Genomic DNA, 54588 nt, shown 5'->3' on the forward strand with positions numbered 1-54588 from the left:
ATCCACCACCATCCGGACCGCTCGCTCGCGAACCTCGGGTGAGAACTTGTTCGTCGTCTTGCTTGTCATGGCCTCTTCCTCTCAGGAGTTAAGGCCTCCGGCAAACCCGGGGCGGTTCAATGGTGCCGCTCGCTCGGATCGAACACGCGACCCCCGCGGTACGAATGAGCACTAAGCCTGGAACCACTCCAGCTTGGGAATGGGGATAGACTGGGATTTGCGCGCTTTCGCCCGCTTACGCCATCCGATCCTGCTGAGAGAAGTGGTGCCGCTTAGGTGACTCGAACACCTGACCCCCGCATTACGAATGCGTGGGACCGGTTGTTGTAGCCGTACCTGAATCACCCCGTCTGGAATCGGAACCATCCCAGTCCTTGGTCACCAAGCTGCCAGGTTCGGCCGGTACTCGCCCGCCAGGGCGTTGAGTGCGTCGGCGAACGCATCGACCTGATCGTCGTGTGCCCCTGAGGGGAACACGGCAAGTTCGTCGAGGAAGGCAGTGTTCCAAGAACCAGAGACCAGCTTTACATTGCCCGCCTGCGCCTGGACGGCTGCGGGTTCTGCGCGGGTGGTCTTGGAGCCGGTGACTGGCGTGGCTCGGACGCTGTAACCGGCCAATGCCCGGATCAGGGCACCGGCCTGGGCCTTGCCGGCCTGTCCGGGGTCCTGGGGCAGTTCGATGCGCGTCGGTCTTCCGTCCCCTGCGGCCATGTCCAGGATCAGACGCTGCACCTCCATGGGAGTGCCGCGTATGCGAGCGGCGTGCTGGATGTAGAATATCCCCTGGCGGCACTTCGCCATCTTGAGACCGACCGTCCAGTCCGGGTTGCGGCCGGCGGTCGCCACGCTTGCGGCCAAGTCCCAGGCGCGCACGAACGTGCAGCCGTCGGGAACTGCAGCGACCATGTCGAACCATTCGGGCTTGAACATCCCGCCGTCGCGTGGCGCGGGCCGCTGCTGATACTGGGAGGCCCAGGCGTAAGGGCCCTTGTCGCGCTTGAGCGCCTCGACGGTGTCGGCAGGGAAGCGTTTGGGGAACAGCAGCTCGCCATCCTCGCTTCGTGGATCGACGAATCCGATACTCGTCCGGCAGCGACGATCCGGCTCGAACGCCATGGGCAGTTTGAGATGCTCATAGCCCATGTCCCCGGCCAGGATGGCGCCGGCGACGTCGCGCTCGTGAAGCCGCTGCATGATCACGACGATAGCCGAGGCAGAGGGGTTGTTGAGGCGATCGACGATGGCTTCCTTGAATGTGGTGACCGCCGCCTCGCGGGCCGTGACGCTCTCGGCGGTGTCGACGGAATGAGGATCGTCGATGATCACCCGGTCGGCCCTCGCACCGGTGGTCGAGCCGAAGCTGCGGCCCTCGCGTACACCCGAGCGGGTGTTCTCGAAGCGGAGTTTGGCATTCTGGTCGCCGGTCAGGATGACGTGGTCGCCCCAGAGGCGGGCGTACCAGTCACTGGTCACCAGCCGTCTCATCTTCAACGCGTCACGAGTGACGTTGGCCTCGCTGAACGAGGTGGTCAGATAACGCAGGCCGGGCCGCCCCAGCGGACCCCATTCCCAAGCTGGCCAGAACACCGAGACCGCGAGGGATTTCATCATCCCGGGCGGGATCGTCACCAGCAGGCGCAGTATCCGCCCGTCAGTTACGGCTTCGAGGTGATCGCAGAGCGCCTCAAGCACCCAGCCGCCCACGAACGGCGTCGAGGGCTCAAGCACTGGCCAGGCTTCGCGGATGAAGCCGTAGAGGCTGGAGCAGCGGTCCCGAACCTCGGCGTCTATGACGCGGCCGAGTAGGAGGGTCTGTCGGCGTGCCGCTGCATCCAGGGCCCGGCCCAGGCCTGGCGGATGCCGGTGGGGCAAGGCCAGGGTCATTCCGCAGTATCCGGCGCGCCGATGACGAAGTGCCGGCGCAGGACCAGGGCTGCATGATCAGCCGTGGCGGAGGCGTCGGTGATGACGGCGGGGTCGAGCTTCAGTCGTCCGCTGTCGGATCGCTGGACCAGACCCATGGCCAGCAATCCCATGACGATGGCATGGGCATCGACGAAGGGTGACAGCCGGTCCTGATCAAAGGCTTCCGCCTCTTCGGTGTCCTGGCCATGGCTCATGGCGATCCGCAGGTAGTCGCGGATGGATTGCGGGTCGCCGCCCATCGCCTTGTTGGACAGCTGCAGCAGCACCGCCTCGGTCGCCGGCACCCGGCGTCGTTTGCCGTCGAGGCGAACGCTGACCTTGCGCGATAGGACCTTGTCGAGGCTCGAGCGGATCGCCACCGTGCCGCGTGGGCGGCCCGAAGGGTTGCCGGAGACGCCAGGTGCAAAGCGGCTGGCGCGGGGAGGGCGGCCGTAGCCGACCGGGTCGTCCATTCCATCCTCAGCCATGCGAGACCGCCTCGCTCCCGGCGGTCGGGGCACCGACGGTTTCCAGCGCGGCGCGCATCCGCTCGAATGACGCGCCCTTGCTCTCAAGAATAGCGGAGCGTCCGGTCATGGCGCTCCAGCGCTCGATGGCGACATCGACATAACCGGGCTCATACTCCACCGCATGACATCGCCGCCCGGTCCGCTCGGCCGCCAGCAGGGTGGTGCCGGATCCGAGGAAGGCGTCCAGCACACGCTCTCCCTTCCTCGACACATCACACAGGGCGTCGGCCACCATGGCCACCGGCTTGACGGTCGGATGCAGCGCCAGGTCTTCTCGCCTCGACCCCCGCATGCTGTTGGCGGAGGCATAGTCCCAGACATTGGTGCGGTTGCGCCCATGACGGCCAAGCTCGACGGCGTTGAACGCGGGCGACGTGCCCACGCGATAGACGAACACCAGTTCATGTCGGGACCGGTAAAGACTGCCCATGCCGGCATTGGACTTGTTCCAGACGCAGATGTTCAGCCGCGCGCCATAGACCTGCTCTCCAGCCGCGGCCAGCTCGGCCACGTGACGGTGATCCATGCACACGAAGTGGACGGCGCCGTCGCGCGATACGGCTACGCAGGCCCCGAGCGCCTCGGCCAAGAACGCGGTGAACTCCGTCGGAGACATCTCGCCGGACGCCATGGCGAACTCGGCGTGGCGTCCCTTGCCAACGGCATTGCCGTCGATGACGACATTATATGGAGGGTCAAGGAACGCGACATCAGCGGTCTGTCCGCCCATGGCCGCAGCCAGCACCTCGGGTTCGCGACAATCGCCACAGGCGATGCGGTGATCGCCGAGGATCCAGACGTCTCCCGGCCGGGTCACTGGGATAGCGGGCGTGGACGGCACGACCTCGTCATCGACGTCGCGCAGGCTTGAGGTCAGGACATCGATTTCTCCACTGGCAAAGCCGGTGAGCTCCAGGTCGAATTCCAGCTCGCCCAGCGCCTCAAGCTCTATTTGCAGCACATCGACGTTCCAGCCGGCGTTCAGCGCGATCTTGTTGTCTGCCAGGCGCAGGGCTCTGGTCTGCGCCTCGCTCAGCCCGGAAAGAACGATAGTCGGGACCTCGGCCAGCCCCAGCGATTTAGCCGCCAGCAAGCGACCATGGCCGGCGATGACGCTGCCACTCTCGTCCACCAGCACCGGGTTGGTGAACCCGTAGGCCGTGATGCTGGCGGCGATCTGGGCCACCTGCTTCTTCGAGTGGGTGCGGGCGTTGTTTATGTAGGGGATCAGGTCGGCTGGTGCGCGCGGGGTGATGATCGGCGGGGACGCAGGGTAGTGGACTGCAGTCATGGCACTGTTCCTCGAAAGGATAGGCTCGTCATCCGACGATCCGGGTTGGACTCAGGGTTCTGAGGTCTGTAGGATATCACAAATAATACAGTATCCAAAATCGGCTACTATTAGACATAGTAATCTCTATGCTGTCGGTTAATCCTTGTCCGCTCAATCCTTCGGTGATTTGTAGATTCCACTCGACTGTCGCCGGCAACGAAGCATTGGTCAGTCACGGCCCGCGACGCGGGCTCTCCTCGGTACCGGCGCATTCCGCGCTGATGACGAGGACTGACCATGACCACATCAGGCAAGACCGCCCACGCCGTAAACACCGTGAGTGCGACGCCCCGCGTAAAGCGCGTCGCCCGGCGGACAGTACCTGCACCTCAAACCCAGACCGGCCAGGCTGACACGGCGCAATCTGCCGACCCTGGACCGTCCGCAGATAAGCCCAAGCCGCCGTCCGGCAAACTCGGCATTGTCGTCGGCCTGTTGCGACGTCCGGAAGGCGCGACCGTATCCCAGCTCAGCGCGGCAACCGACTGGCAGCCGCACTCGGTGCGCGGGGCCATGGCCGGAGCGCTGAAGAAGAAGCACGGCCTGAGCATCGTCTCCGAGCCTGCCGAGGGTGGCCGGGTTTACCGCCTCGCGGCTGCGGCTGCGGACGCGGCCTGATGCAGCGCGAGGCGATTAACGCCGAGGTCCGGGGCCTTGTGGCCCTGGACCTCGAAGGCTTGCGGGCGGCCTGGCGGGCGCGGTTTGGTCGCCCGCCGCGCCTGCGCTCGATCGAGGTGCTCAGCCTGATGCTGGCCTGGCGTATCCAGGCCGAGGCGTTCGGTGGGCTGGACGCGACCACACGACGGCGCATCAAGACGGGATCGACGCCACGGGGCATGGGCGCCACCGTCGCGCCCGGAACGGTGATCACCCGCGACTTCCGCGGCGTGACCCACCAGGTCGTCGCCATCGACGGCGGCTTCCAGTGGCAGGGCCAGACCTTCACCAACCTGTCGGCGGTCGCCTTCGCCATGACGGGCGCCAAGCGCAGCGGCCAGCTGTTCTTTGGCCTGAAAGGGCCGGTTAAGCGTGGCTAAAGAAAAGCTGCGCTGCGCCATCTACACCCGAAAATCCTCTGAGGAAGGGCTGGAGCAGGACTACAACTCGCTGCACGCGCAGCGAGACGCCTGCGAAGCCTATGTTAAGAGCCAGGTCGGAGAGGGGTGGACCACCCTGAAGACTGCCTACGACGACGGCGGAATATCGGGCGGGACCATGGAGCGCGATGGGCTGAAGCAGCTGCTGGCCGACATCGTCGCCAAAAAGATCGATGTGGTCGTGGTCTACAAGGTCGATCGCCTGACCCGGTCGCTGGGAGACTTCGCCCGCATCGTCGAGGTGTTCGACCAGCACGGGGTCTCGTTCGTCTCGGTGACCCAGTCGTTCAACACCACCACCTCCATGGGACGGCTGACCCTGAACGTACTGCTGTCGTTCGCCCAGTTCGAGCGCGAGGTCACCGGCGAGCGCATCAGGGACAAGATCGCCCAGTCAAAGGCCAAGGGGATGTGGATGGGCGGCACGCCGCCGCTGGGCTACGATCCGAAGGGCCGGGCGCTGGAGGTCAACGAGACCGAGGCCGTGCTGGTCCGCCACATCTTCGACCGCTACCTGGCCCTGCAGTCTGTTGGCCTGCTGTGGGCCGAGCTGAATGCCGAGGGCCGTCTCTCCAAGGCCTGGACCACCACCAAGGGCCGGGCCATGGGCGGGCTGCCGTTCGATCGCGGGGCGATCAGCCACATCCTCAAGAACCCGACCTACATCGGCATGATCCCGCACAAGGCGCTGGTCCATCCCGGGAACCATGCGCCCATTGTTGAGCGCGATGTGTTTGATCGCGTCCAGGCCGAGCTCAAGCTGCGCACCCGCCGCATCGTCCTCAACCAGTCCAGGCCCGATCACACGGCCATGCTCAAGGGCCGACTGTTCGACATGGACGGGGTGGCGATGACGCCGACCACGGCGAGAGGCAAGAGTGGCCAGATCTTCCGCTACTACGTCTCCTCCACCGTGCAGCGGAACCGCCCCACGCCCGGAAGCCCGGACGCCATCCGACGCGTCCCGGCCATCGCCCTGGAGAGCGTCATCCGCCAGATGGCGGCACGTCTGCTGCCCGGCCATGACGACGCCGCCGATCGCATCGTGCGCGTCGAGATACACCCGCGTGCCATCCACCTCGCCTTCAACCTTAAAACCATGGCGCCCACCGCGCGCCAGGCTGAACTGATGTCAGAGGCCATCGCCACCCGTCTCGATCCGGACGAGAGCTGGATCGCCGAAGAAGGCCGCTGGTGGCTGAGGGCCAGACGCCGCATGCAGTTCCGGGGCGGCAAGATCCATATCACGGCCGGCGGCGTCCTGCCGTTCCGCTTCGACCCGGTCCTGGCCCGGGGACTGCGCAAGGCCCACGCCATTCTCGATGCTAGCACCGATGCTCACGGCTACGTCTCCAAGACACCCGACGACGCCTATGAGCGCATCCTGATCCGCATGGCCTTCCTCGCTCCCGACCTCCAGGGCGCGATCATCGCCGGGACCCAGCCCGCCGGACTCACGCTCGAGGCGCTGCGATACCGGCCTCTGCCGCTCTGCTGGGACGACCAGCACCAGGCGCTTGCCACCGCTACCTGATCCGGCCAGATAATACCCTGATACCGGCGCGGACATTCCCTGTTCGGTTGTCGGGAATTCCCTGCTTGCAGCAGCGGCTGCTTGAAATCGCATGACTCCATCGCCAGTGAGGGAGGGGGTTTGCGCGGGAGCCAACGGAAAACGACCCCGAAAACAGGCTGAAAAAGTCCCTGTTCTTTCCCTGTTAGCAGGGAAACTCCACCGGATCTTCGACGCGCAGAGACAGCCGCGCCACAAGAGGGCGGAATGCGCGAAAATCACCCCCGGATATTAGGGACGAGTACAGGGAACAGGCCGTATTACAGGGCCCTTTCCGGACAGGTTTACGGGGATTTTATTAAGCGTTTTCAGGGTTATAGGCGGTGGCGGAGAGGGTGGGATTCGAACCCACGGTACCCGTAAAGGCACGCCGCATTTCGAGTGCGGTACATTCGACCACTCTGCCACCTCTCCGCGGGGCCGTAGGACGCTCGGTCGAAAGCGAGCGGCTTCTCTAATGGGGTCGGGGCCGGGCCGCAAGCGGGCGCGGACGATTTTCCGGATGTGGAGGATCTAGCGCAGGGCTGGCAGGGCGAGGCCGGGGGCCTGGCCGTCGCGCGGGCCGGCGCCGGTGAAGCGAAAGAGCTCGGCCGGGCGGCCTCCGGTCCCAGGGGACAGGCGGCCGGTGGGCTCGACCAGGCCGGTGCGTTCCACGCCGCGGCGGAAGTTCTGCTTGTGCAGGTTCAGGCCGACGACGGCCTCGGCAGCGGCCTGGAGCGCGGACAGGGTGAAGGTCGCGGGGGTCAGTTCGAAAAGGACCGGGCGGTACCGCAGCTTGCTGCGCAGCCGGCCCAGGCCGGTGGCGAGGATGCGGCGGTGATCGGAGGCCATCTGGCGGTCGAACAGGTCCAGCGGGGAGGCGTCGTCGCGGTCGCGCGCGGCCTCGGCGACCAGACCGGCCTCATAGAGGAGTTCGTAGCGTTCCAGCACGCGGGTCTCGTCCCAGCGGACGGAGGCGGACGGTGCGAACAGGGCTTCGATCCGGTCGACCCGGCGGGAATCGCCGCCGGCCCAGGTCGTCAAGCTGTTGACCATGTCGGTGGTCAGTTTGGTGGCGGGCGCACGGCGATCCTCCCACGGGAAGATTTCCAGCGCCGGGATCCAGCGGGCCCCGGACGGGGCCATGTCCACGGCCTCGGCGGTCAGGGCCAGATAGCCGACCGAGACTTCACGCTGGCGGTCGGGACCGGGGGTGGGGCGCGGCGCGGCGCGGCCTGCGTCGCCGAAGGTGTAGAGCTGTTCGACGAAGCCGAGGCCGAAGCCGGTCTGGGCGGTCACGAACGATCGCAGGGCCCGCTCGAAGGTGCGGTCCCCGGCCGGGTCGAACGGGCCGAACGGCAGGGCCAGTTCACTCTCCGGCGTCTCTGTGGTCAGGATGCAGAGGCGACCCGAGCGCAGCGCCATGACGACGGCGGACAGGCCGATGCGGACCCCGTGCTCGCCGCCCCAGGACATGGCGCTATTCCCTGTGCCAGGCCTCGGCGGCGGGCAGGATGCCCACGGCCTCGGCGAGGATGCGGTAGCGCTCCAGATAGTGCTGCTGGGCGACCGGAGCGGGCAGGGGATCGATGATCAGGTCATAGCCGGGTGGCGGTGGGCCGAAGAAACCGAGGGCTTCCTTCGCGCTGAACCCGGCCAACTGAGTGGCCTCGAAGAAGGCGCAGGCCTTGTCCGCGCTCTTGATCAGCTTCTTGATCCGGACTGGCGTCTTGGGCGGCAGGCCGAAGCGGACGTGGATGGCGTCTTCCAGCCGAGCCTCGAACGACTTGTAGCTGACGCCGAGCGCCGCCTTGAAGGGCGAGATCATGTCGCCGATGACGTATTCGGAGGCGTCATGGAGCAGGGCGGCGAGCCGCCATCTGGGCTCCAGACCCGGCTTGATGTGGGCGGCGATCTCCTCGACGACGCAGGAGTGCTGGGCGACGGAGAAGGCGTGCTCGCCGATGGTCTGGCCATTCCAGCGGGCGACGCGGGCCAGGCCGTGGGCGATATCCTCGATCTCGATGTCGAATGGCGAGGGATCCAGCAGGTCCAGGCGGCGGCCGGACAACATGCGCTGCCAGGCGCGCGGCGCCGGGGTCCTGGATGCACGAGGGGAGGGCGGAACGGCCAAGGCGGGTGATCCAATCGGCGAACGGCAGGTCAGGTGACCCATCCGGACTGCGGGATCAAGCTTGGGCGCGTTATTCGCCGACGTTCAGCGCGACCAGATCCTTGGCGGAATCGAACACGCCGTCGCTGTCGCGGTCCTTGGCGCGCACCGTGGCGATGACGATCGGACCGCCGACGGGGCCTCGCGCTTCAAAGCCGACCAGCCTCCAGCCCTCGTCGGCGGGCGTCCGGTCGGTCAGCATATAGGTGCGGCGCGTGGCCTCGCCGGGGGCGCGGGTGCGGATTTCCGCCGCGTCGTCGTGGGCCTGGACGCTCACGCTCTCGTCGGACGAGCTGATGTCCACCCTCTGGCTGCTGTCGTCCGCGTTGATGGAGAAGCCGCCGAAACGAACGCTGGCCTTGTCGCCCTCGGCGTCGACGCTCATCCCGGGCAGACGGACGCGGGCGCGGTCGCCCTCGGCGTCAATGGCCATGCCGGGAGCGCGGACGTGGGCGCTGTCGGCCGCCGAAGCGGCAGCGTCCGCCTCGACCGCCGCAACATCAGCGGCCACCGCCGCGACATCGGCCTGGACCCGGGCGTCATCGGCCGCGGACTGGGCGCGGGCCGCGTCGGCGGATGCGCGAAGTTCGGCGGTCGTGTGCGGCATGTCGGCGGCCAGGGTCGTCTCGAAGCGCTGCAGGACCGCATCGGCGGTCTGGTCCCTCAGGGTGACGAGTTGCAGTGTGACCTCGGCGCCGCGCGGGCCGCTGTAGAGGCAGGTGGCGCCGCCGGCGTGGGCCGTCCCCTTGCGGGTCAGGACGCCGATGGTCTCCGGGCACTGAAGGGTGTCGATGACCTTCAGCACCCCCTTGGGGCCGGAATCGGTCGTGGTCGTGGAGATGCGCACGGATTCGCCGTCGCAGGCTGCCGTCATCAGGCTAGCGGTGCAGATGGTGGCGAGAAGCAGTCGCATCAACAGGTTCCTCTTCAGGCCTTCATCTTGAACAGTGGCCGGCACTATTCCAGTGAAATCGCGGTAATCGATCTGACGATATCTGTTCGTCACATGTCAGGAATGGGCCGTATCTCAAGCGCCGGGACGTGAGCCTTCGCGACGATTGAGGAAGGCCAGCCGCTCGAACAGATGCACATCCTGTTCGTTCTTCAGCAGGGCGCCGTGAAGCGGCGGGATCAGCTTGTTGGGGCTGGTCTCGCGCAGGGTCTCGAGCTGGACGTCGTCGACCATCAACAGCTTCAGCCAGTCCAGCAGTTCGGAGGTCGACGGCTTCTTCTTCAGGCCGGGCGTGTCGCGGATCTCGTAGAAGGTCTTCAGCGCCTCGGACACCAGCCGGGGTTTGATGCCGGGGAAGTGCACCGCGATGATCGCCTTCATCGTCTCGTCGTCGGGGAAGCGGATGTAGTGGAAGAAGCAGCGGCGCAGGAAGGCGTCGGGCAGTTCCTTCTCGTTGTTCGAGGTGATGACCACGATCGGCCGGACCTCGGCGCGGATGGTCTCGCCCGTCTCCTGGACGAAGAACTCCATCCGGTCGAGTTCCTGCAGCAGGTCGTTGGGGAACTCGATGTCGGCCTTGTCGATCTCGTCGATCAACAGGATCGGGCGGACGGGGGAGGTGAAGGCCTCCCACAGCTTGCCAGGCTTCAGGTAGTTGCGGACGTCGTGGACCCGTTCCTCGCCCAGCTGGCTGTCACGGAGGCGGCTGACGGCGTCGTATTCATAGAGGCCGTTGTGGGCCTTGGTCGTCGATTTGATGTGCCAGGTGATCAGCGGGGCGTTCAACGCCCTGGCCATCTCGTAGGCGAGGACGGTCTTGCCGGTGCCGGGCTCGCCCTTGATCAACAGGGGCCGTTCGAGGGCGACGGCGGCGTTGACCGCGATCTTGAGGTCCTGGGTGGCGATATAGTTCGAGGTGCCCTCGAACCGGTCGGTCGGCCGCGTCATCGGATGCTCCGTGGGTTCGGACCACGACTAGCCGATGGCGCGGCCGGTTAACAACGATCAGTTTCAGTTGATCCGTTTGGCCGAGACCGGGTCGCTGGCCGGGAAGGTTTCTTCCACGCCTTCGTCGAGGAGGGCTTCCTGGCGATCTTCGGCGTCGCCGTTTTTCTCGTTCAACTGGTCGGGCTTGCCTTCCAGACGCTCTGCGGAGCGGGCGTGCGGGGTGTCGGTATCAAGGTCGGGATCGCGCGGCCTTCCGGTGCCGTGGGGGGCGTCGGTCATTTTTCGTCTCCTACAGGGCCGTAGCCCAGGTCCTCGATATCGTCGTCGGACAGGGTCCTGGCCTCCCAGTGGGCTGCGCTGGCCTGCGCGCCCTGCACGTCCTCCATCAGGCCGGCATAGACCAGCTCCACCTCGCCCTGCCCGGGCTCGTCCGCGCCGAGGTCCGTCTCATTGATACGGGTTCCGTCGGCGCCGTACTGGGCGTCCGCCTCAGGGTCGACCCCATCGGCGCCGAGCGCGTCCTCGAGATTCTGATCGTCCTCGTCGAACTCCTCCTCGTCCGCGTCGCCATCGGCGAAGGTGACGTCGAGCACTTCTGGCATTTCCTCGAACGTCTTGAACTCGTTGGTGACGCCGCCGGTCTCCGAGGCGTCGTTGTTGTCTTCGTCGAAGACTTCGGACTGATCCTGATCGTCCAAATCTGGCATGGCCGCCTCCCTGTGTGAGAGATCAACGCCGTGGCTTTGCCGTGCGTTCCGTCCGGAGAGTCTGGACGAATTTCAGGATGACGAAACGGACGAAACGACTGGTCTGGTGAGGGAAATCAGAGGCTTGCGGCCAGTCGGTCTGCCCGGCGGACAGGATTACCGGAATTGGCGGTCCGGACGGCGTTACGGATTGTCAAAGACTGTTTGGGGGATAGTGTACGACAGGTTTGAGGGGAGCCTGCGATAAAGGCTCTAAATTGAGCCGGGGGTTGTTTTCAGAGACGAATTCGGACGATCCGTTGATGGGTATTGCCTTGTCGTCATTAAAAACCGTGCATGAGCGCGAAGGCGGGGAGGCACGAAAATCCAGTTACGTTACGTGAGCTCCCTCTTCCCCATGGGAAAGGGCAGGAGGTCAGCCCACCTCTGCCTCCAGCGCCGCCCGCACTGCCGCGATCGCCCTCGGCCAGCCATCGAAGCCGCCGGTCGCGAAGGTGCGGACGCGCGGATAGAAGGGGTAGCGGTCTGTGTTCAGCAGGTGCCAGTCGTCCGCAGCATGGATCAGCCAGGTCCGCGCTCCGGTCGCCGCCGCCAGGTTGGTGCCGGCGATGCCGGGACCGATGACGAGGTCCAGCGCGTTGGATAGGGCGGCAAGGTCGTCCAGGTCGTCCTTCAGATTGATCGGCGGGGTCCAGATCTTCACCCCGGCGGCTTCGGCGGCGGCGAGATCCTCGGTCACGTCACCGCACTGCAGGTTGACCATGACGCAGCCGGGCGTGGTCAGGACCGGCTCCCAGCGCTCGAAGCTGGAGAAGTAGCGGGCGCGCACGCCGGTGAGAACGAGGCTCTTCCAGTGCAGGCCGATCTTCAGGCCCGGGCCAAGCGCTTCCAGTTCGCTCTTCCAGTGGGCAACCCGCGCGGGGTCGGGCGTCAGATAGCCGTCGCGGTCCGGGAAGGCGGCCAGGCTCTGGCGATAGACGGCGCTGAGGCTGGCCATCGGTGTCCAGCAGTCGGCCTTGCCGTCAGTCTCCGCGACCTCCTCCATGAAGGGGCAGTAGCGGGTCAGGCGGCCCTCGATCCGTACCGCCCGGTGCCCGCCGACCACGGCGGTCGGGAGGGAGCGCTGGTATAGATCGACCAGGCGGGGTTCGACGGCGATGAAGACCTTGCCCTCCGGGCCGACCGCTTCGATCACGTCGGGCAGGCAGGTCCCGAACACCATCTCGTCGGCGATGCCCTGTTCGCCAACAACAAGAAGCCGCTTGCCGCGAATGTCCTCGGTCTCCGGATCCCACCGTGCAGCATCCACCACGACGTGCATCGCCTCGGGCATTTCCGGATCCAGCCGGACTTCGTAGGCGTCGAACCCCTCCTTGAGCCGGCCCAGGCCCATCAGGGTCATGGCCCGCGCCATCCGCATCATGGCGTGCTCGTAGGGGGTCTCGGCGCCCTTCAGGGCTTCATCCAGATCGTCCAGAGCCTCTGCAGGCCGACCCAGTGGCTGGAGGACGTTGGCGCGATTGTAGCGCGCCTTGGCGAAGGCCGGGTCGATCCGCAGCGCCTCATCGAAGAAGGTCAGGGATTCCTTCATCTGGCCCTGGTCGCTGAGGACCGTACCGAGCGTGTTCCACAGCGTCGGATTGGTCTGCTCGATCTGGATCAGTTCTCGCAGGGCGTCGATGGCTTCCTGGTAGCGTTTCTGGTCGCGCAGGACGCAGGCCAGGTTGTTGGTGCCCTCGATATGGCCGGGTTCGATCAGCAGGAATTTCCGCAGCAGCTTCTCTGCGATGTCGAGGTGGCCGAGACGCTGGGCGAGGCGGGCCAGATCGTGGGCGATGTTCGCATCCTCGGGCCGGATGCGGAGCGCCGCGTCGTAGGCGTTCAGCGCTTCGGACAGGTGACCGGCCTTCTCACGGCAGATCGCCAGGACGTGCCAGGCCAGACCGTTCCTTTCATCCGTCTGGAGGATCGCCAGGCAGCGGCGCGCGCCGGCGTCATAGTCGCCGACCCGGATCGAGGCGAGGGCCGCCTTCAGCGATTCGATCGTCTTCTTCTGAGCCTTGAGGGTGGATCCCTTGCGGTCGGCGAGCGCGTGCGACAGGCGCCTGATCGCGGCGGGGGAGGCGGCGTCGCCGGCCGATCCCTGGGCCATCGGCATATGACCCAGGGCCAGTTCGGAGGGCGAGGGATCGACGACGGGCATGGCGGGTCTCGGCGCGGGAGAAGGGCTGATAAGGGGCAATACGGCCGCGCTCTAGAACACATGGTTAACTACGGCTGTTTAGCCTGCGTCAGTCACCGCCCGGCTATGTCGGAATCAAGCGGATGCAGGAGGGCGCCGATGCCGTTGAAACTTTCCTTGAAGCCGGGGGAGAAATTCGTCCTGAACGGAGCCGTCGTGCAGAACGGCGACCGACGCGGCGTGCTGATTCTGCAGAACAAGGCCTCGGTCCTGCGCGAGAAGGACATCATGCAGCTGGAGGACGTCACCACGCCCGCCAAGCGCATCTATTTCCCGGTCATGATGATGTACCTGGACGAAAGCTCCGCACCCAAGGTCTACGACGAGTTCGTCACCCGCCTGACCGAGTTCATGAGCGCCACGCGCAACCCGGCCGTCATGGTCGACTGCGTCGCGGCGTCGAAGCACGTGATGGCGCGCGAATACTACAAGGCCCTGATGAGCGCGCGGAAGATCGTCGACTACGAGGAAAGCCTGACCTGATGTTGAAGGCCTATGCCCAGGCGTCGACGCGTACCGAGACGCCGCGCGAGATGGAATACCGCCTGTTCGGACAGGTCACGCGCGCGCTGATGCACGCCGCAACCGTCGACATGAGCGACGTGAAGACCCGCATCGACGCCCTGGACTGGAACCGTCGCCTCTGGTCGGTTCTGGCCACCGACTGCTCCGATTCCGACAACCAGCTGAACAATCCGCTGAAGGCCCAGATCATCTCGATCAGCCTGTTCGTCGGCCGCCATTCCTCGGCCGTCATGCGCGGCGAAGAGGATTTCGAGCCCCTGATCGATATCAACCGTTCGATCATGCAGGGCCTGGCCCCGCAGGCTACGCCCGCGCCCTAGAGCCTGATCGGCGAAGGTGGAATCGCTTCGCGATTCCTCTGATGCCGTGAATAAGGCTCCAGATCCAGGTGAGAGCATGATTCACGCTTCATGTCGGACCCGCGAAGCGGGTACACCAGAAACGATCATGCTCCAGGACGCGTTCGGGTCGGCAAAGTAGGGCGCTGACTGGCGGGAAATTGCCGGGCGCCGCGAAGGCCGGATAACTTTCCCAATCCTTTCAATCTGATCGGCCCGGCGCGGTCCTTGCGAGACCGCGCGCAGGACCAGAACCGGTTCAACGGCCAGAAGGCCGCTCCCCCGACCAGAATGGAAGGACTCTACCATGGCCAACTCGGTCAATACGAACCTTGGCGCGCTCGTCGCGCTGCAGAACCTGAACGCCACCAACGCCGATCTGGCGATGACCCAGACCCGGATTAACACCGGGAAAAAGGTCTCCAGCGCCAAGGACAACGGGGCCATCTGGGCGATCGCCCAGGGTCAACGGGCCGACATCGGCGCCCTGGGGGCGGTGAAATCCTCGCTCGACCGCGGCATATCGGCGGTGGACGTGGGACTGGCGGCCGGCGAGAGCATCTCGGATCTCTTGCTGCAACTGAAGGAGAAGGCACTGGCGGCGACTGACAAGTCGCTGACGACGGCATCAAGGAAGGCGCTGAACGAGGACTTCAAGTCCATCCGCGACCAGATCAACACGGTTGCCGGAAACGCCGACTTCAACGGGATCAACCTCTTGAAGACCGGCGCGACCGGCTTCCAGGCTCTGGCCAACGCGGCGGGCACGAGCTCGCTGACTGTCACCCCCGAGGTGCTGTCGCTGGGTTCGACGAACGTCACCGTTGCGACGACCACGACCATCGGCACCTCGACCCTGGCCGCCACGGCTCTGGGTCTGGTGAACGCCTCGATCGACAACGTGTCCTCCGCGCTCGCGCGTCTGGGCACCAAGTCGAAGGCTCTGGAGACCCACCGCACCTTCGTCGGGAAACTGACGGACGCACTGGAATCCGGGGTGGGCAATCTGGTGGATGCCGACCTGGCGAAGGAAAGCGCCAAGCTCCAGTCGCTGCAGACGAAGCAGCAACTCGGGGTCCAGGCGCTGGGCATCGCCAACCAGGCGCCTCAAATCCTGCTGTCGCTGTTCAGAAGCTGAGTAAGCGTACAGGACGCCGGGGATTTCGCTCCCCGGCGTTTTGCTTTTCGGAGCGCCATCGCCCGGCTTGGCGAGCCTCACTGATCGAGCGTGGGTTGGGTCGTCTCTCGCTGCTTGAGCGTGGCGATCACGAAATGCGGAGGGGGGCTTTGCGAAAGCTCCGAACCACCCCTACCTTCAACCTCCCTGTTCAACAGTCGAAAGGAGGTGATCAAGTGATCTCATTGTCCCAAACCCGTACGGTGACCGAAGCTTGGTCCTCTTGCGAGGTCCGGGCCTGATCCTTTCAGGCTGCTAAGGTCCGACCGTAACGCGGTCAGACAATGAGGCCCGCCGGATTCGTCCGGCGGGCCTTTTTGTTTGCCTGTGTCGCTCTACCGCTCGACGCGCGGCGTCTCGCTGCCTGAGCTAGGAGAAGAGCCCCTGGACCCCGTGGCCCACGCTCAGGAACCAGCCGGCGCTGGCGAGGAACAGGCGGGAGATCAGCTCCCAGGCGGCCCAGACGAAGATGCAGAAGCCGGCGACGCCCAGCCAGGCGACGCCGATCAGGACCCCGTCACGCTGCATCAGGCCGAAGCCGAACAGGGCCACGAACAGGGACGGGAACAGGTTGCCGCCGAAGATCGGTAGCATGACGATGAGAGTCAGCAAGGTCGTGACGACCCCGATCACGACCTCGGCGATTTCGCTGCTCATGAAATCGAGCCTCGGTCTGGACAGTCTCTCCACGAACTGGAGCGGCTTGCGCACCTTGCCGATGGTGGCGCGATAGTTCTCACGCGGCAGGCTGGATTTCAGCGCCCATCGGGGCATCCAGAGCTGATCGCGGCGAATGACCAGCTGCAGGCAGATCAGCAGCATGGGCGCGCCAAGGATCGTGGTCGAGCCGGGGATGGGGGAGGCGATGGCGTTGATCAGGCCGAAGAAGACCATCAGGGCACCGAAGCCCCGCTCTCCGAAGGCGTTCACCAGCTCGCCGAGATAGAGCTTCGGATCGTCCTTGGCCCCGATGTCGTCGAGCACCCGGGAGAAGGGCCGGTGGTCGCTCTGAAAATCGTAGTCGGGCATCAGAGATGGGCTCGGCGAGGGGTTATGACGATCTATGCACGCAGGCGACGAACCGCCACTTAACATTCCGAAAGAACTAGACGATCCGACCGAACCAATCGAACCCGGCGGTGAAGCCTGCGACGACAAGGGTCCAGGCGAGGATGAGGACGGCCACCGTGACGCCTGTCATGATCCAGCCCAGCAGTACCGCCAGGCCGTCCCGCTGCATGATGCCGAGAGAGAAGAAGCCGATCGCCACGGCCGGGATCAGGTTTCCTCCAAAGACGGGCAGGACGAGTATGGCGGACAGGCACAGGCAGGCGAGGCCGATCAGGCCCTGACCCAGACGCCCGGTCAGGAAATACAGACGCGGCCGCGACAGGGCCTCCGAGAAGCGGATGATCTTCATCAGCCGGCCACTGAGGGTGCGGAACCTGTCCCGCTTGACCGACGCCCCTCCGAGCCATCGGGGCAGCCACAGCCTGTCCCGGCCCCAGGCCAGCTCTGCGGACAGGAACAGCAGGGGCGCACCGGTCAGTGTCGTGCCGCCGGGCGGCCAGGGCAGCATGTTGACGATGGCGAACAGCAGCATGACGGCGCCGAAGGCCCGTTCGCCGAACGCCTCGACGATCTCGCCGAGATGCAGCCTCTCTCCGCCGTGCGCGCCCATCCGCTCCAGCGTATCGGAGAAGCGGCGGGGGCGGCCGGTCGAGGTCTCCGTCAGGCTCATGAGGCGACCTTAGAGCCCGAAGGCGACGGTTTCGAGCGGATCAATTGCGGCGCCTGGCCGACAGGGCTGCGCCGGCGGCCGTTTGCCGGGCTGCGGATTTGGCGGGGATGAGTGCGTCTTCTTCCCCGGAAGGAAGTCGACGCCAGCAAGGGAGGTTCCCGCCTAGCGGATCTGGTGGACCTCGACGTCCGCCGACACCCGGTCCCAGTTTCGATCGGCCGTAAGAACCGGCAGTGACAAGGTGGCGGCCAGAGCCAGACAGGCGCGGTCTCCCAGCGGCAGACCTGCGGTCCTCGTCTTCTCCCGCAACAGTCCGGCGCGGACAGCCGTCTGTGCGTCGAATGGGACTACGGTCAGCCCGAGCGCCTCGACCATTGAGAGGGCCTGCCGGTCCGAAAACTCAAGGTCGAGCAATCGGGTTCCCACTTCTGTCAGATTGACCGAGCTGATCAGCCGGCCGGCGCGCAGATCCGCCAACCGCTCACCGCCCGTTTCGCCCTTCAATGCCGCCAGCACCACCGAGGCGTCGATGACCGCCCTATTCACGCGCGGGTTCGGCGCGCCGATCGGCGATGAACTTTCCAACGACATCCATGTCGGCCGGTACGCGTTGTGCGAACATCTTGCGAGCACGGGCGAGGGCGTCGGACGCGGATGTTACGTTCACCGATCCCGCTGTCTTCACGAAAACGAGTTGATCGCCGGATGCGAAGCCCAGCTCGTGAACCAGCTGAGGCGTCAGGACGGCAGATCCGCCCGGGCCGACATTCACCGCCCAGCGACCGTCGCCGAGATCGTGTGCCGCAAGCTGATGATCGAACTCAACGGCCATCTCTGACAGGCCCAGAAGCGCCGCAGCCGAGACCTCGCCGTTGGTCGCGTCTTCGATACGCTTCGCCAATGTAATCGACGGTCTTCGCTGGCCGCTGCGAATAGAACTGAGGGTTCCAGCGCCGAGCCCCAATCGTCTTGCAAGCTCGGCCTGCCTGCCGCGCCTGCGTGAGAGATACTGGTCGAGGTTTGCCACTTGCGAACTAAAGGCTTGCCAAAGTTTGCGCGCAACTTACGACCCCAGCAGCTCCCGTCCGATCAGGAACCGCCGGATCTCGTTGGTGCCGGCGCCGATGTCGTACAGCTTCGCGTCGCGGACCAGCCGCTCGACGGGCCATTCCTTGGTGTAGCCGGCGCCGCCGAGGGCCTGGACGGCCTCCAGCGAGACCTTCACCGCGTTCTCGGAGGCGAGGAGGATGGCGCCGGCGGCGTCATAGCGGGTGGTCTTGCCGGCGTCGCAAGCCCTGGCGACGGCGTAGACATAGGTTCTGGCCGAGTTCAGGGCGACATACATGTCGGCCACCTTGGCCTGCATCAGCTGGAAGGAGCCGATGGCCTTGCCGAACTGTTTCCGCTCGCGAACGTAGGGCAGGACGACGTCCAGCGCCGCCTGCATGATGCCCAGCGGACCCGCCGCCAGCACCGCCCGCTCGTAGTCCAGGCCGCTCATCAGCACGCCGGCGCCGCCGCCGACGGGGCCCATGACATTCTCTTCCGGGACCTCGCAGTCCTCGAACACCAGTTCGGCGGTGTCCGAGCCGCGCATGCCCATCTTGTCCAGCTTCTTGGAGACGCTGAAGCCTTTCATGCCCTTCTCGATCAGGAAGGCGGTGACGCCGCCATTGCCCTCGCCGGTACGGGCGTAGACGACGAGCGTCTCGGCGTGCGGGGCGTTGGTGATCCAGAATTTCGTGCCGTTGAGGACGTAGCGATCGCCGTCCTTACGGGCCTGGGTGCGCATCGACATGACGTCGGAGCCCGATCCGGCCTCGGACATGGCCAGGGAGCCGACGTGTTTGCCGCTGATCAGCTTGGGCAGGTATCTGCGCTTCTGCGCGTCGCTGCCCCAGCGGCGGATCTGGTTGACACAGAGGTTGGAGTGGGCCCCGTAGCTGAGGCCGATCGAGGCGGAGGCGCGGGAGACTTCTTCCATCGCCACGACGTGCTCGAGGTAGCCCATGCCGAGGCCGCCGTCCTCTTCGGGAACGGTGATACCGTGCAGACCCAGCTCGCCCATCTCGGGCCACAGGTCGCGGGCGAAGGTGTTGGTCTCGTCAATCTCGGCGGCCCTAGGGGCCAGGCGGTCGGCGGCCCAGCGGGCCGTGGTCTCGCGGATCATGTCGGCGTTCTCGCCGAGGCCGAATTCCATTGATTGGGGTGCGTTCGGAATGCTCATGGCGAGCGGCGTAGCACGATCCCTACCGGGGTGGGGAGGGGGTCTCAGTCCCCGCCGGGCAGACCGAAGCGACGGTAGAGGTTGATCGACGACACGCCGACGCAAGCCAGGCCGATCAGGGCCAGGACCCAGCCGATCAGGGTCAGTTCGTTGCCGCCGGACTGTTCCGCCGCGCGGCGGAAGGCCGCCATTGAGGCGCCGAACGAGACCAGGCCCACGCCGCCCATGAAGATGAAGGGGCCGGTCTCGCTCCAGTCGAAACGGGCCGGAGCCTCCATCTCGATTTCGTGGCGCATGATCGAGCCGCCGCCATGGGTCAGGGTCAGGTCGTCGCCGAACAGATTGCTATCCGAGGCGTCAGGTGCGCCGCGTTGCTCGGGCGTCCACAGGGGACGTTCCATGGCGGGTTCGAGCGCATCCTCCAGCGGGGTCAGCACCAGTTCGGCGACCGGGGCCGGATTGACGACGACGGTTTCGACCGGAACAGCCGACAACTCGGCGATCGCCGCGATTTGATCGTTGTAGGGTGCGGTCTCTACAGCCTCGGGCACGGTCGTTTCGACCGCAGGCTCGGTCTTGCGGACCTCGGGCCCGGTGGGTTCCTCGCGGACCGTCGCCGCCTGCAGGAAGGGCAGGGGGCCGATCATCACGGAGCTGTAGGGCGCGTAACGGGTCGCGTTCAGGATCACGGTATCGACGACCGGCGCGGGGGTGGACGTCGGCTCCGGGGCGGTCCCGGTCTCGACCTTGGGAGCGGTTTCGATATCCGGTTCGGGAGCCAGTTGTTCGTCGCTCGGCGGCTCACCAGTCGGCTCCGGCGAGACGGCATCCGTCTCGGGCGGATCAGCGGCCGAAGGGTTGTCGTTGGAGGGCGCCGGCGGCGCATCGGTCTCGACAATGCGCGCGGTCGATTCGCCCAGCAGGGCGGCGACGGCGGCGGCCCGCGGGTCGACCGGAGCGGAGACGTCCCCGCCGGCGCCCGGGACCGGCTCGGGTCCGCTCAGGGCTTCGGTCCGGGACTCGACCTTCGGCTCGTCGAAGGGAACGACGATGGCGGGAAGAGGCAGGGGGGCGGACAGCAGGTCGGACAGAGCGACCGGCGTCAAAGGGTTGGCCACGAACAGGGCACGCTCGGCGGCGCGGCGGCGCAGGGCGGTCTCCGGCAGGGCGGGCTCGGGCCAGCCCATCATGGCGTCAGCAGCCTCGCCGGGCGCGCCGGCGTTGAGCCGCTGGCGGACGTCGGAACCGGCGAAACGATCGACGCCGACCGAGAAGGCGAAGCTCACGAGGGCGTCGAACTGATGCTGGTTCAGGTCGCCGGGGACAGCCTCATTGACCGACGCCTCGACGGGCAGGAGGTCGTAGCGCAGCAGCAGTTCGGCGTCGGATTCCGACACCGAGGCGCCCTCGCGGGCTGACAGGGTGTGGCCGTAGCCGATGATCCAGCCGCCTTCGGCGCGCTGGATCGCCCGGGGCCGGAAACCCTCGAAACTCTTGATCAGCACGATCCCCTCGCGGGAGACCTTGAGATTCTGCCTGGCTGCGTCGGACACCGGTAATGACCCAAATCGAGACAGGGCGCGGTCGCCCCACGGGGGAGGGAGCAAGGGTCGCGCCGTTCGACTTCGTTCTTACAACAGGACGATGGTCGCGAGGCCCAGGAAGATCAGGAACCCGAAGAAATCGGTCGTCGCCGTGACGAAAACGGCGGACGAGACAGCCGGGTCGAACTTCAGCTTGGACAGGGTCAATGGCGTCAGGACTCCGACAGTCGCGGCGACGACCAGGTTCAGCACCATGGCCGTGCCGATGACCAGTCCGATCTTCCAGTCCTCGTCCCGGAACCATAGCGCCGTGGCCAGGCCGATCAGCGGGGCGAGGATCAAGCCGTTGGCCAGGCCCACGACCAGTTCGCGCATGAAGGTCCTGGGCGCGTTCGAGCTGTTCAGTTCGCGCGTCGCCAAGGCCCGTACGGTCACCGTCAGCGCCTGCGTCCCTGCGTTACCCCCGATGGCCGAGACGATCGGCATGAGAATGGCCAGGGCGACGATCTGCTGGATGGTGCCTTCGAACCAGCCGATGACGCTGGCGCCGATGACGGCGGTGATCAGGTTGATGGCCAGCCAGGGCACGCGGCCGCGCACGATCTCGGTGACGGAAGACCCGCGATCCTCGTCCTGAACACCGGCGAGGCGGAGGATGTCCTCGCGGTTCTCTTCCTGGATGATGTTGACGATGTCATCGACGGTGATCTGACCGACCAGACGGCCAGCCGCATCGACGACCGGCGCCGAGATCAGGTGATATTTCTCGAAGACATAGGCGACCTCTTCCTGGTCGGTGTCGGCGGCGATGGCGTTCACCGACTCCATCAGGTCCGACAGCTTCACGGTCCGCGCGGCGCGCAACAGGCCGCTGATGGGGATGCCGCCGACCGGGCGGTTAAGCGGATCGACGACATAGATGTCGAAGAACAGCTCGGGCAGGTCCTCACCCTGGGCCCGGACGTGATCGATGGTGTCGCCGACGCTCCAGAACAGGGGTGCGGCCATGACCTCGCGCTGCATCAGGCGGCCGGCGGAGTCCTCCGCATAGCCCAGCGAGCTTTCGATCGCGGCGCGGTCGGTCGCCGGCATGGCGGCCAGCACCTTCTCGCGCTGGTCATCCTCCAGGTCCTCGACAACGGCGGCGGCGTCGTCGGAATCCAGTTCCTGCAGCGCTTCGGCCAGCGTGCCCGGGGCGACGCGTTCCAGCACCTCTTCGCGGATGCCGTCGTCGAGCTCCGGCAAGGTCTCGGCCAGCAGTTCGGGCGGCAGCCACAGGACCACGACGCCACGATGCTCGGCGGTCAGGAAACCCATCAGGTCCGCGACGTCTGCGGGGTGCAGGTCTTCCAGCAGGGAACGCAGCCGTATCCCGTCGCCGTCGTCGGCGGCATCGACCACCTTCTCCACGAAGGACGCTGTCAGGACATAGTCCTCGTCCAGCGCCTCGTGGTCTTCGTTGACGTCGGGATCGAGAGTGGCGGTTCGTTCGCTCACGCGGGGGCCTCCCTCTCTCGATGTGAATCAGCCTGGTAGTGCCGGATTCTTAGTCCCTAGTCTGATGGTGCGGTCGAGAAGACTCGAACTTCCACGGGTTGCCCCACAGCGACCTCAACGCTGCGCGTCTACCAATTCCGCCACGACCGCTCGCATCGGAGGGGGGCTGATAGCGGAGAGATAAAGCGGCGTCTAGGCCGAGCCGGCCATGAAGTCGTAGAGGTCGGCGGGGCGGGTGACGGTGATGGCGATCCGGTCTTCGCGAATTTCGATCTGGCCGCGGGCGACGGGGTGGTTGTTGGCGAGGATCCAGACCTCGTCGTGTTCGGAGGCGTCGAGCGGAATCACGGCGCCACGGCCCATCTTCAGGAGCTGGGACATAGGCAGCACGGAGCGGCCCAGCACGATGGACAGCTCGACATCGACGGCTTCGATCTGGCTCAAGGGATCTCCGGATACGCTGGAGGGTACTGGCGGCGGAACTTGCATTGGCGGCCCTCACGCTCACATTGAGGCCATCATGCTTGCCGAGCCGTTAAGCGCCGCCGTTTCCTCGCTGATCCGCCCCGACGGTCGTCCCGTCGAATGGGTGATCGAGCCCGGCTATGTTCCCTACGAGGACGCTGTCGCCGAGATGGAGGCCCGCGTCACCCTGATCGCAGCCGGCGAGGCGGCCGAGCGGGTCTGGCTGCTCGAGCATCCGCCGCTCTATACGGCGGGCGTTTCGGCGAAGGACGACGACCTGATCGATGTCGGGCGCTTCCCGGTCCACCGGACGGGGCGGGGCGGGCAGTTCACCTATCATGGGCCGGGCCAGAGGGTGGCCTATGTCATGCTGGACCTGAACCAGCGGGGCAGGGACGTGCGCGGCTTCGTGCGCGGTCTGGAGCAATGGCTGATCGGGGCGCTCGGCGAGCTCGGCGTCGCGGCCGATGTGCGCGAGGGACGGGTCGGGGTCTGGGTCGTCCCTGATAGCCGCTCCCCGTCTTCGCGGATGACAAGCGGAGAGGCCAAGATCGCCGCGATCGGCGTCAAGGTCAGGAAATGGGTCAGCTTCCACGGCATCAGCCTGAACGTCGAGCCCGATCTGGATCATTTCAGCGGCATTGTGCCATGCGGAATCGCCGAGCACGGGGTGACCAGTCTGCGGGACCTGGGCGTGCCCGGGACGATGGACGAAGCGGATGCGGCGCTGAAGACAAGTTTCGTCCGTGTCTTCGGAGTGGTCGAAAATGACGCTGCCGCCGACATGCGCTCTTAACGTTGAAGCTGTATTCTGACGCTGGTCAGGGTTGAGTCGCGTGAGGGGGGCTGCATGGATGGAATGATGGCGGTGTTCGCGCCTCAGACGCGCCCTGTGGCCGGCGCCGAACTGTCGACGTTCTTCGACGTCACCCTGGACATGCTGGTCATCCGCGACCTGGACGGCACGATCCTGAAGGTCAGCAGGTCGTGGGAAACCCATCTCGGCTGGCGCGCCGAGGAGCTGGAAGGGACGCAATTGCTGCGTCTGGTCCACCCGGATGACCTGCCGGCGACGCGAGAGAGCGTGGTCGAGGTGGAAAACCGCGTGGCCGGCGATCCCGTCCTGGGCCAGGTCAACCGCTACCGGCACCGAAACGGCGGCTATCGCACCCTGGAATGGCGCGCCCACCGGTTCGACGACCGGATCTACGGCGTGGCCCGCGAAGTCACCGACCGGGTCGCAGCCGATCAGGCCTTGATCGAGGCCAAGACCGCGGCCGAGGCAGCCAGCCGGGCCAAGTCCGATTTCCTGGCCAATATGAGCCATGAGATCCGCACCCCGCTGAACGGGGTCATCGGGATCGTCGATTCCCTGCGCCGCACGGAATTGAGCCCCGAACAGCGCGAGATGGTCGACCTGATCCAGGGCGCCGGGGTGACGCTGGAGCGGCTGGTTTCAGACATCCTGGACGTGTCCAAGATCGAGGCCGGCCAGTTGGACTTCGAATCCCGCCAGTTCGATCTTGGCGAGGCCCTGGCCGGGATCATCGACCTGTCGCACAATCGCGCCGCCGAAAAGGGGCTGATGTTCGAGGAACGCCAAGGCTCTGGCGCGCGCGGCGTCTTCATGGGCGACAGCACCCGCATCGGCCAGATCATCAACAACCTGTTGTCCAACGCGGTCAAGTTTACCTCCGAGGGTTCTGTCACCGTCGACTGGGATGTGAGCGGCGACGAGGTCGGCGAGGGCGTCCTGACCTTCATCGTGTCCGACACCGGCGTAGGGTTCGACGCTGCTACAGGCGCGACCCTGTTCCAGCGATTCAACCAGGCCGACACCTCCATCACCCGGCGGTTCGGCGGCACGGGACTGGGCCTGTCTATCTGCCGGTCCCTGGCCGAGTTGATGGGCGGGGTGGTCGAGGCGCGGTCCTGTCCTGGCGAGGGCTCGACCTTCACCCTGACCCTGCCCTTGCAGCGCGTGGTGGCGCTCGAGGAGTACGACGGCCTGGCCGCCCCGGTCGCAACGGGGCCGGTTCCCCTCTATCTGCCCGAGCGGTCGCTGCGGGTCCTGCTGGCCGAGGACCATCCGACCAACCAGCGGGTGGTTCAGCTGATCCTGGGCTCGGCGGGGGCGGAGGTGGTCACAGTCGAGAACGGCGCCCTGGCCGTGGAGGCCGTGGCGCGGTCGCGCTTCGACGTCATCCTGATGGACATGCAGATGCCGGTCATGGACGGCCTGACCGCGACCCGCGCGATCCGCATGGCCGAGCGTGGTGGGCTGCGGACCCCGATTATTATGCTGAGCGCCAACGCCATGGCCCAGCACCGCTATGAGGCGCTGGCGGCGGGGGCGGACCTGCACGTGGCCAAGCCGGTGACGGCGGCGAGCCTGCTGGCCGGGATCGCCCAGGCGGTGGTGGAGTAGGGGGCGGTGAGCGGTCTCGCCCAATGTCCGACGGGGGTGGGTCACGTTGAAGAAGCCCGGCGACGCGATCAAATGTCTCCGGCGCTCAGGTTGTTGTAGGTATTTCTACATATTCTGGAATTGTGATTTTTACAGGAAATGGAAAGCATCATTTCTTGATGAACAAAAAAAGTCTCCAAGACCGATTTCAAATCGGCGAAACGGCAGCCCTAACCCTCGCCATATTGATTGTCGTTGCTTCACTGATCTTCCTGCTCTGGCGAGCTGCAGTTGGCGTTGACGAGATTGCAGACTCCTCGGAACGAGAACTGATGCGGAACGGCCTCGCTGCGAGAAGCGCGGAACTGCGAGCTGCCGTGGTGCCACAGGCCAATTGGGACGGCGCAGTTGCGAATCTCGATCAGAACTTCGACCCCGTATGGGCGGCGGCGAACGTCGGGACCTTCCTGACCCAGACCAGCGGATTCGATCTGGTCTCCGTGCTGGACAGTCGTGAAACAGTCGTGTTCTCGCGTGACAAGGACGGACCGGCATCGCCCGCCGTCGAGACCGCGCTCGCGGCGCACGCAATCCCCCTGATTTCCGAAATCAGACGGCGGGAAATCCAACGTGGCCCGTTCCGGCTGGAGCCAGGAAACACGCGGATGATTTCGTCGCCGATCCAGGCGTCAGCGGTCAGCCAGATCGCCGGGGCGCCTTATATCGTGGTTGCAACCTTGGTGCGGCCGGATTTTGGAACAGCGCTGCCGGGTGACCTTGCGCCAGTCATAGTCACCGCAGAGGCGATCGATTCGTCATTCATCGGCGTTCTTGCGGATCGATACGATTTGCAAGACGCCCAGATCGTGCCGATTGCAACTCCGTTGCCTTCCGACAAAGTAACGATCACGATCGACGATCAAAATGGTCAGCCGTTTCTCTCGTTAAGATGGACCTCACATCGTCCTGCGATCCATTTTATTTCTATTACATGGCCGTATATCGTAGCGTTTGTAACCATAAGCGCAGCTGCGATTTTTTACTTCAGCCTGGTGGCCCGGCGGTCGCAGCGGAGTTTGAAGGTTGCGCTCGCTGCCGCAGAACAAGCCAGTCGGTCCAAATCAGAATTTCTGGCTTCGATGAGCCACGAAATAAGAACGCCTCTGAATGGCGTGATCGTATCGCTTCATCTTTTGAAGACTGAACCTTTAACATCAGAAGGGAAAAAGTTGCTCGAGGCGGCGTCGAGTTCGGGAGAGCTTGTCAATTCCGTCATCAACGACATTCTCGACTTCAGCAAGATCGAGGCGGGCAAGATGTCACTCTCGCCCGAGACCACCGATATCAAGCGCCTTGTTCAGTTGATTGCCGCCACCTTCGAACCCCAGTGTCTGAAGAAGGGGCTCGCGTTCCGCTGTCGCATAGATCCTTTGGTAGGGGAGGCGCACCTGGATCCTCTAAGACTGAATCAATGCCTTTTCAATCTGATCGGGAATGCTGTCAAGTTCACACCAGAGGGGCATGTCGAGATGATCGTCACTTCCGTCGAACGTGATGAGGGGCGAGTCCTTTGCTTCGATGTCTCGGATACGGGCATTGGTATTTCGACAGAGGCCCAGGCTGGTCTGTTTCAGCGGTTCGAACAGGCCGACAGATCAACGACGAGAACCTTTGGTGGCACAGGCCTTGGCCTGGCGATCACGCGAAAGATCGCCGAACAGATGGGCGGGGGTGTCCACCTGGTGAGTGAAGCGGGCAAGGGCTCGACGTTTCATCTCGAAATTCCTGCTCCGCACTGCGGACCACAGCAAGCGACGGAAGCCCAGGACGCCGGCGACAGTCTGCTCGACGGGACCCGTGTTCTTGTGGTCGATGACAATACGACCAATCTGCTGATCGCCTCGACCCTGCTCCGGCGCATGGGTGCGGTGGTGGAGACAGCGCAGAGTGGGCCAGAATCCATCGAAATGGCGTTGAACGCCCGTTTCGATGTCATCCTGATGGATATCCAGATGCCGGAAATGGATGGGCTGGAGACGACCCGCCGAATGCGAGATCTGGCTGGACGCATCGGGCGTGTTCCCGTCATTGCGCTGACTGCGAATGTGCTCGACTCTCATCGGGCGGAATACATGGCGGCGGGCATGGACGGAGTGGTCGGCAAGCCAATCTCGCCAGCGCTTCTGTTGCAGGAAATCCTGTTGATTGGGGCGGCCGAACGAGCAACCGTCTCCGCAGCCTGATCGACATCCGGCTTCAGCGCGCGCCGGGCTCACGGTTTCGGGGGCCTGGCGTTGGGGTTGGTGCCCGCCGATCAGGCTCTATCGGCGCTGCCGACCGCCGGGGGGGGGGAATCGGTCTCACCTCGCCAGCCGACTCGACGACATCGCTTACCCGTCGAATTTCGGCATCGCCTGTGTCCGTCCATCTGAAGCCGGCATGGCAAGGCCTGATAGACCTCGCCGCTCAGAGTGGAAAAGCGACGTCCACGACAAGTCCCGTTGGCTCCCAGGATCGGGTGATGGTTCCTTTGATCTGAGCCACGACGCTGGCTTTCAGAGACGAGCCAAACCCTTCCCGCGTGGGCGCCACGACCTGCGGGCCCCCGGTTTCGCGCCACTCAAGCATCACTTGTTGCTCCTTGACAGTCCAGGTGACCGACACGCGCCCACCGACCCGGCTACAGGCTCCGTACTTGTTCGCATTCGTCGCCAGCTCATGGAGCAGCATGCTGATCGGCTGAACCTGCTGTGGCGACAGGGCGACCTCGGGACCTTCGAATTCGGTAGCTTCCCTGGGGCAGAGGGCCTCCAATTCCTCCCTCACGACATCTTCGAGTCGGCCCCCTTCCCATCGACGACTGGCCAGGGACGTCTGCGCGCGCGCTAGGGCGTTGATCCTGCCCACGAGGATTTCCTTGTAGGATTCCAGATCGTCGGCACGTGTAAGGCGTGTGAGCGAATGCACGATCGATAGGACGTTTCGCGCGCGGTGATCGACCTCGTGCATCAGGAGCCTTCGGGCCTCCTCGTTGCGCTTCTCCTCGCTGATGTCGCGCGCCTCGATAATCGTACCGACGACCCTGGCTTCGTCGTTTCGGATCGGGCTGGCGGTGAAGGCGACGGGGTAAAACGAACCGTTCTTGTGAATGAAAACCTCTTCCCCCTGCGTCCCGGCGTTTTCAGGGAAAGCCCGGTCGATAGCGCATTCTGAAAGCGGGAAAGGCCGTCCGTCCGGGTAGGTATGATGGATCACATCATGAAGCGGGCGTCCGGTCGCCTCGGCAAAGGCATGACCCGTGAGTTTTTCGGCGGCCTTGTTCATGAACGTGCACTGTTGACTCTCGTCCATGACGAAGACGGACATGGTGGTGTTGTCCAGGATCGCATCAAGCCGACGAGCAAGCGCGCGGGTTTCCTGCTCCAGACGACGGTGCGCGGTGATGTCCTGAATCGCTGCGTAAAAGACGCAATCGCCCTCCTCTTCAAAGAGTTGAAGCTGGACGGCCACATTGTAGTCGGTGCCGTCCTTGCGGCGATGAATCGTCTCAAAGTCCAGACGTTCGATCTCTCCCGAAAAAAGCGGGCGGATCATGGACAGGAAATCGGCCCTGCCTATCTCTGGTTTCAAGTCCCAAGGCGTCAACGCGGAGAGTTCAGCGCTGGTATAGCCAAGATTTTCCCGCGCGCCTCTGTTGACGAGCAGAAGCGTGAAATCGTTAGCCGAGAATATATAGACTTCGCTTGTCGCCTCTTCGACGATCCGTCCCAGACGCTCGCTGGTGACGCCGATGTTATAAGTCATATTCTGACGTTCCGCAGGCTAGGCTATGCACACTTGCCAATACGTAGATAACCGATCGCCCGGCGGCAATATGGTCATGGCTCCAGCCGAAATGGGCCGATCACGGCTGGCCACGGGACTTTTTCACAGTATCCGTCGGAAGCGAACATCGCATCATGGCGACGGCTGCGGGGCTGAGAGCGACCTCCCGCTCGCGAAGCCATACCCTTTTTGACATGCCGGGCGCAGCGCGGAGGAGTCCCGGAGCGGCGGCGATGAGTCAGCCGTGTGCGCGACAGGTTGGCTGCTGTGCGCCGCCTAGTTCCGGCTCTCCGGCGCGAAAGCGCTTTCGCCCGGACTGACGAAAGGGGGCCAGGCGCCCGTTCGTTGGAAGCCTATCCGAACTCGACCAGTACATCGTCCGCCGCGACCGGGTCGCCGGCCTTGGCGCCGACAGCTTTCACCACCCCGTCCCGCTCCGCCTTGAGGATGTTCTGCATCTTCATGGCCTCGATGACGGCGACGGTCTCGCCGGCCTTGACCTCCTGGCCGACTGTCACGGCGATGGAGACGACGAGGCCGGGCATGGGGGACTGGATCAGTTTAGAGGTGTCGGCGGCCTGTTTCTCGGGCAGGCGGGCGAAGAGCTCGGCCATGCGCGGAGTGAGAACGCGGACGCGGGCTTTGGTGGCGCCGGTGCGGATCTGGAAGCCGTCGGCGATGCGGGCGACCTCGGCGGTATACGGCGCGTCGTCGAGGACGGCGCGGAACTGGGCCTGGCCCGGGCGCCAGTCGATTTCGTTGAGCTGGAGGGCGCGGTCTTCGCCGGCGAGGTCGAGCGTCAGGGCCTCTTCCTCGTCATAGCCCAGGGTGACGCCGTGCGCGTCGCGGTCGATGAGGACGATCCAGTCTGTGCGGTCGGATGGGTCGCCGGACTGTTCGCTGATGATCTCGTTCATCGCGGCGGCCGTGGCGATCAGGATGTCGATCCGGCGGCGGTCGGGAGCGGCGCCTTTGAAGCCGTCGGGGAACTCGTCCTTGATGTAGGAGGTCGAGAGCTGGCCCGACTTGAAGCGGTCCTGGTCCATGACAGCGGCCAGGAAGGGGACATTGTGGCCGACGCCCTGCAGGTGGGTGTCCTCCAGCGCCCTGGCCATGCCCTCGACGGCGCCCAGGCGGGTCGGGGCCCAGGTGTTCAGCTTGGCGATCATGGGATCGTAGAACATGGAGATCTCGTCGCCCTCGCGGACGCCGGAATCATTGCGGACCGTGTAGGTCCCGATGGGGCTGTCGTGCTCGCCCTCTTCCGGCTGGTCGTAGTGGACCAGGCGGCCGATGGAGGGAAGGAAGCCGCGATAGGGGTCCTCGGCGTAGATGCGGCTCTCGATGGCCCAGCCGTTGATCTTCAGGTCGTCCTGACCGAAGGACATGGTCTCTCCGGCGGCGGAGCGGATCATCTGTTCGACCAGGTCGACGCCGGTAATCAGTTCGGTGACCGGGTGTTCGACCTGGAGCCGGGTGTTCATCTCCAGGAAGAAGAAGCTGCGGTCTTGTCCCGCCACGAACTCCACCGTGCCGGCCGAGTCGTAGTTCACCGCGCGGGCCAGGGCGATCGCCTGTTCGGACATGGCTTTCCGCGTCGCGTCGTCCAGCAGAGGAGACGGCGCCTCCTCGATGACCTTCTGGTTGCGGCGCTGGATCGAGCACTCGCGGTCGAACAGGGAGACGATGTTGCCGTGTTTGTCGCCCAGGACCTGGATCTCGATGTGGCGAGGGTCGATGATGAACTTTTCCAGGAAGACGCGGTCGTCTCCGAATGCGGTCAGGGCCTCGGCCTTCACGGCGGAGAAGCCCTCGACCATGTCGGCGTCGGAGTGGGCGACGCGGATACCCTTGCCGCCGCCGCCGGCACTCGCCTTGATCATGACCGGATAGCCGATCTCGTTGGCGATCTGGACGGCATGCTCGTCGGACTCGATCAGCCCCATGTAGCCGGGGACCGTCGAGACGCCGGCGGCGTGCGCGAACTTCTTGGACGTGATCTTGTCGCCCATGGCCTCGATGGCGTGGGAGTTGGGACCGATGAAGGCGATGCCCTCGGCCTCCAGTCGGCGGGCGAAGACGGGGTTTTCGCTGAGGAAGCCGAAGCCCGGATGGACCGCCTCGGCGCCCGAACGGCGCACGGCCTCGACGATCTTGTCCTGGACCAGATAGCTCTCGGCGGCGGGGGAGGGGCCGATGTGGATGGCCTCGTCGGCCATCTCGACGGCCATGGAGCCGGCGTCGGCGTCGGAGTGGACCACGACGGTCCGGATGCCCATGCGGCGAGCGGTCTTGATGATCCGGACGGCGATCTCGCCCCGGTTCGCGATCAGGATCTTGGAAAACATGAAGCGGTTCGTAGGCGGGCGCTGCGGGCGTGTAAACGGCGGGATACAGGCTCGCCCGTCGGGCGAAGCGTCACAAGGCTGCCGTTCTGGGTTGGCAAGGTCGGGGTGTATCGGCTTTAACTCGCGGCCGAACCATTCGCATCCCCCGCCTGGAGTTCGTTTATGACCCGCTTTCTGACCGCCGTTTCGGCGGCCGCCTTCCTGCTTGTCGCGGGGACCGCCACCGCGCAGGATTTCCGCGCCCTGGCCCGCACCGACCTGCAGGCGGCGCATGACGCGCTGCGTGACAACCACCCCGCCGCCGTCATCCCCGGCGCGGCCGGAGACACCTTCCGCAGCTGGATTGACGCCGGTCTGGCCGACGCCAACGGCCGGATTGGCCAGGTCAACTCGGGCGACGCCCACGCCTATCTGATGCGCTACTACGCCGGCGGCTTCCGCGATTCGAACATCGCCATCACGCCGTCGTTCGAAGGCCTGGGCCCGTATTTCGGCATCAGCTGGACGGGGATCACCACCGGCTGGCGCAACGGCCGCTATGAAGTGACCTATGTGAAACAGGGCGTGCGCAACGCGCCGCGCATCGGCGACATCGTCGTCAGCTGCAACCTGACGCCCATCGAAGAGTACGCTCGCGCCAAGCTCGACAAGTGGGAAGGCAACCTAGACACCGAGGCTGGTCGCGTTACCTCGGCGCCGTATCTGCTGTGGAACCGCAACAACCCGTTCGCGGCGGGCACGCCCTCGACCTGCGAATTCAAGCGCGGTGATCGCGGTCGTCCGCGCGCCGCCGAATTGCGCCCCATGCCGCTGGTCGCCGGCGACCTCGAAGCCGCCTATCGCGCCACCGTCTATATGCCGCCCGCGACACCGCTGAACGTCGAGACCGTCAACGGCCGTCCGTGGGTGCACGTCCATTCGTTCGCCGACAGCGCCGGCTGGGATGCCTTCAACTCGCTGGTCGAAGGCCAGGCGGGCGCGCTGCGGGCTCCGGCCGGCTTCGTGCTGGACCTGCGGGCGGCGCGAGGTTCCTCGGCCTACACGTCGACGGCGCGCGGCTATGGGCTGGCCAACCGCATCTGGACCCCTGAGTTCACCGTCAGCCGCCAGCCGGCTGCCGGCGAGATCACCTATCGCGCCACCCCAGGCAACCGCACCTGGTACGCCGAGACCCTGGGCCGGATGCAGGCCGATCCGCGCTTCGTCCAGGAAGCCGCGCCGGTGATCGCCCAGACGCAGGAAATCGTCGCCGCCTTCGACACGGCCATCGCCGCCGGTCAGCAGACCTTCACCCTGGCCGGACGCGCCGCCGTCGCCGACACGGGCGCGGCAAACCCCGTTCAGGGCCCGGTCGTGGTTCTGGTGGACGCAGGCTGCTCGGGCGGTTGCCTGGACACGCTGGACCTGCTGACGCGCCTGCCGAACGTGCGCCTCGTCGGCTCGACCACGGCTACGGACACCATCTTCATCGAACCGACCGTCGCTCGCCTGCCGTCCAACTACTCGGACCTGAGCTATGGCCACAAGGCCTGGACCAGCCGCCAGCGCGCTAACAACCAGCCATTCACCCCGGCGCAGGGGCTGACCTACACCGGAAACCCGGCGGACGAGAACGCCGTGCGGACCTGGGTGGGGACGCTGTTCGGCGGCTGATTCAGGCTGAACGACCGAGATCAGGCCGGGCGGGGGAAACCTCGCCCGGCCTTTTCTTTTGCGGCATGGTCGTCTCCCTCCCCGTTCGGGGAAGGGGGTCGCATAGCGACCGGATGGGGCGGCAGAGCGATCCGGACACACGACAGCGGGGATTTCCCTTGCCGCCCCCACCCGGTCTCTGCTTCCCTTCGACCACTCTGCCCCGAGGGGGAGGGAGAAGACCGGGCCCTCTTGGAACCCTGGGTAACGGTTCCCATTTCCCGTCCATGACCGACATCACCGATACCCGTCCGAACCTGTCCGCCGCTGGATACGACCTGACGCCGCCCAGTGAGGGCCAGCGCGTGGCGCTGGAGGCCGATCTGAACGCCGAGGAGAAGCGGGTCCTGCTGTCGCACGGCACCGAGGCGCCGTTCTGTGGCGTGCTGCTGGGCGAGAAGCGGGCGGGGGTGTTCGTCTGCCGTGAGTGCGGCCTGCCGCTGTTCAAGGCGACGACCAAGTTCGAGAGCGGCACGGGCTGGCCGAGCTTCACCCAGCCGGTCAGCGAGGATCACATCACGGCGATCGAGGACCGCGCCTATGGCATGGTGCGCGTCGAGACGACCTGCGCCCGCTGTGGCAGCCACCAGGGGCATGTGTTCCCGGACGGCCCGCCGCCGACCGGCCTGCGCTACTGCATCAACTCTGTGGCCCTGTCGTTCGTGGAGGAGGGCCGGCCTCTGCCCGACCCGCTGGGGCGCGGCGACGGGGTGGCGTGATCGCCTCAACCAAGATGGGGCTGAAACTTCACCATCACGGTCCGGCCTCAATCCGCGTTAGGATAGTCGCCAGTCCGGAGTCCCGCCCATGCTGATCGCTCTCGCCCTGGCCGCCATCCTCGCGCCCGAGGATCCTGACGGCGTGGTGACCACGGCTCCGCGCGGAGCCGGCGCGGTGATGGTGGGGGCCGAGGCGCCGACCACCGACGCGCGGCCCGAGGCGGCCCAGGTGGTCGCCGTGGCCCCTCACAATCTGACCACGCGCGACCAGATCGACCGCTGGGTCGCCGCCCGTGCGCCCGAATCGGAGCCGTTCGCTGTGGCCTCGGGCCCGCAGGACGACCGCAAGATGCACGGCTTCGTCAGCGGCTCGATCGGGACGAACGATTATTCCTCCGTGTCGGTCGGCGTATCCCTGCCGATCGGCGAGAACGGCCGGCTGGACCTGGCCTACAGTCAGACGAAGAACGGCTATGGCTATCCGGGTTACGGCTACGGCGCCTACGGCTATCCGGGCGAATACGGCTATGGGGATGTTGGCTATGGCTATGGCTCGCGGATCCGGCCCTATGGCGTCTATGATTCGCTCTACGGCTCGCAGGGCCGTTCGCGGTCGATGTCGATCGGCTTCAGTTGGGATGAGGACAAGGGGCGGCGCGATCGGGCGCCCTCCCTGACCGCCGAGGACTGAGAGCCAACCGCCTGCACGCACGGCGTGGACTGAAAACCAAAAAGGCCCGGTCTCGCGACCGGGCCTTATCGTTTCGGAATGGTGCCGCCGGGGGGAATCGAACCCACGACCTCAGCCTTACCAAGGATGCGCTCTACCACTGAGCTACGGCGGCCTGTTCCGAGGAAGCGGCCGTATAGCCACTCAACTGCCGGGGGGGAAGCCCATTTTCCCTTGCCCCGAAACTTTTCCCGAGGCTGAGTGAAGTCATGACCAAGCCGCCCGAGTCCTCGACGCCGACGTCCGCCGATGCGACGCCGCCCGCGCTCCGGACGCCGGCAGAGATCGAACGGGCCGAACGCACGGTACGGCTCGCTAGGGCGCTGCGGGACAATCTGAGGCGACGCAAGGCAGTTCAGCCGAAGCGTGACAGGCCGGAGAACTAGGGTGGTTTCCCTCTCCCGCCGGCAGAGGGCGCGCGGTCCCTGGAGAATGGTCACGGTTGGTGACAGGCCCTTTCGCGACACGGGGCGACCGCGCTAGATAGCCGGCTCGCCGGGCCCTCCTTTTTCCCTGCGGACGTTCAGGGACGACATGGACAGCATCACGGTTCACGGCAACGGTCCGCTTCACGGCTCGATTCCGGTCAGCGGCGCCAAGAACTCGGCCATCAAGCTGATGGCGGCGTCGATCCTGACCGACCAGACACTGCTGCTGACAAACATGCCGCGGCTGGCGGACACGAAATTCCTCGGCCGGCTGCTGCAGCAGTTCGGCATCACAGTGACCGAGAACGGCTATGGCGCCGATCAGGAAACCCTGTTTGACGCCAGGGAAATCACGTCGAGCTTTGCGCCCTACGATCTGGTTCGCCAGATGCGGGCGTCGTTCAACGTCCTGGGCCCGCTGCTGGCGCGCACGGGGCATGCCAAGGTGTCCCTGCCGGGCGGCTGCACCATCGGGGCGCGGCCGGTCGACCTGCATATCGACGCCCTGACCCGTCTGGGGGCGCTGATCGAGCTGGACGAGGGCTATGTCTCCGCCACGGCGCCCAGGGGGCTGATCGGTGCCGAGATCGAGTTTCCGTTCGTCTCGGTCGGCGCGACCGAACACACGCTGATGGCGGCGACCTTGGCGCGGGGAACGACGGTCCTGAGGCGGGCGGCGCGGGAGCCGGAAATCGGCGACCTCGCCCGCTGTCTGGTGATGATGGGCGCGAAGATCGAGGGGATCGACACCGACACCCTGACGATCGAGGGCGTGACCTCGCTGAACGGCGGCGAATGGTCGGTCATTCCCGACCGGATCGAGATGGGCTCCTACGCCTGCGCCGCCGCTATGGCCGGGGGCGAGGTGCGGCTGACCCGGAGCCGGCCGGAGCTGATCACGGCCCTGACCGACCGGATGGTCGAGGCGGGCGTCGAGATCATCCCGACCGAGGACGGGGTGATCGTGAAGCGCGATCCGGCGCAGCGGCTAAAGGCCGTCAATGTGGCGACCGAGGTCTATCCGGGGTTCGCCACCGACCTGCAGGCCCAGTTCATGGCCCTGATGACCACGGCCGACGGTGTCAGCGTCATCCACGAGAACATTTTCGAGAACCGGTTCATGCACGCGCCCGAGCTGATGCGTCTGGGTGCCGAAATTTCGGTCCACGCGGGCGAAGCGCATGTCACGGGTGTCGAGAAACTAAAGGGTGCGCCGGTCATGGCGACGGACCTTAGAGCCTCCGTCAGCCTGGTCATCGCGGGTCTGGTCGCGGAAGGTGAAACCAATATCGGTCGGGTTTATCATCTGGATCGCGGGTTCGAGCGTTTGGAAGAGAAGCTCGGCGCATGCGGGGCGGACATCCGGCGGGTCAAAGGCCCGCCCGTGGAAGGACCGGGCGATGACCACTGAAGCCCTCGAATGGGACGCGCAGGAGGCGATCCGCACCCAGAGCGGCGGCGCCAATGAGCCCCTGCGGCTGCTGGCCGAGGACGGCGAGGACCTGGCGATCATTTCGGCGGCGCTGCAGGACGCGATCCTGAGGCCGGCCGACATCGTCTGGGAAAAGGGCGCGAGGCGGCTGACGATCGAGCTGAGCCGGTTCTGCTGGGAGTGCGGCGGGACGCGTGTGAGGGCCGCGATGCAGTTCGGCGACGTGCTCGCGGTCAAGAGCCGGGGCCTGCCGAGGCTGCCCGACGCGCCGCTTGAACTGCTGGCGATCCACTTCTTCGAGGGTGAGGCGCCGGGCGGTCGGGCCATTTTGATGTTCGCCGGCGGCGGGGACCTGAGGGTCGACGTCGAATGCCTGGACGCGGTGGTGACCGATCTTTCGGAACGCTGGCCCGCCCGGGTCGCCCCGACTCACCTGGACGCGCCCTCGGCAGGGATGGAGCCGTGAGCGATCATCGCCTGGCCTCCGTCGATCTGGACGAGGTGACCCTGCCGTCGGCGACGGCGGAGATCGAGCACGAGCGCCGCGTCGCCATCTTCGACCTGATCGAGAAGAACTCGTTCGAGCCCGAAGGGTCGGAAGGCGGACCCTATGGCCTGAAGCTGTCGCTGCAGGACAACCGGCTGGTCTTCGACATCACCGGGGTGGATTACACGCGGACCTATGCCCTGAGCCTGACGCCGCTGAAGAGCGTGCTGAAGGACTATCTGATGATCTGCGACAGCTATTACGAGGCGCTGCGCGGGTCGTCGGCCAGCCAGATCGAGGCCGTCGACATGGGCCGGCGGGGGCTGCACAACGAAGGCGCCGAACTGCTGAAAGCCCGGCTGGACGGCAAGGTCCAGATCGACCACGAGACGGCGCGACGGCTGTTTACGCTGGTGTGCGCGTTGTATCGGCGGGGTTGAACTCGACTAGCCGCCGGTTTTGGTGCATTAGCGCCGACTTCTTACGGCTCGCGCTTTCGTCCGGCGCGGGCCTTGATTCGTATTCAAGGGCGCGAGAGGCCGCATGGCTAAGGAAGAACTGCTCGAGTTTCCCGGTACGGTCAGCGAACTGTTGCCGAATGCCACGTTCCGCGTGACGCTCGAGAACGATCACGAAATCATCGCCCACACCGCCGGCAAGATGCGCAAGAACCGCATCCGCGTGCTGGCCGGGGACAAGGTCCTGGTCGAGATGACGCCCTATGACCTGACCAAGGGCCGCATCACCTATCGCTTCAAATAAGGACGGGGCTGCATGGCCCGTGCTGAACTGGTGCTGGCCTCGGCCAGCCCGCGCCGCATCGAATTGCTGGCGCTGATCGGGATCACCCCCGATCGTATCGATCCCGCTGACATCGACGAGACGCCGCTGAAGGACGAGACGCCTTCGCGGCTGGCCGTGCGGCTGGCCCGGACCAAGGCGCAGGCCGTCGCGGCGCGGGCGCCCGACGCCGTCGTCCTGGCCGCCGATACGGTGGTGGCCGTGGGGCGCCGGCTGCTGGAGAAACCCGCCGATGCGGTTGAGGCCGAGAAATTCCTGCGCCTGATGTCGGGACGGAATCACCGGGTCTTCACCGGGGTGGCTGTGGCCGCAGGCGAGACCGTAAGGCACCGGGTCGTGGACACGAGGGTAGCCATCAAGCGGCTGTCGGACTCCGAGATCGCGGACTACGTCGCCGGGGGCGACTGGAAGGGCAAGGCCGGGGGCTATGGTATCCAGGGGCCGGCGGCCGCCTTCGTGCTGAAGATCATCGGCAGTCATCCGGCGGTGATGGGCCTGCCCCTGCCGGAGACGGTCAACCTGCTGGCGGGCGCCGGCTGGCGCAGATGAGCGAGGTCGAGACCTTTCTGGACGACACGCCGGGCGAGGTCCGGGGCGTCGTGGCGCGGGACGGCCGGTTCGAACGCCTGCTTATCCAGCGAGAAGACGATCCGCCTCAGCATCGGCTGGGCGCGCGTAGCGTCGGGCGGGTAATCGAGGCCGATGCCGCCTTCCGCGCCGCATTCATCGACCTGGGATGCGAAGGCCCGTCCGGGTTCCTGCCGCTCGGCAAGGGCGAAGGCCTGAACGCCGGCGAAATTGTCGAGGTCGAGGTGACGGCGGAACGGCGCGAAGCCAAGGGGCCGGCGCTGAAGCGGCTCGGCGCGGGGGAGGGGGAGGGGAAACCCCGGCTGATTGCGCCCGGACCAGATGTCATCGAGCGGCTGCGCTGCGCTGCCACCGGGGTCGAGCCGATTCGGGGCGTGGCGGCGATCCAGGCCAGTTGGGACGCCGAGGAAGAGGCGCTGGGGTCGGGGGAGGTCTTCGCCGAATGGGCGCTGGACCTCGCGGTGCAGAGGATGCGGGCGCTGATCGCAGTGGACATAGACTATACACACCTGCCGGGACGCGATGCGCGCAAGGGGCGGGCGCAGGCCAATCGACAGGGTCTGAACCAGGCGGCGCGGATGATCCGGCTGAGCGGCTGGGGCGGGCTGGTCGCCGTCGATCTGGTGGGAACGACGCTGGATCCGGCGCAGGTCACGGAGATGGCGAAGACGGCCTTCGCCGGCGACGACGCGACGCTGGGGCCCCTGAGCCGGTTCGGCCTGCTGCAACTGGCCCTGCCGTGGCGGACGCGGCCGGTGGAAGAGATCTTGCTGGAAGCGGGCGGACGGCGGTCCGTCACCACGCGGGCGATCGATGTCGCGCGATCCCTGAGGCACGCCATGTTGTCCGACACCTCCACGCCGCGCTTCACCGCCCGATGCAGCCCGGACGAGGCCGCCGCAGCCGCGCCGTTGATCGCGCGGCTTGGACCCCGTGCGGCGCTGAAGGCGGACGCCGTCCTCGCGGCCGGGCGTTTCATGGTCGAGGAGGGCTGAACCAATGGCGACCTGTCCGATCTGCCGCAAGAATCCGGCCGCCGAGGCCTACAGGCCTTTCTGTTCGAAGCGCTGCGCCGACGTGGACCTGCAGCGCTGGCTGGTGGGGTCCTACGTCCTGCCGGACACGGGCGAGGGCGTCCCCGACGCCGATCCCGAAAACGAAGACTGATCTCCGCTCGATCCTGCTCTGGACACCCCGTTTCGGCTCGCCTATAGACCCGCCTCTCGCGTTTTGACGCGTGGCCTGGATAGCTCAGCTGGTAGAGCAATGGATTGAAAATCCATGTGTCGGTGGTTCGAACCCGCCTCCAGGCACCATCCTTCCCAAGCGGAAGAGCCGACCATTCCCAAACGTAAGGCTTCGATGCCGTTTCGGCATGGCGGGGTCGATTAACCTAACGCCGAAATGCAGCAGTGGTAAGACATTGCGGGGATTCGGCCCGGGGGCTCGCCCGCGGGGCGAAAAGCACCTCTGAAGCCTTGACGCTCTGTTATCGGTTCGCCAAAGGAGCTTGACCGCTTTCTTTGCGTGAGCGGCCGAACGCCCGCCGGGCCTCGTGCTCCAAGGCTTCGACCAACCCGCTGATGGTGCTCTCGAGCAACCGGATGCGACAGAAGGCGTTCCGCAGTTGGCCATCCGGCCGATCGGCGGGACACAACCGATTTCATAGAGGGCGGAGCGCCCCTGACGCGCTCCGATCCTGGGTTCCACGAGTCAGACCAAAAAAGCAGGAACTGGCGACACATGATTAAGACCAACACCCTTCTCGCCCTGGCCGGCGCCGCCGTCCTGATGGCGGGCTCGCCGGCTCTGGCGCAAGCCCCGGCAGCCCCTGACGCGACTGCGGCTCCTGCCGCCGCTGCTGCCGCTCCGGCCGCCGCCACCCCGGCCCCGGCCGCTCCCGTCGCTGAAGCCGATCCGGAATCGGTCGGCGATGCGGTCTCGGGCGGACACGGCGGCGACATCACGCCGATCTCCATGTTCATGGAAGCCGGCATCGTCGTTAAGATCGTCATGATCGGCCTGCTGCTGGCCTCGATCTTCTCCTGGACCCTGCTGCTCATCAAGCTGATCGAGTTCGGCGGTCTGAACCGCAAGACCGACCAGTTCCTGGAAGCCTTCCGCGGCGCCCGCACGATCGCTGACATGCGTCGGGTCGCCACCGCCGACGAGTTCGACGGCAACCCGCTGGCCGACATGGCCGCCGCGGCCACCGAAGAAATCGAACTGTCCCGTCAGGCGGGTCTGAATGTCCACGGCGACCACAGCGATTCGGCTCTGCTGCGCGCTCAACAAGCCGTTGCCGCCGTTCAGGCCGGCCTCGCCGCCCGCCTCTCGGGCGGTCAGCAGTTCCTCGCCTCGACCGGTTCGACCGGCCCGTTCGTGGGTCTGTTCGGCACCGTCTACGGCATCATGAACTCCTTCATCGGTATCGCCCAGTCGAACACGACCAACCTGGCCGTCGTCGCCCCGGGTATCGCCGAGGCCCTGCTCGCCACCGGTATCGGCCTGTTCGCCGCTATCCCGGCCGTTATCTTCTATAACTACTTCAACACCCGCATCTCGGCGTACGGCACGCGCTCGGACGGCTTCAACGCCGAACTGGTCAACGCCATCTCGCGTCAACTCGACAAGGGAGCGTAAGACGGATGGCCGCCAAACTTTCAGGCGGCGGCGGCGGCAAGTATAACGTCGAGCAGCAGAGCGACATCAACGTCACGCCATTCGTTGATATCATGCTGGTTCTCCTCATCATCTTCATGGTGGCGGCACCTCTCGCCACCGTGTCGGTCGAGGTGAAGCTGCCGACGGCCGTGGCCCCGCCGCAGGAGAATCCTCCCAAGCCGGTGTTCATCTCCATCCAGAACGATGGTGACGTCTTCATCGGCGACGGACGCAGCAGCCCCGAACAGCTTGGGGACGATCTGCGGCGCCTGATCCGCACGCGTAACCCGGAAGAAGAACGTATCTTCATCCGTGGCGACCAGCAGACCCGGTATGGCGACTTCATGCAGGTCATGAACGCCCTGCAGGACAACGGCTTCTACAGCGTCGCCCTGGTCGGCGAAGACAACTCGACGCCGCCGGGAGGTTGACGATGACAGACACACCCGTTGAGTATCATCGCAGCCGCTATGACGCCCCTCGCAAGAAGGGTTTCATGGGGGTCTCCCCTGGCGTTTGGCTGATCGCCTTGTCGACCGTTACGGTCCTCTTCGCGATCATGATCTTCTACTTGCAGAAGACCAAGTTCGAGCTGCGCATCCAGGAGTATTCGGACGACGCCGTGGACGTCGAGATCGTCGAACCGATCCCGCCGCCCCCGCCGCCCCCGCCGCCTCCGCCACCGCCGGACACCCCGCCGCCGCCCAAGCTGCAGGTCCGTCCGCCGGTGATCAACACCCTGGCGCCTCCGCCGCCGATCACGCTTCCGATCGAGCCGACGAAGAAGGAAGACCGGGTCGAGTATCGGGGTCCGCCCGTGATCGTCCCCGGACCTCCGCCGCCGCCGGCTCCGCCGGCTCCGGTTCGTCCGCCGGTGATCACGAACCCGAGCTGGGCCTCGCAGCCCCGCCCGAGCTATCCGGATCGTGCTCTCGAGCGCGGTCTGTCGGGCAGCGCCGATCTGAGCTGCACCGTCAACCCGAACGGCAGCGTCTCCGGATGCTCGATCGTCTCGGAAACGCCGTCGGGCGCCGGCTTCGGTCGCGCTGCTCTGGCTGCGGCCCGCAGTGCCCGTCTGTCGCCCCGTTCGGTCGATGGCGTGGCCACCGGGGGTACGGTTCGCTTCACCGTCAGGTTCAACCTGCCGGACTAGAACATGGCCCGGAAACGGACCAGCGAATGCGCCCCGAGGGAGACCTCGGGGCGTTTTTCGTTGCCGGATAGGCTAGAGGCGCCGAAGCGGTCTTGATCGTCGTCTCCCGCGACGCTAGACACGCGCCTCGCGTCGCCCCTCCCACGGTCCGATCTTCGATCGGCCGACATTCGGGGGGGCCGCTGCGCCGCCTTAGCTCAGTTGGTTAGAGCGCCGGTTTGTGGAACCGGAGGTCCTCAGTTCAAGCCTGAGAGGCGGTACCATTCTTTCTCAATGAAATCAGTTGCTTCCCCTTCTGGGGGCTTTGCCGATTCCATGTTGGGATGCTCTGGGGCCTCGCTGGGGCCTCGCTCCGGTCCATTCTGGGGCCTCGCAGTCACCCTTTTCCCACTGATTCTGGGGCCTTGGACGGGTTAGCTCGCAGCCGGGCCAGCCGTTCCATGACCTGCTTATAGCGCCGGGTCTGGGGCCAATCCTTGAGCCACCGTCCACGCGAGATCGCCACGCCGTAGGAATGCTGGCGGTAGGCCCACTCGTCCCAGCAATGGTTGGCGAGGTGGCGCTGGGCCGTGGCGGTCAGGGGCTGGCCCTCGACGCTCTGCCCCTCGACCCACGAGCCGTCCGCTTGCAGCCCCATCACACTGCCTCCTTCTGCCGGTGGAGCGCAGACCCTGCGCCTAGGCGCTTGGGCAGGCCTGCGAGGGCGTGACGGGTCAGGGCGACCCGTTCGGCCAGATTGAGCACAGTGAAGGCGTGCTGGTCGGCCGTCAGGGCAGCGGCGTCGATTGATCCCACGACTTCTGCGCGGGAGCCGCTGCGGACCAGAAGGAAGGCCGGGGCGGGCGTGCAGGCGAGGGGGCCGTCTGCGACTTGGCTCGCCGCTGCGCCCGCTTCTGGCAGGGGCAGGCCCTGAGCCGCTAGAGCGGCCAAAATGGACAGGCGCACCCCGTCCCGCTCGGACAAGAGGTGGGGCAGGCCCTTGGTCGCGGGAGCGTCGCTCTGGGGGTCAACGCGGAAGTGCTTGGCGGTGCGCCATGCCGTGGCCGTGGCGGTGTTTACGCCCAGCCGCTCTGCGACCTCGGAGAACAGGTATTGCGGGGTGGGGTCTAGGTGGTCTGTCATGGTCGCCTCATGTGATTGCATGGACCGACTAACGCCAGATTTGGCCGGGTGGAAACAACTATGATTGAGTGCCATGGATGACGGCGAGCTTTGCCGCTGTCGGTCGAACCAACGGCATTGCGCTTGAAAAGATCATCGACACAAGCGAGGTTTGAGTGCCGGTTCCCAGTTACGAAGTCCTGATGTTGCCGGTGCTGCGTTTGATCGCGGGCGGTGCGCAAAACGTGGCTGAATGCGTCCCGTCTATAAAAGCAGAGTTCGGCATTAGCGATGAAGAGGCTGAAGAGATAATTCCCAGCGGGGGCCTGACTGTCCTTCAGAGCCGAACGCACTGGGCCAGAACATACCTGTCAAAGGCGGGGCTGCTCGAGTCGCCCAAGAGGAACCACCACGTAATCACTGAAGCGGGCCGAAAGTTTCTGGCAACAAATCCGACCACCATATCCAATAAGACGCTGGACCAGTTTGAAGGCTTTAAGGATTGGCGCAGCCAGAGCGCGACTGGCGATGACGGCATAGCGACCAACGCCGTTTCACCCGTGATTGATGACAGCCAGACGCCGCAAGATGCGATGGAATCGGCCAATGCAATGCTCACGTCCGCCCTGCGGGATGAACTGCTAGGTCTCTTGCAGGAGATCACCCCGCAACGGTTCGAGCGGCTGATCCTCGATCTGCTCAGCGCGATGGGCTATGGGGGTGGCGACGTCGCCAACGGGCAGATGACCAAAGCCTCCGGTGACGGTGGGATCGACGGCATAGTCAACGAGGACGCGCTCGGTCTGGACGCGGTTTACATTCAAGCCAAAAAATATGCGCCTGAGAACAAGATCAGCCGCCCCGACATTCAAAAGTTCGTCGGTTCTCTGACCGGCGAGGGGGCGACCAAAGGCGTGTTTGTCACGACCTCAGATTTCTCAAAAGAGGCGAGGGAATATCTGAATAAAGTTCAGCATCGGATTGTTCTAATAAACGGGCAAATGTTGGCGCAGTTGATGATCCAGCATGGTGTGGGCGTGCGAGCGCGGACGACCTACATCGTCAGAAGTGTCGATGAGGACTACTTCTCCGACCTCTCGACAAAGCCCCTTTGAAGTCGCTCGTAAGCGCACTGGTTTGTGAGGGCCACCTTGCTAGCCACGGATGACTCGATTGCCTAAGTTGAACATTGGGTACTGGGGGCAACCATGACGGCCGAAAATGGCGATGATCTGCGGTCGGAGATGCGCGCAAACGCAAACGCCCATGCCGAGGCAAGCGTCTACACTTTGAATAACCCCTACCTGACTGCGTTCGAGAAGGCGCAGGTCGAAGCGATCTACCAGTTCCCAATCGGCGTGATGGGCTTCAGCTTCGGGGCTTTGGCGCTGTTTGGCGAGCAGTCGCTCTATTTCGCCTACCTCAACTCGTCTTTCCACGGCTTCCTCGCGTGGGTGGTTGCCCGCTACAAGCCGGGCAATCTCGTGCCGCCGCTAGGCTTCATCACTGGTGGATGGGTGATGACGATCATCAACTTGGCCCTCGCGGGCTACGCCCTGTATTTGGAACGTTGGGGAGTGGCAGCGTTTATGGGCTTGAGCGCCTTTGGGATCACTTCGGCAGTGATGCTGCCCTTGTGGCTCTGGCACCTCGACGAGCGAAGGTTGCCTGCTGGGCAGCGGATGCACGCCAAATATCTGATTGCCAAACGCAGGTGGGGAATGTCGTTCCCATTTGAGGCTCGCAGGCCTGTTTGAACAAGATGCGGCCCCCAGCACCAGCGCCAACTTAGCTGGGGGCCGACTTACGCGACGGTCGAAAGGCAAAGCCCCGCCGCGATCTTTGACGGGGTTAAGCCCCGATCTGGAGGAAGCGAACCGCATTGGGGTCTTGGAGACCGCCCCCGACGCGCTTTGTGGTGTAGAACTGGGTGTAGGGCTTATTCGTATAGGGGTCTCTCAGCACTCGGATGCCCGCTCGATCGTTAATTACGTAAGCCCGGCGGAAGTTGCCGAACGCGATGGGCAGAGCCCCGGCACCGATGGCTGGCATGGTGTCGTCGATGACGACCTCGTAGCCCAGCAGGGTTGCCGGCTGACCTGAGACATAAGTTTCACGCCACAGATAGTTGCCGTCGCCGTCTTTCATCTTGGCGATGACCGCCGCTGTGGTCGACGCCATCAACCACTTAGCCCCGGTGCGGTAGCGGAGGGGGTGGCCGTAGATGAAGTCGATCAGGCTGTCCGGCGTGCCGAGTGCCGCGGCCGCGCCGCTCGGAACAACGGCGATGGCACCACCGGGGTGGGTCGCCGCATTGATGCCACCGGCTGCATAGGTCAGGAGCCCGGTTGGCTTGTTGATGCCGTCGCCGTTGATGAAAGCCAGACCTTCTTGTCGGGCGAACTCGTCTGCAACCTGATCTGCCAGCCACTGCTCGATGGGGAAGTCGGCGTCATCCAACAGCTGGCCCGTGATGGCGGGGTTTGAGTAAATTTCCCCGTGGGTGAAGTTGACCGGCAAGAGTGTCGGCGTCGTGGTTTGGGGACGGACGGCGGTCTCACCCACCCATGCTGAGCCGGGGGCATCAGGGCCGCGCCACAAGGTCGAGTAGCCCCGAACAGTGGTCTGGACGACGGTGGCGAGCTGACGCATCGGACTGAGAGGCGTGAGGGTCTGACCGATGCGGCGGTCCCATTCGACGGGAGCCGTGTAGCCGCCGCTGTTGTCGTTGCCGACGGACATTGCAGCTTGGATTTGACCCCGGCGACCGGTGGCGTTGGCTGCTTTGACCTGGTCCTCGCCGGCACCCGTCCGCATCCAGCCCGCGTAGAGGCCGGTATATTCAGGGTCCGGGGCGATGGCCGGGCGACCGCCGCCGTTCATGTCCCCAGCGGCGGATCGGACGTTCATGTCGCTGAGACCGGCTTCCAGACCGTCGATGCGGGCGTTGAGGCGGGTGCTGTGATCGACGAACGAGGCGTTCAACTGCCGGATCATGTCGGCAGGGGTGGCGTTGGCGCGGGGCGAACCCATTAGGGCGCGGGGCGCGGTGGCGAAATTGAGAGCGGACTTCATCTTCTTCTCCAGAAAGAGGGCGACCGGGCCTTGGCGTTTCTGATCAGAGACCGGGCGTGGGAGCGGGAGACGTGCGGGCAGAGCTGGATCTCGCAGTCGCGGAGGGTCGCGGCGGTCGTCAGCGCGGCGAGAACCGGGCATGAGCGGCGCAGCATTGTTCCCTCTGAGACGGTGAGCCGATCTTGGTCACGTCGAGCGGGCGGCGTCGCAGAGTCCGTCATGCGACAGGGGCGGCCAGAGTCCGTCATGGACACCCTTGTTCCGGGGGTGAGTCTCGTTCTGCCGGACATCGGGATCAACAACTTCCGTGGCTGGGCGGCGCTTTAGCCGTGTCTATGTCGTCGGCCAGATCGCGCAGGGCGTTGGCGGTGACGGCGGGGGTGTCGCGGGCGGCAGCGACGGTCAGGCCGGCAGCCGTGAAGGCTTGGGCCAGCGGCTCGATCGGCAGGCCTTTGGCGGTCCAGTTCTTGAGGCACATGGCCGTGAAACGGATGGCGAGCTCGGTGTGGTCGGTCATGTGCGCTCCTTGAAGCGGAACCTCGCGCCGGGCCGGGCGTGGGCTATGCCGGAAAGGCGTCTGCGTTCTCCGACGGTCAGCAGGTCGTAGCGGTCCAGAAACTGGAGGTCGGTCTCGCCGGGCAGGCGGTCCTTGGGGGCGTCGTATTTGAAGAACACGGCAGGGCGCTCGCCGGGCCGGTCCCGGCTCCATTCGCGCAAGATTTCGTAGCGGTGGGTCTGCCAAAGCTCCTCAGTGATTGGTGATCCGTCCTGGCATTGATCGGCTTCCAGCGAGGCGAAGACGTGCCGCAGAGTGGGGCAGCGCCGCCGCCAGTCGTCGGGACCTATGTTTCCGGTGAGGTAGTCCCACTCGAAAGGCGTCAGGGGTCGTATTGCCCGGTTGAAGGTGGACCTCTCCCTGCTAATCATCATCGTCCTCGGGGCCGGGGAAGGTGTCGCGGCTGACGAACTTGTTGAACTTGGGTTCTGACGGGGCCTTGATCGACTGACGGGCGAGTGGGTCCAGACCCAGCCGTGACCCCAGCGAAACCATCTTCATGGCCGTTTCCATCTGGACGCGGACCAGTGGGTTCAGCGCGGGCTCGCCGTTGCGGTTCGTGACCGTGATCGACGGCGCGGCGTTCAGGGCGATGGTGGCCCGGTCGTGGAGGGCGACGATCTCGCAGTAGGCCATGAGCAGGTCGCTGTCGCAGCAGTTCCAGACGCCAGCGGGCATGTATTTCACGAGCCGGTCCCAGATGGCGCGGGTCTCGGCCCGGAGGGTCCGGGTGGGCGTCGGTGGCCCGCCGATTTTGAGTGCGTCGTCCTTGATCGCTCGCTTGCCGGGGTTGCCCTCAATCAGGCGGAGGGCAACGGGTTTGGGGGGTCTGCCTCTAGTTCCCATGGGATAGTTCTCCAAATGATGCGGAAATCGCGGGCGTGTTTTCTTTTGGCCCGCGCCGGACCGAGAGCTGGGTCCCTGAAACTTTCAATGCGGGGGAGGGGGTCGCGGCGGCTGCGGCGCTTGCGGCGGCTGAATGCTCTTTGACGTGCAGGCTACGGGACAAAGGCAGGAGAGGGCGCGACGGGCTACAGCCCATAAACGGATCAAGCGCCGCAGCCGCCGCAGCCGCCGCAGCCGCCGCAGAATGAGCGAGGCTGTTCACCCGACCCATCAGAACGACCCTCCAGAACCATGGCCCATGGCCCGTTGAGCAGCTCGCTTCGCGTCGGGTTTGAGGGCGATGCCTTCCCAGCATCGATCGCCGCGCCCGCGCTTGGTGGGGACGAGGCCATGGCGCTTCATCGCGTCACCGAAGGTGCGGGTGTTCGGCGCAGCGCCCCCAGTGTCATCGCTGAAGGCTACCCACGAAGCGAACAGCACCTTCGACAGCTCGAACGTCTGGGCCCGAGCGCCACGCTCGCGGGTCGGCTCCAGCTCGCACTCGTCCTCCAGCCATTGGCTGAACACGTCCTGATCCGCGAAGTAGGATTCTGTGGCCGCGACCACGCCAGCAGGCGGGCTCAGGCCGACCTGCTGCCACTCTAAACAGCCCTCGATGGCCCACCGCAGTATGCCCGGCCATTCCGCTTCCAGCTTGTCGCGGAGATACGGGTCTTTGCGGTTGTCAGGCGGCGTGTAGGCGAAGGGGATAAAGTTGAAGCGGCGCTTGATCGCGGCATCCACGGTGTTCAGCACCGGGGCCACGTTCCCCATGATCAGGAGCTTGAAGACGGGCGAGAACGAGAAGAAGTCCTGGCGCATGAAGCGGGCCTTGATGGCGTCGCCACCCGTGACCTGTTTGATCCGCGCCTCGGCCCACTGTTGCCCCTCTTCAGTCTCTGAAGCGGTGACCAGCCTCGCGCCATTCAGGTCCGCCAACTCAGTCGGGTGGGACTCAAATTTCTTGGCCGTGAACGAGCTCATGGGGGCCGGGGTGGCGTAGTCACCCATCAGACCCTGAAGCGTCTCGACGAATGTGGACTTGCCGTTCTTGCCCGGCCCATGGGCGAAGAACAGCGCGTGTTCCCGCGTCTCGCCGGTCAGCATGTAGCCAGCCATACGGCGCAGGAACGCGACCATCTCTGCGTCGTCGCACATCGCCTCATTCAGGAACTGATGCCACCGGGGGCAGTCGGCCTTTTCGGCAGGGGCAACCGTTGTGGCGCGGGTGATGAAGTCGTCCGGGTTGGCGTCATGCAGCAGACCGGTGCGGAGATCGACAGTGCCGCCCGGCGTGCCCAGCATCATGGGGTCGGGGTTCATCTGTGCAGCGGTCAGAGCCAGCGCCGGGTCAGCCGCAGCAAAGGCCAGCACAGCCCTAGCGAACGAAACACTGCGGTAACGCGCACCGTCAGCGCCCATATCGGCGGCCAAATCTCGATTGTGGTGACGGGCCAGGTCGAGGGACTGGTTCATGTCCTCCGCCCGCCAGCGGTGGCCGTCCCAGAGGTGCGGCCCGATCGGGTGCACGAAACGGATGCGCTCAGACATCTGCCGCGCAAAGATCTCGGCTGCCTCGTCCTCAGTGATCTGGACATCGTCATCACCGCGCCCGCGTCGGCGCTGCTGCGGCTGGCGATCATTGGCGGGAGTCTGCGGCCCCGGCACCCAGACAGGGGCGGCCAGCGCCCGAGCGGCCAAGGCGTCGGCGTCGTGGTCCGGATCAGCAGCGAGCCAGTCAGACACATCGGCCTTCGGCGCTAGCTCGGGGAACCCGACAACTCGGATTTCGGCCGCAATGCCGCTGAGGCTATGGGCGACCCGCTCCCCATGGTCTCGACCAATCTGATCGTTGTCGGTCAGGATGCAGACGCGGCGACCGGCGAAGTGAGGGGCAAGCTCGGCAGTCCATTTGCCGGGGCTAGCGCCTTCTGAGTTCGTGGTGGCGATCAGGCCCAGCGCGGCAACATTGTCCGCGTCTTTCTCACCTTCGGTCACATAGACAACGGCGTCCTGCGGAGCGGCCAGCAACTCGGGCAGTCGGTAGGGGACCTTCGGGCCTGATGGTTTACGCTTCTCCCATTTCTCGCCGGTCCAATAATTTTGCCAGATGGCTTTGCTCGGCCATTTGGTGACGCGCAGATACGGCTCGCCGTCTGCGGTTTCATAGACATAGACGCCCGGCTCTGGGAGGCTCAGTTGCTCGCGGACCCACGCCCGAACCTCGTCCTCGTCGTCACCATCAGAATGGCACTTGAGCCGGAAGCCCTCGGGGTGATCTTCGGTCAGCAGAATGCCTGCTGAAGCGTCCATTGACGAATGGCCGGGGGAGGAAAAGTTGATCCACCCCTGTGCCGACTCCTTGCCCCCCAAGGCCACAGCGACGTCCCTCGGGCTGAGGCTGGCCGCCGTGAGGACGGCAGAGCTGGGCTGGCCGGTCGAGCGCCCATGGTCAGCGCGACGAAACTCGGGGTGCCGCTGCTCCATGAAGCGGTCCATGCCACTCATCACACACCTGTTCGGTTGAAGGGCGGGCGGGAGCGGACAGACACGCGGACCAGTTCAATGCCGAGGTGGAGGGTCCACGCCAGCAGGGCGACCAGCGCCAGGATCAGAAGCAGGCGCTCCATCTATGCGTCCGCCTCGTCCGAGCGCCACGCGTCAGCGACTGCGCGGGCGTTGATCCACGCGTTCACTTCGGACTCAACCCAAGCCACGCTCTTGCCGAACTGTTTGCGCGGGGGCGGGAACTGCCCGTCCTTGGCTTTGCGCCAGAGGGTGATCTTGGAAATGCCGACGCGCTCACAAACAACATCGGCCTTGATCAGGCGGATGATCGGCTCGGCAGCATCGACGGCTTGCACATCGGCTTTCATCGTCGTCTCCATCTTGTTTCCTGATCGGTTCAGGAAGCTTGTGAAGACGTTCTCGGTGATTTCGGGATCTGAAACCCCGGCCTATAAATACAAAGAGGCCAATTCAAGAAAAAAAGACCCGGCTGGTGAGGCCGGGTCTTCATTTATATTTTCAGCATTAGTTCGTTGCCAGAGATGGAATTGTGCCAGTGGTAGGAAATTCTGCCATCACCAGTCGAGACCTCAGCATCTGGCCCAAAAGTAGCAATCTCTCTGATCAGAGCGCGGAACAAGTAGTCCTCTCTTTTCTCAAAGCCTTCGATATCAGCCGGGATTTTCGTGCGTGCCTTGGGGGTCATTGTGCGGTCCTCGTGTTCGAGTCGCCGTCAGCAGCGACAACCCCTCAAAACCATAGGCCCAATGCCATTTCCCCGGCCTGTTATTCGGGGATCAGCTTTTCTGGGCGGCGGCCATTGGTCTTGGCGCGGTGAGTCAGAATGTCATCGACTGATACGTCCAACTTGCCCTTGCCCTTGACCCCATCATGGTCCCAGCGAGCGGCGGCAATCTCTTCGGCGGTGACCTGGCCCTCGGTCGTGTGCCGGTTCTTCCGGCCATAGGCCTGCTGCCAGAGCTGCCGAATGCGGTCCACGTCGTGAGAGGCAACGGCAAGATAGGTCAGGCGGCCAAGGGATTTGGGATCGACGGACGGTCTGCCCCGGCCCCTCTTCACCGGCACAACCGGCCCCGGCCCCGGCACGGTGACTGCAAGGTCAGCGAACAGGGTGCCGTCGTCAGCCGCACCGACACGGGCTAAGTCCAGCCGGTCAAGCTGGGCCAAAACCCACGCGGTCATGACGGCGGGTGGGGCGTCCCACGGAGGCGGGGGAGGGTCAGCCATGCGCCGCCTCCCTCAGACTGTGGACGTTATCGGGCCGGGGACGCTCGCCTACGATCTCCAGCAGGAGCGCGGCCCATGCGTCCAGCGCGCGGCGCTTCTCCGCGACATAAGTATTGGTGTCATAGACCGACATGGACACCATCGCCCCGCCGCCAGCGTCAGTGTGGTTCAGCACCCGCGACCGGATCATGGGCGAAATGCTCAGGCGCTCCGACGTCATGAGGGTGGCCCCTGTGCGGCGCAGGTCGTGGACAGTGGGCATATTCTCGCCCGTCATGCCGATCAGGGGCCGCACATCCCGGTAAGCATGGCTGACGGAGTTGCTGAGAATGGCCTTGGTGCGACCGCCCGACCGGCTGGCGAAGATCGGCACGTCCTTAGCGCCGGTGTCACCGATCAAAGTCAGGGCCTCTTCGATCAGGGTCACGGCGCGGGGCGACAGGGGCACGAGGTGCGGCTTGCCGTTCTTGGTGCGCTCGCTCGGAAGGAGCCAAGTCCGCTGGGCCAGGTCGATCTCTGACCGCATCATGCCCGCCACCTCCCCGCGTCTCTGGAGCGTGAGGGCGACCAGCTGGAGGGCAATCGCCACCGACCGCGTGACACCGGCCTCCGCCAGCGTGCCGGGGTCTTCCAGCCCTGTCCAAAGGGCCTTCAACTCGTCGTCGGTCCACGTCCGGGCTCTGGGCTTCTCGATGGCGGGCGGGTCGATGTGGAGTGCCGGGTTCAGCACGACCTTGCCGACGTCCTCCTTGAGCGCAAAGTTATAGACCTGACGGATCACGGCGTGGGTCCGGTTGGCCTGAGAGGTGATGCCCTTGGCGGTCATCTTGCGGAGGAGGGTCTTCACGTGGGCCTTGGTCACGTCCTCCGGCCGCATACCGCCGATGGCGGGCCGCACGTTCCGGCGCAGGATATTCTTCTCATCGTCCAAGGTGCGGGGACGCTTCACCTTCTTCATGGGCTTCCACTCGCCGCTGGCGCAGGCCGCCAGATAGGTGTCGGCCAGATCGTCAAAGGTCTTAATGGGGTCGGCCTTGCGTTCGGCCTGTTCACGCAGCTTGTCGGCAGCCGGGTCGCCGCCGTCCTCGACCGCTCCGGCTAGCAGTCGGGCCTTGGCGCGGGCCTTTTCCAGCGACGTGTTCGGGAAGGTGCCCAGCGCCAGCCGGGTCTGCTTCTCGTTGGCCCTGTAGCGGAAGACCCAGGACTTGGTGCCCTTGGGGGTGATCCGCAGGGCAAGGCCGGTGACGAGGGCGTCGTAAAGCTCGATGCGTTTTCCGGGCTCGCCTTTGGCGCTCGCGCAGTTCCGGTCGGTCAATTTCATCACGGGCATAGGGGGTCTCCACGGCCTCAAAAACAATCTGGGGCCTCGCTGGGGCCTCGGGCAACGAAAGATCAGGTGATTTCCTGATGTTTCTCGTCGCAACTACCTTCGCTCGTAAATGCCCGCAAACAAACAGTTTTCTTCGGGAAAACCAAGCGGGGACTGGGTTTTGGGGAGTGGCTGAAAACCCTTTGTGGAACCGGAGGTCCTCAGTTCAAGCCTGAGAGGCGGTACCATTCCTTCACAGCATCGATGGGTTCGGAACGCGGACCTGCAGGTCCGCCTGCGCCGCGAAATGCGGACCTGAAGGTCCGCTCTCCCAATCAGGCCACGGCCGGTTCTGACTCGCTCTGGTCCAGGGGCGAGGCCGTCACGTCGGCGCGCTGGCGGAGGGTCTCGATCGGCCCTTCCAGCTTCGCCAGGGCCTTGACCGCAGCCGCATGGCCGGCCGCGACTACAGGGTCGTAAACCTTCCAGTCGCGGATGTCGGAGCCGTCGGGTTCGGGCAGGATCAACAGATCCGTGTCGGCTCGCGAACTCTCCATGTCGGCGTCCGTGGTGATGGTCGCCGAGCGCATGAGCACCGAGACGATCGGCGGGCCCTTCTTCCAGGCTCCGGAGACGATCCAGCGCCACCAGGATGGCGGGTTGGCCAGGGTCGCGGGATCGACGCCGCGGGTCTGGGACATGTCGACGCCGATGATCGGGCCCGCATTCATCTGGCGCATGACGTCGGTGGGGAAGTTCTTGATCACGGCGCCGTCGACCAGCACCTGGCCGTCGATGACGACTGGCGGCATGACCCCGGGGATGGAGATGGAGGCGCGCATGGCCCGGCGCAGCAGGCCCCGACGGTGCACCTCGATCCGGCCGCTCGTCAGGTTCGACGAGACGGCGAAGAAGGGCAGGGGCATGTCGGCGATGTCGATCTCGCCATAGGCGTCCTGAAGCAGGCGGGCGACCTTGCCGGCGCGGGTCATGGCGATGATCGGGAAGGCGAGGTCCGACAGGGGATCGGAGCGGACAAAGGCGGTCCGGATGCGGGCGTCCAGCTCCTCGTCGGTCCAGCCCAGGGCGGGGCCGGCGGCGATGACGGCGCCCATGGATGAACCGCCCAGAAAGTCGAACCGCACCCCAGCCTCATGCAGGGCGCTGACGGCGCCGATATGGGCATAGGCGCGGGCGCCGCCGCCGGACAGGACCAGACCCACGGCCCGCCCGGTGATGATCCGGGCGATACGGGCGGCGTCCGCCGCGTCGCCCTCGATCGCGTGGAACCAGCGGCCGGGGTTGATGGCGTCCAGCCAGACGGCTGTGTTGGCCGGGCGGCGCATGCGGGGGTCGCGCAGCAGGATCAGGTCGGTGAACTGCTGCAGGCCGTGGGCGGTGCGGATCGGGATGTTGGCCGGCGGCGCTGTCAGGGCGTCTCCGATGAGGAATAATCGATCGACCTGACGCGCGCAGAGATTGGCCCAGGACGGCTCATCCAGTTCGGCGACGTAGAGGACGAAGTCGTGGCTGTCCTCCATGCGCGAGAACCATTCGGAAACCGAGGACAGGGCTGAGTGGTCGATGACCTGGCAGGTGTGGCCCTGGGCCTCGACGGCGGCGGCGAGGCGGTCGACGAAGGGGCGGATGGGGCGGCCACGCACCGAGATGAAGCCGAA

57 protein-coding genes and 5 tRNA genes (1 of these 62 only partly in view) are annotated in these 54588 nt (G+C 65.3%); 27 read left to right on the forward strand and 35 right to left on the reverse strand.

Annotated elements, in window-relative coordinates; translation table 11 throughout:
* Positions 1 to 378: 378 nt before the first annotated feature.
* Genes terL through ACP7AZ_RS00015 form a run of 3 tightly spaced genes read right to left on the reverse strand, consistent with a single transcriptional unit; the run spans position 379 to position 3726 of the window.
* Positions 379 to 1884, reverse strand: a complete 1506-nt coding sequence (terL, locus tag ACP7AZ_RS00005; RefSeq protein ID WP_426034870.1) for a phage terminase large subunit — start codon at positions 1882 to 1884, stop codon at positions 379 to 381.
* Positions 1881 to 2393 (reverse strand): DUF5681 domain-containing protein, encoded by a 513-nt coding sequence (locus ACP7AZ_RS00010; protein WP_426034872.1) that lies wholly within the window; start codon positions 2391 to 2393, stop codon positions 1881 to 1883. Before ACP7AZ_RS00010 ends, terL begins: the two co-directional genes overlap by 4 nt.
* Complete coding sequence (locus ACP7AZ_RS00015) at positions 2386 to 3726, reverse strand: site-specific DNA-methyltransferase (protein ID WP_426034874.1); 1341 nt, start codon at positions 3724 to 3726, stop codon at positions 2386 to 2388. The genes ACP7AZ_RS00010 and ACP7AZ_RS00015 overlap by 8 nt, the downstream gene beginning before the upstream one ends.
* 279 nt (positions 3727 to 4005) lie before the next feature.
* Between ACP7AZ_RS00015 and ACP7AZ_RS00020 the strand changes: the two genes are divergently transcribed.
* Genes ACP7AZ_RS00020 through ACP7AZ_RS00030 form a run of 3 tightly spaced genes read left to right on the forward strand, consistent with a single transcriptional unit; the run spans position 4006 to position 6399 of the window.
* Positions 4006 to 4386: a DUF3489 domain-containing protein gene (locus ACP7AZ_RS00020; RefSeq protein WP_426034876.1), complete on the forward strand. Its 381-nt coding sequence runs from the start codon at positions 4006 to 4008 to the stop codon at positions 4384 to 4386.
* A complete protein-coding gene (locus tag ACP7AZ_RS00025; RefSeq protein WP_426034878.1) occupies positions 4386 to 4805 on the forward strand; it encodes a DUF2924 domain-containing protein in 420 nt (139 codons plus the stop codon). The genes ACP7AZ_RS00020 and ACP7AZ_RS00025 overlap by 1 nt, the downstream gene beginning before the upstream one ends.
* Entirely contained in the window at positions 4798 to 6399 is a 1602-nt protein-coding gene (locus tag ACP7AZ_RS00030; RefSeq protein WP_426034880.1) for a recombinase family protein, read from the forward strand. The genes ACP7AZ_RS00025 and ACP7AZ_RS00030 overlap by 8 nt, the downstream gene beginning before the upstream one ends.
* Positions 6400 to 6762: 363 nt before the next feature.
* Here ACP7AZ_RS00030 and ACP7AZ_RS00035 read toward each other — a convergent pair.
* The 8 genes from ACP7AZ_RS00035 to ACP7AZ_RS00070 all read right to left on the reverse strand — a co-directional run bounded on the left by ACP7AZ_RS00035 (position 6763) and on the right by ACP7AZ_RS00070 (position 13400).
* Positions 6763 to 6852 (reverse strand) — tRNA-Ser (locus tag ACP7AZ_RS00035).
* A gap of 99 nt (positions 6853 to 6951) precedes the next feature.
* Positions 6952 to 7893 (reverse strand): NUDIX hydrolase, encoded by a 942-nt coding sequence (locus tag ACP7AZ_RS00040; RefSeq protein WP_426034882.1) that lies wholly within the window; start codon positions 7891 to 7893, stop codon positions 6952 to 6954.
* A gap of 4 nt (positions 7894 to 7897) precedes the next feature.
* Positions 7898 to 8491 carry a YfbR-like 5'-deoxynucleotidase gene (locus ACP7AZ_RS00045; RefSeq protein ID WP_426036035.1) on the reverse strand — a complete coding sequence of 198 codons (594 nt, stop codon included), beginning with the start codon at positions 8489 to 8491 and terminating at the stop codon, positions 7898 to 7900.
* Positions 8492 to 8621: 130 nt separating this feature from the next.
* Positions 8622 to 9503, reverse strand: a complete 882-nt coding sequence (locus ACP7AZ_RS00050; RefSeq protein ID WP_426034884.1) for a methyltransferase type 11 — start codon at positions 9501 to 9503, stop codon at positions 8622 to 8624.
* 114 nt (positions 9504 to 9617) lie between these two features.
* Entirely contained in the window at positions 9618 to 10490 is an 873-nt protein-coding gene (locus tag ACP7AZ_RS00055) for an AAA family ATPase (RefSeq protein WP_426034886.1), read from the reverse strand.
* A 63-nt stretch (positions 10491 to 10553) separates the two neighbouring features.
* A complete protein-coding gene (locus ACP7AZ_RS00060) occupies positions 10554 to 10769 on the reverse strand; it encodes a hypothetical protein (RefSeq protein ID WP_426034888.1) in 216 nt (71 codons plus the stop codon).
* Positions 10766 to 11197 (reverse strand): hypothetical protein, encoded by a 432-nt coding sequence (locus ACP7AZ_RS00065; protein WP_426034890.1) that lies wholly within the window; start codon positions 11195 to 11197, stop codon positions 10766 to 10768. Before ACP7AZ_RS00065 ends, ACP7AZ_RS00060 begins: the two co-directional genes overlap by 4 nt.
* A gap of 415 nt (positions 11198 to 11612) precedes the next feature.
* Positions 11613 to 13400, reverse strand: coding sequence for a tetratricopeptide repeat protein (locus ACP7AZ_RS00070; RefSeq protein WP_426034892.1), 1788 nt, complete (start codon positions 13398 to 13400; stop codon positions 11613 to 11615).
* A 138-nt stretch (positions 13401 to 13538) separates the two neighbouring features.
* Between ACP7AZ_RS00070 and flbT the strand changes: the two genes are divergently transcribed.
* The 3 genes from flbT (at position 13539) to ACP7AZ_RS00085 (ending at position 15440) form a co-directional block, all read left to right on the forward strand.
* Positions 13539 to 13922, forward strand: a complete 384-nt coding sequence (flbT, locus tag ACP7AZ_RS00075) for a flagellar biosynthesis repressor FlbT (RefSeq protein WP_425987607.1) — start codon at positions 13539 to 13541, stop codon at positions 13920 to 13922.
* Entirely contained in the window at positions 13919 to 14284 is a 366-nt protein-coding gene (gene flaF / locus ACP7AZ_RS00080) for a flagellar biosynthesis regulator FlaF (RefSeq protein WP_425987647.1), read from the forward strand. The genes flbT and flaF overlap by 4 nt, the downstream gene beginning before the upstream one ends.
* A gap of 325 nt (positions 14285 to 14609) precedes the next feature.
* The gene (locus ACP7AZ_RS00085) at positions 14610 to 15440 is read left to right on the forward strand and encodes a flagellin (protein ID WP_426034894.1); all 831 of its coding nucleotides are present in this window, start codon (positions 14610 to 14612) and stop codon (positions 15438 to 15440) included.
* 408 nt (positions 15441 to 15848) lie between these two features.
* Here the strand turns inward: ACP7AZ_RS00085 and ACP7AZ_RS00090 are convergent, their stop codons facing one another.
* The 9 genes from ACP7AZ_RS00090 to ACP7AZ_RS00130 form a co-directional block, all read right to left on the reverse strand.
* Positions 15849 to 16508, reverse strand: a complete 660-nt coding sequence (locus tag ACP7AZ_RS00090) for an exopolysaccharide biosynthesis protein (protein ID WP_426034896.1) — start codon at positions 16506 to 16508, stop codon at positions 15849 to 15851.
* A 76-nt stretch (positions 16509 to 16584) separates the two neighbouring features.
* The gene (locus ACP7AZ_RS00095) at positions 16585 to 17220 is read right to left on the reverse strand and encodes an exopolysaccharide biosynthesis protein (RefSeq protein WP_426034898.1); all 636 of its coding nucleotides are present in this window, start codon (positions 17218 to 17220) and stop codon (positions 16585 to 16587) included.
* Positions 17221 to 17382: 162 nt separating this feature from the next.
* On the reverse strand, positions 17383 to 17766 hold the full coding sequence (locus tag ACP7AZ_RS00100; RefSeq protein WP_426034900.1) for a type II toxin-antitoxin system VapC family toxin: 384 nt from the start codon (positions 17764 to 17766) through the stop codon (positions 17383 to 17385).
* Positions 17759 to 18247: a helix-turn-helix domain-containing protein gene (locus tag ACP7AZ_RS00105; protein ID WP_426034902.1), complete on the reverse strand. Its 489-nt coding sequence runs from the start codon at positions 18245 to 18247 to the stop codon at positions 17759 to 17761. The genes ACP7AZ_RS00100 and ACP7AZ_RS00105 overlap by 8 nt, the downstream gene beginning before the upstream one ends.
* 36 nt (positions 18248 to 18283) lie before the next feature.
* Positions 18284 to 19447 carry an isovaleryl-CoA dehydrogenase gene (locus ACP7AZ_RS00110; RefSeq protein ID WP_426034904.1) on the reverse strand — a complete coding sequence of 388 codons (1164 nt, stop codon included), beginning with the start codon at positions 19445 to 19447 and terminating at the stop codon, positions 18284 to 18286.
* A gap of 44 nt (positions 19448 to 19491) precedes the next feature.
* Positions 19492 to 21000, reverse strand: a complete 1509-nt coding sequence (locus ACP7AZ_RS00115) for a glycoside hydrolase family protein (RefSeq protein WP_426034906.1) — start codon at positions 20998 to 21000, stop codon at positions 19492 to 19494.
* Between the two features lie 78 nt (positions 21001 to 21078).
* On the reverse strand, positions 21079 to 22488 hold the full coding sequence (gene mgtE, locus ACP7AZ_RS00120; protein ID WP_426034908.1) for a magnesium transporter: 1410 nt from the start codon (positions 22486 to 22488) through the stop codon (positions 21079 to 21081).
* 65 nt (positions 22489 to 22553) lie between these two features.
* A tRNA-Leu gene (locus ACP7AZ_RS00125) sits at positions 22554 to 22638 on the reverse strand.
* Between the two features lie 42 nt (positions 22639 to 22680).
* Positions 22681 to 22932, reverse strand: coding sequence for a FliM/FliN family flagellar motor switch protein (locus ACP7AZ_RS00130; RefSeq protein ID WP_425987590.1), 252 nt, complete (start codon positions 22930 to 22932; stop codon positions 22681 to 22683).
* A gap of 76 nt (positions 22933 to 23008) precedes the next feature.
* On the opposite strand from ACP7AZ_RS00130, the gene lipB reads away from it, so the two are divergent.
* From lipB to ACP7AZ_RS00145, 3 genes are all read left to right on the forward strand, one after another.
* On the forward strand, positions 23009 to 23749 hold the full coding sequence (gene lipB / locus ACP7AZ_RS00135) for a lipoyl(octanoyl) transferase LipB (protein ID WP_426034910.1): 741 nt from the start codon (positions 23009 to 23011) through the stop codon (positions 23747 to 23749).
* Positions 23750 to 23803: 54 nt separating this feature from the next.
* Positions 23804 to 25381, forward strand: a complete 1578-nt coding sequence (locus tag ACP7AZ_RS00140; RefSeq protein ID WP_426034912.1) for an ATP-binding protein — start codon at positions 23804 to 23806, stop codon at positions 25379 to 25381.
* A 158-nt stretch (positions 25382 to 25539) separates the two neighbouring features.
* Positions 25540 to 27603 carry an ATP-binding protein gene (locus tag ACP7AZ_RS00145; protein ID WP_426034915.1) on the forward strand — a complete coding sequence of 688 codons (2064 nt, stop codon included), beginning with the start codon at positions 25540 to 25542 and terminating at the stop codon, positions 27601 to 27603.
* Between the two features lie 223 nt (positions 27604 to 27826).
* Here the strand turns inward: ACP7AZ_RS00145 and ACP7AZ_RS00150 are convergent, their stop codons facing one another.
* Both ACP7AZ_RS00150 and ACP7AZ_RS00155 read right to left on the reverse strand, forming a co-directional pair.
* A complete protein-coding gene (locus ACP7AZ_RS00150; protein ID WP_426034917.1) occupies positions 27827 to 29164 on the reverse strand; it encodes a PAS domain S-box protein in 1338 nt (445 codons plus the stop codon).
* Between the two features lie 374 nt (positions 29165 to 29538).
* On the reverse strand, positions 29539 to 31533 hold the full coding sequence (locus tag ACP7AZ_RS00155; protein WP_426034919.1) for a biotin carboxylase N-terminal domain-containing protein: 1995 nt from the start codon (positions 31531 to 31533) through the stop codon (positions 29539 to 29541).
* Positions 31534 to 31695: 162 nt separating this feature from the next.
* On the opposite strand from ACP7AZ_RS00155, the gene ACP7AZ_RS00160 reads away from it, so the two are divergent.
* The 3 genes from ACP7AZ_RS00160 (at position 31696) to ACP7AZ_RS00170 (ending at position 34635) form a co-directional block, all read left to right on the forward strand.
* Complete coding sequence (locus ACP7AZ_RS00160; protein WP_426034921.1) at positions 31696 to 33186, forward strand: hypothetical protein; 1491 nt, start codon at positions 31696 to 31698, stop codon at positions 33184 to 33186.
* A gap of 266 nt (positions 33187 to 33452) precedes the next feature.
* Positions 33453 to 33944, forward strand: a complete 492-nt coding sequence (msrB, locus tag ACP7AZ_RS00165) for a peptide-methionine (R)-S-oxide reductase MsrB (RefSeq protein ID WP_426034923.1) — start codon at positions 33453 to 33455, stop codon at positions 33942 to 33944.
* 88 nt (positions 33945 to 34032) lie between these two features.
* Entirely contained in the window at positions 34033 to 34635 is a 603-nt protein-coding gene (locus ACP7AZ_RS00170) for a hypothetical protein (RefSeq protein ID WP_426034925.1), read from the forward strand.
* Positions 34636 to 34714: 79 nt separating this feature from the next.
* Here ACP7AZ_RS00170 and ACP7AZ_RS00175 read toward each other — a convergent pair.
* Positions 34715 to 34789, reverse strand: a tRNA-Thr gene (locus ACP7AZ_RS00175).
* 94 nt (positions 34790 to 34883) lie between these two features.
* Between ACP7AZ_RS00175 and ACP7AZ_RS00180 the strand changes: the two genes are divergently transcribed.
* The 13 genes from ACP7AZ_RS00180 (at position 34884) to ACP7AZ_RS00240 (ending at position 42490) form a co-directional block, all read left to right on the forward strand.
* Positions 34884 to 35060, forward strand: coding sequence for a hypothetical protein (locus ACP7AZ_RS00180; protein ID WP_426034927.1), 177 nt, complete (start codon positions 34884 to 34886; stop codon positions 35058 to 35060).
* 148 nt (positions 35061 to 35208) lie between these two features.
* Positions 35209 to 36513 carry a UDP-N-acetylglucosamine 1-carboxyvinyltransferase gene (gene murA / locus ACP7AZ_RS00185; RefSeq protein ID WP_426034929.1) on the forward strand — a complete coding sequence of 435 codons (1305 nt, stop codon included), beginning with the start codon at positions 35209 to 35211 and terminating at the stop codon, positions 36511 to 36513.
* Positions 36503 to 37000: a DUF2948 family protein gene (locus tag ACP7AZ_RS00190; RefSeq protein ID WP_426034931.1), complete on the forward strand. Its 498-nt coding sequence runs from the start codon at positions 36503 to 36505 to the stop codon at positions 36998 to 37000. The genes murA and ACP7AZ_RS00190 overlap by 11 nt, the downstream gene beginning before the upstream one ends.
* A complete protein-coding gene (locus ACP7AZ_RS00195; RefSeq protein ID WP_426034933.1) occupies positions 36997 to 37461 on the forward strand; it encodes a UPF0262 family protein in 465 nt (154 codons plus the stop codon). Before ACP7AZ_RS00190 ends, ACP7AZ_RS00195 begins: the two co-directional genes overlap by 4 nt.
* Before the next feature lie 103 nt (positions 37462 to 37564).
* Entirely contained in the window at positions 37565 to 37783 is a 219-nt protein-coding gene (infA, locus tag ACP7AZ_RS00200) for a translation initiation factor IF-1 (RefSeq protein ID WP_008261544.1), read from the forward strand.
* A 12-nt stretch (positions 37784 to 37795) separates the two neighbouring features.
* The gene (locus tag ACP7AZ_RS00205; RefSeq protein WP_426034935.1) at positions 37796 to 38371 is read left to right on the forward strand and encodes a Maf family protein; all 576 of its coding nucleotides are present in this window, start codon (positions 37796 to 37798) and stop codon (positions 38369 to 38371) included.
* The gene (locus tag ACP7AZ_RS00210) at positions 38368 to 39405 is read left to right on the forward strand and encodes a ribonuclease E/G (RefSeq protein WP_426034937.1); all 1038 of its coding nucleotides are present in this window, start codon (positions 38368 to 38370) and stop codon (positions 39403 to 39405) included. Before ACP7AZ_RS00205 ends, ACP7AZ_RS00210 begins: the two co-directional genes overlap by 4 nt.
* Positions 39406 to 39409: 4 nt before the next feature.
* Positions 39410 to 39577: a DNA gyrase inhibitor YacG gene (locus tag ACP7AZ_RS00215; protein ID WP_303697036.1), complete on the forward strand. Its 168-nt coding sequence runs from the start codon at positions 39410 to 39412 to the stop codon at positions 39575 to 39577.
* 73 nt (positions 39578 to 39650) lie between these two features.
* Positions 39651 to 39726, forward strand: a tRNA-Phe gene (locus tag ACP7AZ_RS00220).
* A gap of 427 nt (positions 39727 to 40153) precedes the next feature.
* Entirely contained in the window at positions 40154 to 41053 is a 900-nt protein-coding gene (gene exbB, locus ACP7AZ_RS00225) for a tonB-system energizer ExbB (protein ID WP_426034939.1), read from the forward strand.
* Between the two features lie 5 nt (positions 41054 to 41058).
* Positions 41059 to 41505, forward strand: coding sequence for a biopolymer transporter ExbD (locus ACP7AZ_RS00230; protein WP_426034941.1), 447 nt, complete (start codon positions 41059 to 41061; stop codon positions 41503 to 41505).
* A gap of 2 nt (positions 41506 to 41507) precedes the next feature.
* Positions 41508 to 42227 (forward strand): TonB family protein, encoded by a 720-nt coding sequence (locus ACP7AZ_RS00235; protein WP_426034943.1) that lies wholly within the window; start codon positions 41508 to 41510, stop codon positions 42225 to 42227.
* Between the two features lie 186 nt (positions 42228 to 42413).
* Positions 42414 to 42490 (forward strand) — tRNA-His (locus ACP7AZ_RS00240).
* A gap of 113 nt (positions 42491 to 42603) precedes the next feature.
* Here the strand turns inward: ACP7AZ_RS00240 and ACP7AZ_RS00245 are convergent.
* Positions 42604 to 42864 (reverse strand): hypothetical protein, encoded by a 261-nt coding sequence (locus ACP7AZ_RS00245; RefSeq protein ID WP_426034945.1) that lies wholly within the window; start codon positions 42862 to 42864, stop codon positions 42604 to 42606.
* The gene (locus tag ACP7AZ_RS00250) at positions 42864 to 43349 is read right to left on the reverse strand and encodes a hypothetical protein (RefSeq protein ID WP_426034947.1); all 486 of its coding nucleotides are present in this window, start codon (positions 43347 to 43349) and stop codon (positions 42864 to 42866) included. The genes ACP7AZ_RS00245 and ACP7AZ_RS00250 overlap by 1 nt, the downstream gene beginning before the upstream one ends.
* Before the next feature lie 182 nt (positions 43350 to 43531).
* Here ACP7AZ_RS00250 and ACP7AZ_RS00255 point away from each other — a divergent pair, with 182 nt between their 5' ends.
* Both ACP7AZ_RS00255 and ACP7AZ_RS00260 read left to right on the forward strand, forming a co-directional pair.
* Entirely contained in the window at positions 43532 to 44443 is a 912-nt protein-coding gene (locus ACP7AZ_RS00255) for a restriction endonuclease (RefSeq protein ID WP_426034949.1), read from the forward strand.
* Positions 44444 to 44536: 93 nt separating this feature from the next.
* Positions 44537 to 45085, forward strand: a complete 549-nt coding sequence (locus tag ACP7AZ_RS00260) for a hypothetical protein (protein ID WP_426034951.1) — start codon at positions 44537 to 44539, stop codon at positions 45083 to 45085.
* Positions 45086 to 45179: 94 nt separating this feature from the next.
* On the opposite strand, the gene ACP7AZ_RS00265 is transcribed toward ACP7AZ_RS00260, so the two are convergent.
* The 10 genes from ACP7AZ_RS00265 to ACP7AZ_RS00310 form a co-directional block, all read right to left on the reverse strand.
* Positions 45180 to 46403: a phage major capsid protein gene (locus ACP7AZ_RS00265; RefSeq protein ID WP_426034953.1), complete on the reverse strand. Its 1224-nt coding sequence runs from the start codon at positions 46401 to 46403 to the stop codon at positions 45180 to 45182.
* A 295-nt stretch (positions 46404 to 46698) separates the two neighbouring features.
* On the reverse strand, positions 46699 to 46920 hold the full coding sequence (locus ACP7AZ_RS00270; protein WP_426034955.1) for a hypothetical protein: 222 nt from the start codon (positions 46918 to 46920) through the stop codon (positions 46699 to 46701).
* Positions 46917 to 47330 carry a hypothetical protein gene (locus tag ACP7AZ_RS00275; protein ID WP_426034957.1) on the reverse strand — a complete coding sequence of 138 codons (414 nt, stop codon included), beginning with the start codon at positions 47328 to 47330 and terminating at the stop codon, positions 46917 to 46919. Before ACP7AZ_RS00275 ends, ACP7AZ_RS00270 begins: the two co-directional genes overlap by 4 nt.
* The gene (locus ACP7AZ_RS00280) at positions 47323 to 47805 is read right to left on the reverse strand and encodes a phage terminase small subunit P27 family (protein ID WP_426034959.1); all 483 of its coding nucleotides are present in this window, start codon (positions 47803 to 47805) and stop codon (positions 47323 to 47325) included. Before ACP7AZ_RS00280 ends, ACP7AZ_RS00275 begins: the two co-directional genes overlap by 8 nt.
* Before the next feature lie 270 nt (positions 47806 to 48075).
* Positions 48076 to 50343, reverse strand: a complete 2268-nt coding sequence (locus ACP7AZ_RS00285) for a phage/plasmid primase, P4 family (protein ID WP_426034961.1) — start codon at positions 50341 to 50343, stop codon at positions 48076 to 48078.
* A gap of 8 nt (positions 50344 to 50351) precedes the next feature.
* Entirely contained in the window at positions 50352 to 50474 is a 123-nt protein-coding gene (locus ACP7AZ_RS00290) for a hypothetical protein (protein WP_426034963.1), read from the reverse strand.
* Entirely contained in the window at positions 50475 to 50732 is a 258-nt protein-coding gene (locus ACP7AZ_RS00295) for a helix-turn-helix transcriptional regulator (RefSeq protein ID WP_426034965.1), read from the reverse strand.
* A 406-nt stretch (positions 50733 to 51138) separates the two neighbouring features.
* Positions 51139 to 51555 carry a hypothetical protein gene (locus ACP7AZ_RS00300; protein WP_426034967.1) on the reverse strand — a complete coding sequence of 139 codons (417 nt, stop codon included), beginning with the start codon at positions 51553 to 51555 and terminating at the stop codon, positions 51139 to 51141.
* 37 nt (positions 51556 to 51592) lie between these two features.
* Positions 51593 to 52930, reverse strand: a complete 1338-nt coding sequence (locus ACP7AZ_RS00305) for a tyrosine-type recombinase/integrase (RefSeq protein ID WP_426034969.1) — start codon at positions 52928 to 52930, stop codon at positions 51593 to 51595.
* Positions 52931 to 53244: 314 nt separating this feature from the next.
* On the reverse strand, positions 53245 to 54588 hold the 3' portion of the coding sequence (locus ACP7AZ_RS00310; RefSeq protein WP_426034971.1) for a patatin-like phospholipase family protein. It continues 423 nt past the right edge of the window; the window shows 1344 of its 1767 coding nt (coding positions 424-1767); its start codon lies beyond the right edge, outside the window; the stop codon is at positions 53245 to 53247.

Origin of the sequence: Brevundimonas sp. DC300-4, assembly GCF_049897365.1 — a bacterium.
Lineage (GTDB): Bacteria > Pseudomonadota > Alphaproteobacteria > Caulobacterales > Caulobacteraceae > Brevundimonas.

Excerpts from the sequence above, each read along its gene's own strand:
- murA (WP_426034929.1), top strand. The coding sequence starts at position 35,209 with ATGGACAGCATCACGGTTCACGGCAACGGTCCGCTTCACGGCTCGATT.
- ACP7AZ_RS00250 (WP_426034947.1), bottom strand. The coding sequence starts at position 43,349 with ATGACAGACCACCTAGACCCCACCCCGCAATACCTGTTCTCCGAGGTC.
- ACP7AZ_RS00235 (WP_426034943.1), top strand. The coding sequence starts at position 41,508 with ATGACAGACACACCCGTTGAGTATCATCGCAGCCGCTATGACGCCCCT.
- ACP7AZ_RS00150 (WP_426034917.1), bottom strand. The coding sequence starts at position 29,164 with ATGACTTATAACATCGGCGTCACCAGCGAGCGTCTGGGACGGATCGTC.
- ACP7AZ_RS00305 (WP_426034969.1), bottom strand. The coding sequence starts at position 52,930 with ATGCCCGTGATGAAATTGACCGACCGGAACTGCGCGAGCGCCAAAGGC.
- ACP7AZ_RS00095 (WP_426034898.1), bottom strand. The coding sequence starts at position 17,220 with ATGAGCCTGACGGAGACCTCGACCGGCCGCCCCCGCCGCTTCTCCGAT.
- ACP7AZ_RS00155 (WP_426034919.1), bottom strand. The coding sequence starts at position 31,533 with ATGTTTTCCAAGATCCTGATCGCGAACCGGGGCGAGATCGCCGTCCGG.
- flbT (WP_425987607.1), top strand. The coding sequence starts at position 13,539 with ATGCCGTTGAAACTTTCCTTGAAGCCGGGGGAGAAATTCGTCCTGAAC.
- ACP7AZ_RS00050 (WP_426034884.1), bottom strand. The coding sequence starts at position 9,503 with ATGCGACTGCTTCTCGCCACCATCTGCACCGCTAGCCTGATGACGGCA.
- ACP7AZ_RS00280 (WP_426034959.1), bottom strand. The coding sequence starts at position 47,805 with ATGGGAACTAGAGGCAGACCCCCCAAACCCGTTGCCCTCCGCCTGATT.
- ACP7AZ_RS00110 (WP_426034904.1), bottom strand. The coding sequence starts at position 19,447 with ATGAGCATTCCGAACGCACCCCAATCAATGGAATTCGGCCTCGGCGAG.
- ACP7AZ_RS00090 (WP_426034896.1), bottom strand. The coding sequence starts at position 16,508 with ATGCCCGACTACGATTTTCAGAGCGACCACCGGCCCTTCTCCCGGGTG.
- ACP7AZ_RS00275 (WP_426034957.1), bottom strand. The coding sequence starts at position 47,330 with ATGATTAGCAGGGAGAGGTCCACCTTCAACCGGGCAATACGACCCCTG.
- ACP7AZ_RS00140 (WP_426034912.1), top strand. The coding sequence starts at position 23,804 with ATGGATGGAATGATGGCGGTGTTCGCGCCTCAGACGCGCCCTGTGGCC.
- ACP7AZ_RS00045 (WP_426036035.1), bottom strand. The coding sequence starts at position 8,491 with ATGTTGTCCGGCCGCCGCCTGGACCTGCTGGATCCCTCGCCATTCGAC.
- ACP7AZ_RS00025 (WP_426034878.1), top strand. The coding sequence starts at position 4,386 with ATGCAGCGCGAGGCGATTAACGCCGAGGTCCGGGGCCTTGTGGCCCTG.
- ACP7AZ_RS00085 (WP_426034894.1), top strand. The coding sequence starts at position 14,610 with ATGGCCAACTCGGTCAATACGAACCTTGGCGCGCTCGTCGCGCTGCAG.
- ACP7AZ_RS00270 (WP_426034955.1), bottom strand. The coding sequence starts at position 46,920 with ATGACCGACCACACCGAGCTCGCCATCCGTTTCACGGCCATGTGCCTC.
- ACP7AZ_RS00145 (WP_426034915.1), top strand. The coding sequence starts at position 25,540 with ATGAACAAAAAAAGTCTCCAAGACCGATTTCAAATCGGCGAAACGGCA.
- msrB (WP_426034923.1), top strand. The coding sequence starts at position 33,453 with ATGACCGACATCACCGATACCCGTCCGAACCTGTCCGCCGCTGGATAC.
- ACP7AZ_RS00260 (WP_426034951.1), top strand. The coding sequence starts at position 44,537 with ATGACGGCCGAAAATGGCGATGATCTGCGGTCGGAGATGCGCGCAAAC.
- ACP7AZ_RS00245 (WP_426034945.1), bottom strand. The coding sequence starts at position 42,864 with ATGGGGCTGCAAGCGGACGGCTCGTGGGTCGAGGGGCAGAGCGTCGAG.
- ACP7AZ_RS00060 (WP_426034888.1), bottom strand. The coding sequence starts at position 10,769 with ATGACCGACGCCCCCCACGGCACCGGAAGGCCGCGCGATCCCGACCTT.
- ACP7AZ_RS00065 (WP_426034890.1), bottom strand. The coding sequence starts at position 11,197 with ATGCCAGATTTGGACGATCAGGATCAGTCCGAAGTCTTCGACGAAGAC.
- ACP7AZ_RS00290 (WP_426034963.1), bottom strand. The coding sequence starts at position 50,474 with ATGGAGCGCCTGCTTCTGATCCTGGCGCTGGTCGCCCTGCTGGCGTGG.
- ACP7AZ_RS00055 (WP_426034886.1), bottom strand. The coding sequence starts at position 10,490 with ATGACGCGGCCGACCGACCGGTTCGAGGGCACCTCGAACTATATCGCC.
- ACP7AZ_RS00170 (WP_426034925.1), top strand. The coding sequence starts at position 34,033 with ATGCTGATCGCTCTCGCCCTGGCCGCCATCCTCGCGCCCGAGGATCCT.
- lipB (WP_426034910.1), top strand. The coding sequence starts at position 23,009 with ATGCTTGCCGAGCCGTTAAGCGCCGCCGTTTCCTCGCTGATCCGCCCC.
- ACP7AZ_RS00040 (WP_426034882.1), bottom strand. The coding sequence starts at position 7,893 with ATGTCCTGGGGCGGCGAGCACGGGGTCCGCATCGGCCTGTCCGCCGTC.
- ACP7AZ_RS00295 (WP_426034965.1), bottom strand. The coding sequence starts at position 50,732 with ATGGAGACGACGATGAAAGCCGATGTGCAAGCCGTCGATGCTGCCGAG.
- ACP7AZ_RS00070 (WP_426034892.1), bottom strand. The coding sequence starts at position 13,400 with ATGCCCGTCGTCGATCCCTCGCCCTCCGAACTGGCCCTGGGTCATATG.
- ACP7AZ_RS00205 (WP_426034935.1), top strand. The coding sequence starts at position 37,796 with ATGGCCCGTGCTGAACTGGTGCTGGCCTCGGCCAGCCCGCGCCGCATC.
- ACP7AZ_RS00020 (WP_426034876.1), top strand. The coding sequence starts at position 4,006 with ATGACCACATCAGGCAAGACCGCCCACGCCGTAAACACCGTGAGTGCG.
- ACP7AZ_RS00215 (WP_303697036.1), top strand. The coding sequence starts at position 39,410 with ATGGCGACCTGTCCGATCTGCCGCAAGAATCCGGCCGCCGAGGCCTAC.
- exbB (WP_426034939.1), top strand. The coding sequence starts at position 40,154 with ATGATTAAGACCAACACCCTTCTCGCCCTGGCCGGCGCCGCCGTCCTG.
- terL (WP_426034870.1), bottom strand. The coding sequence starts at position 1,884 with ATGACCCTGGCCTTGCCCCACCGGCATCCGCCAGGCCTGGGCCGGGCC.
- ACP7AZ_RS00010 (WP_426034872.1), bottom strand. The coding sequence starts at position 2,393 with ATGGCTGAGGATGGAATGGACGACCCGGTCGGCTACGGCCGCCCTCCC.
- ACP7AZ_RS00265 (WP_426034953.1), bottom strand. The coding sequence starts at position 46,403 with ATGAAGTCCGCTCTCAATTTCGCCACCGCGCCCCGCGCCCTAATGGGT.
- ACP7AZ_RS00255 (WP_426034949.1), top strand. The coding sequence starts at position 43,532 with ATGTTGCCGGTGCTGCGTTTGATCGCGGGCGGTGCGCAAAACGTGGCT.
- ACP7AZ_RS00160 (WP_426034921.1), top strand. The coding sequence starts at position 31,696 with ATGACCCGCTTTCTGACCGCCGTTTCGGCGGCCGCCTTCCTGCTTGTC.
- ACP7AZ_RS00230 (WP_426034941.1), top strand. The coding sequence starts at position 41,059 with ATGGCCGCCAAACTTTCAGGCGGCGGCGGCGGCAAGTATAACGTCGAG.
- ACP7AZ_RS00015 (WP_426034874.1), bottom strand. The coding sequence starts at position 3,726 with ATGACTGCAGTCCACTACCCTGCGTCCCCGCCGATCATCACCCCGCGC.
- ACP7AZ_RS00285 (WP_426034961.1), bottom strand. The coding sequence starts at position 50,343 with ATGGACCGCTTCATGGAGCAGCGGCACCCCGAGTTTCGTCGCGCTGAC.
- ACP7AZ_RS00180 (WP_426034927.1), top strand. The coding sequence starts at position 34,884 with ATGACCAAGCCGCCCGAGTCCTCGACGCCGACGTCCGCCGATGCGACG.
- ACP7AZ_RS00190 (WP_426034931.1), top strand. The coding sequence starts at position 36,503 with ATGACCACTGAAGCCCTCGAATGGGACGCGCAGGAGGCGATCCGCACC.
- ACP7AZ_RS00210 (WP_426034937.1), top strand. The coding sequence starts at position 38,368 with ATGAGCGAGGTCGAGACCTTTCTGGACGACACGCCGGGCGAGGTCCGG.
- ACP7AZ_RS00300 (WP_426034967.1), bottom strand. The coding sequence starts at position 51,555 with ATGACCGCGTGGGTTTTGGCCCAGCTTGACCGGCTGGACTTAGCCCGT.
- infA (WP_008261544.1), top strand. The coding sequence starts at position 37,565 with ATGGCTAAGGAAGAACTGCTCGAGTTTCCCGGTACGGTCAGCGAACTG.